This is a genomic window from Paenibacillus sp. cl123 (assembly GCF_900101595.1).
In the GTDB taxonomy this organism is placed as follows: domain Bacteria; phylum Bacillota; class Bacilli; order Paenibacillales; family NBRC-103111; genus Paenibacillus_G.
In genome coordinates this window covers 1-51,354 of record NZ_FMYY01000013.1, presented here as the reverse complement: position 1 = coordinate 51,354, position 51,354 = coordinate 1, and the positions used below count along the sequence as shown (strand labels likewise).

Here is a 51,354-nt window from a genome sequence, read left to right as displayed (position 1 = left end):
TGCCTTTCATGCCTTTCATGCCTTTCATGCCTTTCAATGCCTGCCAGCCTAACGGCAGCGTGCACGTCCGGCTGCTTCTCCAACCGGCCGGAATCATCGCCGCAGCGGAAAGAGCCGCCCTTTGTCCCTGAGACAAATAACGGCTCTTTTCGTTGTCTGACTTACGATAAAGCTATCTCTCGTCCCGAACGGGACGCCTCATACACCGCATTGACCAATTGAACGGCGCGGTACCCGTCCCGTCCGCCGATCAACGGCTCCCGTCCCTGTTCGATAGCCTCGATCACGTCAGCGAACTGCTTGCGATGGTTTTCATCCTTAACCACACGCGGGTCGCCCGCTCCGTCAGCGGATGGCCGGGACGGCGCCTGCGGTTTTTCTTCCCCCGGCACCGACCATAAGGTCACGGCGTTGCCCTCGATCCAGATGGCGCCCAGCTCGCCGTACAGCTTGACGGCGGGCGGCTGGGCCGGCTGAAGACTGGTGGAAGCCACAATACTGGCCAGCGCCCCGTTCTTGAACTTCACTGCTCCGACTGCCAGATCCTCGGCTTCCATCCGGTGCGTCTGCGTCGCCATCATGCCCGTCGCACTCGCCGCTTCTCCCCCGAACCACAGCATCAGATCGATCTGATGGATCGCCTGATTCATCAGCGCGCCTCCGTCCTCGGCGATCGTGCCGCGCCATTCGGCGGAATCGTAATAAGCCTGATCCCGGTAGAACGGCGTCAGCGCTTCGATGAAAATCAGCCGCCCGAGCTTCCCTTCATCTATAATCCGCTTGGCGAGCTGGTACGGCGCCTCGAATCTCCGCTGGGAAATGACGCTGAGCGTCAGTCCCCGGTCCTTTGCCAGCTTCATCAGACGCTCGGCCTCCGGAGTCGTCATCGCCATCGGCTTCTCCACAATCAGATGTTTGCCCGCCCGCAGCACCTGTTCCCCGATCGCGGCGTGGCTGCCGCTGCTTGTCGCCACACAGACGATCTCGATCTCGGGCCTGGCCAGCAGCTCCTCGGCGCTGTCCGCCGCTTCGCATCCTGCCTTTTCAGCGAAAGCCCTCGTCTTCTCCGCGCTGCGTCCCGCAGCCGCCAACAGACGGCCGCCAGGCAAGTTGCCGATGGCGAGAGCATGAAGCTCGGCGATCGCTCCTGTTCCGATCAAGCCAAATCCCCATACTTTGCCCGCTCGCTCCGCGCCCCCGGCTTGCTGACGCTCCTCATTCGCTTCCCTCATCCTCTGATCTCTCCTCTCCCCGACGGGCCGAATATTCGGTTGCTTTCACCTCGCCTGCGCCGATCCGGTCGCCTCCTCCGGATCATCCGTTTCCGCACGCCTCATTCTCCCGCCTCAAGCAAACAGCCCCCGGTCTCCCGGGGGCTGTTTCGGAATCAGGCTTCGCCCGCTGCCGGAGGCACGAAGGTGCGCTGGGCCAGCTCGGCGTCCAGCATATAGAAGGCATTGCTGTCCTTATCGATGCGGCGCAGCTTCTGGATGATGCTGTCGAAGGTCGCTTCTTCCTCGACCTGCTCATCGATAAACCATTTCAGGAAATTAATCGTCGCATGCTCCCGCTCATCCCAAGCGATATCCGACAGCTCATAGATCCGCTTGGTAACCGTCTGCTCATGGGCATACGCATGCTCGAAGGCATCCAGCAGCGATTCATAAGCATTCAACGGGTTGTCCATACCGCTCACGTGGGCGCGTTTGCCAAGCGTGTTGATAAAGTGGAAAATTTTCATCGCATGGAACTTCTCTTCCTCGGCCTGGACGATAAAGAAGTTCGCAAATCCGTCAAAGCTCTCCGACGAGCAGTAACCGGCCATCGCCAAATATACCTGCGACGAATAAAACTCGTAATTCATTTGCTCATTCAGCTTGGCAAGCAGCTTCTCACTCAGCATCAGGTCACGCCCCTTATTCTATTTATTCGTTCCGTACCGTGCTAACCGGATCAGGCTGGAGGCTCTGCCTCCGGATCCGCCGCCCCGGTTGACTCCGGCGCTTGTCCCTTGTCCGTTAAATATCCGGTGAACAACGCGCGGCCTGCGGCCGATCGGGATGTCCACTCTCGGTTTACACCTCATCGGCTTTCCGGCCTCTTGCTCGGATGTTTAGATCGGCTCTGCACGCAAGCGGGCTGGAACCATTTTATCATGTTCCAGAACCTTCCTCAATATGAGCCCGCCTTCTCCGCGCTCCTGTGCTTATCATCCGAACAGTGTCACAAGTCATAACATTTACTTTTATGGGGTAAAATAGAAATAAAATACAGCTCTCAGCAAAAGGAGCCTTTTCATGATCAGCCTGCAGGAATTAAAGCATGGAGCTCTAGGCCAGTTACCGCTTCCCGATCTTCCCGGGAAGTCTGAGCCGTGCCGCCCATGAACGAAAACTCCGTCTCCCGCAACAGCCCGCTTGAAGCCTTGTTCTGGTGCATCGCCTTTCCCGGCTTCGGCCAGCTGCTCAACCGCCATTATATCAAGGGAATCGTATTGATCGCCATGGAAATCGTCATCAACATGGGTTCCCATCTTAATTCGCTGATCGTGCACAGCTTCTTGGGAGATATCCAAACCGCCGTGGAGCATACCAACTATCAGTGGCTGATGTTCTACCCTTGCGTGTACATGTTCGGCATCTGGGACGCTTTCAAGCATGCCGGCGGCGGCCAATCCCCGAATGCGGCGTTTCCATTTATATTCTGCGCGTTTTTCGCGACAATCGGCGTGGCTCTCTCGTCCCGGCTGAAGATAGCCGGCCTCCTGCTCGGTCCCGTCTGGCTGCCGATGCTGTTCGCCCTGGCCGGCGTGTTCGTCGGGTTCCTCATCAAGCGTTTCCTCAATTCCTTGCCCAGCCATTCGGTCTAAAAGTCCGGTGAACAACGCGCAGCCTGCGGCCGATCGTTTTTTTACTTCCTGGTTCGACTCCTCAGCGGCTCTCCGGACTCCGTCAAGCATTCCCTTATCAGCCTTAGCTTAGCCGCGTACGCAGCGCCCGGATACCCCAATCTCCTCCGGCATGCAAAGCAAAAGCCGCCCTGCGCAGCAGCGATGCGCGGGCGGCCTTGCTTTCAGGTCAAGCCTGAACCGTTAACCGGTGACCGTCACGACAACGGTCGTTTTCTTCTTCGCATACGTTACGGACACCGTCGCTCTGCCCTTGCCCGTCGCCTTGATGATGCCGTCCTTCACATCGGCTACCCGGATGTTGGTGGACGCCCACAGTCCTTCTACGGTTACATCCTGATCCGTGCCGTCGAAGTAGGTCGCGATCGCCTTTACGTCGAAGGTAGCGCCCTTCTTCAGCTCGATGGCAACCTCGCTGGTTTTCAGATACTTCAGCTTGTCGATCTCGACCGGAACATTCACGCTTTTCCCTGCAAATGAAACCACGATAATGGCAGAACCGGAATCGACAGCCGTCACAAGACCTTCGGTCACATCCGCCACCTTGTAATTGCTGGAGCGCCATGCGGCCGATGCCGTCATATCCTTCTTCGTCCCGTCGGACAGCACCGCGGTCAGACGAATTTGCACGGAATCTCCACGCTTGGTCGAGATGAATTTTTTATCGACCTCGATGCTCTGGACAACGCCGATCTCGACCGGGATCGATACGCTTTTGCCCCCGTAGGTCGCCGTAACAGTCGCTTTGCCGCGAGCGATCGCCGTGACTACGCCGCCTGCCACCTGGGCAATTTTCTCATCGGAGGACTTCCACTCCGCCTCCTGCGCCACGCTCTTGGTAACGCCATTGCTGTCTGTGGCTGTGAGGGCAATTGTTCTTGTTTCTCCAAGGTCGAAGGACAGCTGTGTAGGACTTGCCACCAGCTTGCCCGCCATATCGACCTGGACGGTAATCTCGACCGTCTTGCCGCTGTAGGTGACCGTTATTTTCGCTTCGCCCGTATTGACGGCCGTCACCTTGCCTTCCTCCGTGACGAAAGCGATCTTCGCATCGGAGGTGGTCCATACCGCATCTGCAGCTACATCGGCGGTCGTTCCGTCCGTGTAGGTAGCCTTGAGACTTAGCGACTTGCTCTCGTTTTTGGCCATCACCAGCTTGGTCTGGTCAACCGTCAGCGTCTTGAGCACCCCGACGGATACTTGAAGCGTTACGGATCGTGTTCCAAATACCGCCTTCACCGTCGTAGCCCCTGTCCCGACGCCGGATACCAAGCCCTTGCGCACCTCGGCAATATCGCCGTTTCCTGAGCTCCATACCGCCTTGGAGGTAACATCCTCTTCGCGCCCGTCCACATAAAGAGCCTTCAGCGTAACCTGCTCCGAGGAACCGACCTGGAACTGGACGCTCTTATGGCTGGCCGTAATCTTCACCGGCACATCGACCGAGATAGCGGCTGTCGCCGTTTTGCCGCCATAGGTCGCCGTTACTTTCGTCACGCCGGATTTGTACGCCGTGATCTTGCCGTTAACCACCGCAGCGATGGCCGAATCCGCTACGGTCCATTCGGCCTCACGGGTCACATCCTCCTCGGTCTCATCGGCGTAGGTCGCCTGCAGCGACAACTGGCCCGACTCGCCCGTCTTGAGGAACAGCTCCTCGGTGCCCAGCTCCAGCCGGCGCGGAACATCGACGTCGATCTTCGCTTTCACCGTCTTATTTCCGTACTTGGCGGTAACGGTCGTCTCGCCCGTGCTGTTCGCGCTGAGCTTGCCTTTGATTACATAAACGACCTCTTCATTCTCGGAGGTCCACTCCGCCTTGGACGTGACGTCCTCCGTGTTGCCCTCGGCATAAGTAGCCGTCAGCTTCAGCTGAGACGTGCCGCCCTTTTTCATAAACAGGCTCTGCTTGTCGAGCTCGATCTTGATTGCGTGGTCGACATCCACCTTGATGGACGTCGTCTTCGTGCCGTAAGCAGCCTTGATCGTCGTCTGGCCGGGGCCGTATCCGGTAATCTTGCCCTTGATCACATCGGCGACCTCGCTGTCATCGGACACCCAATCGGCTTTATCCGACACATCCTCGACCGTACCGTCCGGATAGGTCGCCATCAGCTTAACGCTCTCCGTCTCCCCTTGCAGCAGGGAAACCTCCGTTTTCTCAGGGTCTACGCGCTTGACGATCTCCACATTCACCGGAATGGTGACTTGCTGGCTGTTGTACTTGGCCGTGATGACCGTACTGCCCGAGCTTTGCCCGGTCACCTTGCCGTTGATGACGGTGGCTACTGCGCCGTTGTCGATATTCCAGTCCGCCTTGCTCGTTACATCCTCATGACTGCCATCATCATAATAAGCGGTCAGAGTCACCTGCTCGGACTGCCCTTGTCTGAGATCGATCAGCTGCTTGTCCTTGATCAGCGAACGAACCCGCTTGGTGACCGTTACGTTCACGATCACGGTTTTGCCCATATAAGTAGCGGTAATGACCGCCTTGCCTTCTTTCTTCGCCGTTACGACCCCTGCATAGACCGAAGCCGTACCGGGCTCTCCCGAATTCCAGTCCGTTTTCACCGACACATTCTCCGTCGCTCCGCTTACATACACCGCCGTTGCCGTTAGCGTGGCAGTCGCACCGACCTCCAGAGCCAACTCGTTTTTGTTCAAAACCAGGCTGGAAATGGTCTCCGTCGCCGCCGAGGCCTGTGGACCCGCATAGGTTCCCGTCCCCAAAGCGACGATCAGCGCCAGCGCCATGATTTTGATCCATCGAAAACGCATTTGTTTCATCTCTCCCGTCTTTCTATGTCCAAATTTTAGTATTCGGTTCATTCTATCATACCATTATTAAGAGAGTATTTGTCTACTTCATTTTGTGATTTTTGGAAAAGAGCAGCTCCTGAACGAAGCTGATTACGAGAAAGTTACATGGCGGTTGAGCAGAAGCTTGATTTGCGGGCAAAAAGTCCACCCGGCTTAGTCGCTTTTAGTGAAGTTACTGTTACTCCTTAGGGCTCCGTAAAAGGAGGGGCTTCAAGCAGTAGACGAAAAAACGTATAAAATGAGCCAGGTCGGCGGTCAACTTGTAGGATTTATCCGAAAAAACGTATATAAGCGCCCGGTTGGGGGTCAAAAAAAGAAGATATGTGCGAAAAAACGTATAAAACACGTTTTGCTGGCGGTCAAAAGACGAGGTTTATACGAAAAGTCGTATAAATGGTCTGGTTGCTGGATATGCAAAGCCCAGTCCCTGAAGCTGCTTCTCAGACGCTACGTCGGGCGGCGTCCCTTTTTCCGCTTGGACTTGTGTCGCTTCGGCATATACCCGTTGTTCCTTCCTCGCGCTTCTTCTAAATTCAAGGAACGTGTACGCAAAAACGCCGCCCGTTTCCCACAGGGAATCCGGACGGCTCGTGCGCCGCTCTTCTTTTATAGCTGTCTCCATCCTCGCACACTTGCCGCGCGGAGCAGCCATTGATTACTATAAATACGGATAGTTTTTATTGACAACGATCACGTTGATCCGCCACTGCGAGCCTTCGCGCGTGCGCAGCCGAATATCCGCATAGCCGTCCCGCCGCTGGGCGACCGGCAGGATGTCCGTGGCAAATTCGCCCGCCCGCAAAATCCGCTCCGGCCTCCAAATCGTCTGCCCGGCCACTTCAATTTCCGTATAGGACGGCTCGGCGGCATCGCCCGTAACAAACAGCAGATCATAGCGGCCCTTGGGCAGCTCCAGCCGGAACGTCGCTTCGTCTACGCCGCCAATGAAGTCTCGCCGCAGTTCATCGGGCCGCCCCCGGTCCTCGGCCGATAACCCGGAGACGCTCTCCCAGCCGATCCCCGACCGTGCCGAAAACCGCATGTCCGGCGATATTTGGCGGAACGTCTGGCCGAGTACGCCGCTGGCATGTATTTGCCGGGGCAGCGCCTGCGCATATTCCTTGCCCGGCAGCTCCCGACCGACGCCAAAGTCCAGGCGATAAGCGGCCAGCCTAGATTCGCGATGATTGCCGGCATAATAATCAAATGTAAAATGATCGAGCAGACGGCTGCCGTCCGTGTCGCTGTCTTTGCCGAGGAACACGCGCCGCCCGGTATGAGCATAGTGGATGCGAGGCGCGCCGGGTTGTTCCGTCTGCACACGGCTCATCGCCCCAGCCGGTTCATCTGCACTCACGACCCTCAGCTCATCCGCATGCCCAGCCGTCAGTCCATCCGCATGCTCAGCCCTCAACCCATCCGCATGCTCAACCGTCAGTCCATCTCCACATGCAGCCGTCAGCCCAACTTCCAGCGCATATGCATCTGCATTCACGACCCCCAGCTCATCCGCATGCCCAGCCGTCCCTACGTATGCCGGCTCCCCGGCCTGCGCCGCCGGCTCCGCACATACCTCATACTTGCCGCCAACTGCCGTGCGGAACGTAATCAATCCGTCGTCCGTCACCTCATACGGCTGCTCCGCCGACTCCCCGCCGTTGTCCAGACGCGATACGCATATTCGCTGCCCGTCCCCATACGGATTGCGCAAAACAATCTTCCCGCCGGCCCGGCTGTGAATCCGCACCCAGCTCGCACTGCCGCCTCGCCGTTCCGCGCTGACCTCGAACGCGCCGACCGCCAGCAAACCGTCAAAGCGGCAGTCGTCCCAGGCCGCATAAGTACTAGCCGCCCGGCCTGATTCATGCTCGTATATGCCGTGCAGCCGCTCCGGTTCGCTCTCTCCCCCAGGCACAGCCGGGAACACCTCGATGATGCCGCTATAGCTCTGCAGCAGCATCTCGTTGACCGCGGCTACGAGTTCGCCAGAGCCTTCCATCATAAACGGATGGTACAGCGGCTCGTTGGTGATGTTGCAATAGTTCATCCAGCGCTCCGTCTCCTCCGAGAACATCCCGTTGCAGCGCAGCGACAAGTCGATTCCCTGCTCATACAGCAGCCGCAGCGCCTGATTGCCCCGGCCCAGCCGGGAGGCGGCGCAGGACAGCCAGCCAAACTGGAATACGCCGTACTCCAGTTGATGCTCGGCATAACGCAGCGTGTTCTCCGCCCGCTGCCGCAAAGCCGCGGCGCTGTGCCGATCAACCTCGCCGGCGGGATAAATCGGCATCAGCAGCGACGGATGGCGCAGATGCAAGTCCGGCGGCGCCCATTCGGAGTCGAGCCAGACGTCGCCATAGCGGCCGGACACTGCCGCCGGATAAGGAGCCAGGCGCTCCGCCATCTCGCTCCACTTGGCCCGGTCGGCCTCCGACTCGCCGAGCACCATATTGGCTTCCACCGACAGCCGCAGCAAATACCGCACCGAAGCGAGCGTGCATACCGAATTGCGAGTCAGCGGTCCCTGCTCCGGCGAAATGTCGGGAAACACATGCAGGTGCCCCGGCTGCTTCGGATCTTCCTGCAGATAACCCTCAAAAAAACGAATGATCCGGCGGAACAGCGGATAAGCCCGCTCCCGTAAAAAGTCCAGGTCCATGCTGTAGCGGTAATAGTCCCACAAAAACTGCGCGCACCACGGCCAGATGCTGAGATACAACGCATGCGGGTAGTCGGCGGCAACGCCGGGCAAGCCGTAAAATTGACTGGCCATCCGCTCCGCCTCATCGGCGTATGACAGCAAGCCGTCGTTAAACGCCTCGGCCAGCTCCAGCTTGTTGGCCGTATACAGCGGCCAAAACGCCGCCTGAATATTGACATCCCAGTACCACATGCTGCCCCACTTGGTAGGCTTCTTGATGTCCCACAAGCCGTTCAGCCCGCAAGCCTGCGCATACATGCGCCCGCCCTTGCCGCTGCTGCAAGCGATCGCGTACAAGTTCACATACCACAGATCCTCCAGCAGCTTGTCCGGCAGCGTCACCGACGAGCGGCTCCAGAACTGCCGCCAGCTCTCCCGGTGGCGCTCGCGGCGCTGATCGGCCTGCGCGGCATAAGCATCCAGCCGGAGCCGCGCCTGCTCGACAAGCTCCGTCGTCTCCTCCTCGGTCACCACCGTCGTAAGCAGCGTCAGCCTCCGTCCTGCATCACGCAGCCGAATGCGCAATCCGCCGCCGGCATCGGCAGGCTCGACATCCCCCGCAGCCCCGCACAGCCGCAGCATCACAACAAACGAAAACGGCTCATAACGCGATTTGTCCTCGCCATCGGCATAAAACGAACCCCGATAATAAAAAGTCGCGTCGTCCAGCCGCTCGTAGCGCACGTCCATGCCGACATACCGCTCCTGCGGCACAACAAGCGAGACGGCAGGCAGCAAACCCGGCTGCGACTGGCGCACCTCCGTGATCAGCACATCTTCCTCGTTATCGATGCGGGTGTCCGCTTCCAGACGTCGGCCGTCCCGCTCGGCCCGCAAGGCGACGGTCGCCGTCTCCACAATCAGCTGCAGTGAGTAGGTTCCTTCACCCGTCTCAATGCCCGGCTTCACCTTATGCGGGCCTTCACCCGCCTCAACGTCCGTCTTCACCATATGCGGGCCTTCGCCCATAAGAGTTCCGTCCACTTCCAGCCGAAGCTCGCCCGTCGGATAATGCGAGACGCCCCCGGACGGCTTGCCGTAGTGCCGGTACATATTGTCCGGATTCAGCGCATCGCCGTACAGATAAAACGGACCTTGCGCCGGGTCGCGGTACATCTCCGCAGCCCGGCGCTTCAGCTCCTCGAACGTATATCCGTACATGCGGGTAAAGTCGCAGCCGTCCCCGTCCCTGTACGTCTGGCTGTAACGGTGCAGCTTGCGATAATACACCTCGTAGTGATTCATCGCGATCGTCAGCCGGCCGTCCTCGCCGTAAACCATGCCGCCGAACTGCCCGTTGCCGAGCGGCAGCGCTTCGTTCCAGCCGCTCTGTGCGTTGGTGTAGGTGACGGTATGCATCTTCCGCATGTCGCTCCCCCTCTATCTGCCGGTCAATTCCCGGTAATATTCGTCCAGGTCGATCGATTGCCCGTGAGCCAGACGCGACCTCTCGGCGGCAAACGCCATCAGATGACTGCGCACCGACGCCGACGCCGAGGTTAAGCTCTCCGCGCCGCTGCCGTATGCGCGCACCTCCCGCAGGAAGCTGCGCACGATGCCGCTGTCTCCGCCGCCATGGCCGGAGGCCTGCTCGGGAATATCGATCACCGTATGTTCATGGGTTAGAAAATCCATCACCGTAATGCGGCTGCCTTCGCCGCGCAGCTCGCCCCGCGTGCCCATAATCTGAATGCGGCGCTCCTGGTCCCGGGTAAAGCCGCACATGCTGAACATCGCCGTAGCGCCGCTGGCGAATTCCATATTGACGACTTGATGATCCACGACATTATTGTCGCTTCTGTAAACACAGCGGCCGTAGTTTGTCTCCTGCAGCCCTTGCACAATGCTGTCCCGCGTCAGTCCCTCTGTAAAGTGCCGCGCCCATGACATGCCTTCGCCGAGATAGAAGCGCGGCGCCGAATACGGACAGGTCGGCTCCACCTCGCAGCTCAGACAACGGTCCCCCGAACCGGCCGGAGCGTTCCCCTCGTGAAAATGCATCAGCGAGCCAAACGAGCTGATGCGCCGGCACGGCTGATCCATCAGCCAGCTCAGCACATCCATATCATGACAGGATTTGGCCAAAATCATCGGGCTGGACTGATCCGAATTGCTCCAGTTGCCTCGGACAAAGCTGTGCGCCATATGCCAGTAGCCGACATTTTCGTTTAACTGAATCGAAGCCACCTCGCCGATTCGCCCCTCGGACAGCAGGCGTTTGATCGCCGACCAGAACGGCGTATAGCGCAGCACGTGGCAGATCGTCAGCAGCCGGTCGTTCTCCTTGGCCGCCAGCTCCATCTGCACACACTCCTGAGGCTCCGGCGACATCGGCTTCTCCAGCAGCACATGGTACGATTGCCGCAGCGCCCGCACCGTCGGCTCCGTATGCATCCGGTCCTGCGTCGCGATCACCGCGATATCCGCCAAGGGTCCCGCGGCCAATAGCTGCTCCCAGCTCGTGTAGCAGCGTTCCTCCGCAATCCCGTGCCGCCCCGCAAACTTCGCCAGCCGCTCGGGATTCGCCTCCGCTACCGCTACAAACTTCAGCTCATGCGGATAATCGAGCGCATACTGCGCATAGGCCGAACCCCGTGCTCCCGCGCCGATCATAATTGCAGTTAGCTGCTTCATCTGTCTCTCTCCTCCCGCTTCCGCCTCACCAGTACGTCTTCCAGTCCTTGATCGACCGGACAAGCGTCTCGAAGTAATAGTAATCGCCCCAGATGCAGCATTCGTCGACGCCATGCCCCAGCGGCTTGCCGTACACCGCATGCAGCAGCACCCCATTGGAGCTTGGATCGGCAGCGGCCGTGTAGCGTTCGGCCAGCGACCGCAGGATATGCAGCGCAGCATGCTCATACAGCCGCTTGTTCGCATCGCCCTCGGGCAGACGCCCCGCCAGCTCCAGCATGCCGCTCGCCGCAATCGCCGCAGCCGAGCTGTCCCGCTCTTCGCTGCCTTCGGTGAAGATCAAGTCCCAGTAACAGACATCGTCCTTCGGCAGCCGGTTGAGGAAGTAATGGGTCACCTTCTGCCCGATATCCAGCAGCCGGTCATCCCCTGTATAACGGTGGCCCAGCGCAAACCCGTAGATCGCCCAAGCCTGCCCGCGCGACCAGCACGAATCGTCGGAGTAGCCTTGCTGCGTCTTGCCGTAACGCGGCTCGCCTGTCTCCACATCCATATAGAACGTATGGTACGTCGAAGCGTCCTCCCTGACCAGATAAGCGGCCGCCTGGCGGACATGGCTGTCCGCCGCCCGCGCATAGCGGCGATCGCCTGTCATCTCGCCAGCCCAGTACAGCAGCGGCAAATTCATGCAGCAGTCGATAATCATGCGGCCGCGCTGCTTCGGATCGTCCAGATTGCCCCAAGCCTGAATAATGCCCGCCTGCTCGAAATACCGTTCCATCAGCAGATCGGCCGCCAGCAGCGCCGTCCGCTTGGCTGTCTCGCTGCCGGTCAGCTTGTACGCCGACACGCAAGAGAGCGTATACAGAAAACCGAGATCATGGGTAGCCGTATGCTTCCTCTCCTGCAGACGCGTCTGATAGCTTTCCAGCTGGCCTTCCGCCGTCTCCCGGTATTTGGCTTCGCCCGTCAGTTCATAAGCCAGCCAGAGCATGCCGGTCCAGAAGCCCGGCGTCCACTCGACGTTGTCCCAGCTCTCGTAGACGTTGCCCTTGCTCGACGGCGAAGGAAACCGGTGCGCATACGCCTGCAGGTTGCGGTCAATCTGCTTCAGCACGAATTGCACCGCTTCCTCGAGCCACGGCGCGGACAGCTCCGGCGCTTGCGCATATTTGCCGCCGAACCGGTGGCCTTCGTCTCTTACTTGCTTCATGCTGCGTTCTCTCCCCCATCCGTATCAGGCGGCTGCCGCCGTCTTACGCCATTATTCCTTGATCGCGCCGATCAGCACGCCTTTGACGAAGTACTTTTGCAAAAATGGATACAGGCAAATAATCGGCAGCGTAGATACGATAATCGTCGCATATTTGATCGTCTCGCCGATGGCGAACTTGTCGTCGCTGGCCGCCCCCGTCATCATCGAATCCGTGCTGTTGGCGATCAAAATCTCGCGCAGCACGAGCTGCAGCGGATACGCCTCCCGGTTGCGCAGATACACGAGCGCGCTGAAGTAGGAATTCCAGTGCGCGACCGCATACCACAAAATCATAACGGCGATCACCGGCATCGACAGCGGGATAATGATGCGGAACAAAATCGTCCAGTCGCCGGCTCCGTCCATGCGGGCCGATTCCTCAAGACTGACCGGAACGCCCTGGAACGACGTGCGCATGATGATCAGGTTATACGTATTGATCGCGCCCGGAATCAGCAGCGCCCAGATCGTATTCATCATGCCGAGATCGTTCACCAGCAGGAACGTCGGGATCAGACCGCCGTGGAACACCATCGTCACCACGATAAAAAACATCATCGCATTGCGGAAATACAGTTTATTGCGCGACAGCACGTAGGCGCCGATCGCTGTCATCAGCAGGTTGATCGTTGTGCCGAGCGTGACGTACAGCAGCGTATTTTTATACCCTTGCGTAATCATCGGATTGTCGAATACCGCTTTGTATGCGCCCAGATCGAAGCCGACCGGCTTCAGCATAATCCCGCGATGCTGCAAGAACGACGGCGCGTCGCTCAGCGATGCAAACAGCACGTAAATAAACGGATATAAAGTGACGATACATAACCCGATCATCAGAAAGCCGTTAAACAGGCCAAATGCCCGCTCACCCGAGGTTGGCTTCATTTCCGGTTCCCCCTTCGCGTATTGGCCGTTACCACAGCTTGTTCTCGCTGATCCGCTTGCTGAAGCTGTTGGCTGCAACGATCAGGATAAAGCTGACGATAGAATTAAACAGTCCGACCGCGGCCGTAAAGCTGTAGCTGGATTCCAAAATCCCTTTGCGGTATACATAAGTCGAGATCACGTCCGCCGTCTCGTAAGTCAGCGGGTTGTACAGCAGCAGCACCTTTTCGCTGCCCACAGTCAGCATGTTGCCCATATTCAGGATGAACAGGATCACAATCGTCGGCATGATGCCCGGGATCGTGACATGCAGCACCTGCTTCCAGCGGTTCGCGCCATCCATGCGGGCGGCTTCGTACAAGGTCGGATCAATGGTGGCGATCGCCGCCAGGTAAATGATCGACCCCCAGCCGATGCCCTGCCAGATGCCGGAGGAGACGAACAGGAACCGGAACCAGCCTTCTTCCTTCAGGAAATCGATCGGCTCGACGCCGAATTGGCCGAGAATCTGGTTGATCAGACCGGTGCGGCTCAGGAAGTCGACCATCATGCCGGCCACTACCACAATCGAGATGAAGTGAGGCAAATACGAGATCGTCTGCACGAGCCGCTTGAACATCGCCTGACGGATTTCGTTGAGCAGCAGCGCCAAAATAATCGCCGCCGGGAAGCCGAAGATCAGCTCATAGAGGTTGATCAAAATCGTATTTTTCAGCAATCGCCAAAAATAAATGCCGTTAAAAAAGCTATTGAAATGATCGAAACCGACCCATGCGCTTCCCCAAATGCCTTTGGCCGTGGAGAAATCCTTGAATGCGATCTGTAGCCCATACATCGGGCCGTAGTGGAAGATCAGATAATAGGCGATAACGGGAATCGCCATCAAATACGTGGCCCAATGCCGCTTCAGATCGACCCGAATCGTCTGCATGACGGTTGGATCCTTGTATTCGCGTTTTGGAGTTGCGTCAGCAAGTGCTGTAGAGCTGTTTTTGGACATTGAATATCACTCCCTTGCCTCTGCCTGGATATAGGAACAGGGAGATGAACCGGTCCATCTCCCTGTCCGAAGTCTTCGACGGCTTAACGTTTGTTATAGCGCTCCAGTGCGGCTTGCTGAATCTTGACGGCATCGTCGATGCCCATGCTTTGGATCTTCTTCACGTATTTGTCGAAGTTCTCGAGCGGCTCTGCGCCCATGATGAACTTCAGCATCATTTCGTCGCGGTATGTCTCGATGTCGGTCATGAGCGAAGCAAACTTGCTCGACTCTTCCTTGGTCGGCGTAACGAGCGGCATTTTGCGCTCAGCCGTCGGCTTCGACCACACTTCAAGCGCTTCCTGCTGGGTCGGCAGAGCCAGATATTGAATCTGGAAGTTGTCGCTCATGACAAACGGAGCGCTCCACGTCGAACGGTTATGCTTGGCGAACGACTGCTGCAGGCTGACACCGCTCGGTGGATTCATGACGGAATCCAGGAACACGGCGCGGCCGTTTTCCATTTTGTAGCTGACGCCTTCTTTGCCGTAGTTGAACAGCAGGTCGCCTTCCTTGCCGTAAGCATAATCCAGCCATTTGACCGTTTCGATCGGGTTTTTGTTGCTCGTCGTAATCGCCGCGCCAACGCCGTTGGACGCGAAGTCCTTTTGTCCCCAGATCGGTTTGTCACCGGCCTTCAGCACCGGATAGGGCGCCGCCACCAGTTTGAATTTCGGGTCCTTGTCCTTCATCAGGTTGGCGTATTTGCCGATGCCGCCGCCGTTGTAGTAGACGGACGCTCCCAGCAGATCGGTCGTCATTTTGTTGTCGTACAGCTTGTCGTTAGGCGCAGCGAAGTCTTTGTCGAGCAGACCTTCCTTGTACCATTTGTTCATCGTGGCCAGGAACTCTTTGTATTCCGGCTGGACCGGGCCGTAGCTGACTTTGCCGCCGACTTGATAGAAGCTGTAGTTGATGCCCCAAGCGCCGAGGAACGGTGCATCCACGCCGATCATCGCTTTATCGAGGTAGAACGGAATTTCATCTTGCTTGCCGTTGCCGTTCGGATCTTTTTCTTTGAAGGCTTTCAGCACTTGATACCACTCGTCGATCGTCGTCGGCATTTTCAGGTTAAGCTTGTCGAGCCAGTCCTGGCGGATACCCGGGCCGAAGAATACGCGCACCTTCTCGCCGCCCCGCAGGAACGGGAACGAATAGATGCTGCCTTCGTCGGTCATGATCTGCTTCTTCCAGTCCGGATGCTCTTCAAGCAGCTTCTTCAGGTTAGGCGCATGCTTGTCGATCAGATCGTTCAGCTTGATGATTTTGCCGTCCAGGATCGCTTTCTCCGGACCGCCCGGATAGTTGCTCGTCCAGATCGTCTCGATCACATCAGGCAGCTGGCTGGAGGCGAACATCAGATTTAATTGTTCTTTTTGCTGCTGCGCGTCAAGCGGAGGATGCTGGAATTCCACTTTGACGCCGGTAATTTTCTCGAGTTCTTTGTACATCTCCATCTCGGCATATGTTTTCATCTGTGCCGCGGCCGCCGCGTGGTTGTTAACCCAATACGTCAAGTTGGTGAGCTTGGGCGGCTGAGTCTCAGCGCCTGCGCTGGGAGTAGGTGTTTTGGTGCCCGAGTCGCTGCTGCAGGCTGCCACCGAAACGGCGAGCAGAGATGTGAGTGCGACTGTACCGGCATGTTTCATCTTTTTGTTCAAATGAAAGCGCCTCCCTTATTTATCAATGAATGTTTTGGTTTTGCGAATTGCGGCGGTGTGGTTGCCGCGCTTCTGGTTCTCAGTGTAGGCGCCGGAAGCGCGTCTGAACACTTTCGATTTTTGCTTCGGGTTGATTTTTCGTAAGGTCAACGGGCCGTTCCAAAAAATAATCAGTCGTCATTAAAAAACGTCAGTGCAGCCAAAACCGCTCTGTAGAGCCATTTCTGCGGCTTTGATACGGATAACGCCTTATGGCGCCTTTAGAAGCCTAAGCCGTGCGGCAATCCAAAAATCGAACAATCACCGGAGCTTAAACGGTCTGAGACTAAACAAAAACGGCTTCTCTGCCCTGCCGGAAGCAAGGGGAGGCCGTTTTTGGAAATAAGCAGCGTGCGCGCTCCGTTAATCGGAGTCGCCCTGCATCATCGTCTCGCGGTATTTGCCCGGAGGGATGCCCTCCACTTTTTTGAACGCCCGCAAAAATACGATATCGTTCACATAACCGACCATCGACGCGATTTGCGCATTGGTCAGGCTCTTGTCTTCCATCAGCTGCTTGGCCTTGTCGATGCGTTTGCGCGTGATGTAGTCGACCAGCGTCTGACCTTGGTGCTTGCGGAAAAACGTCGAGATATACGGCGGCGTCAACCGGACGTGATCGGCGATCAGCGCCAGGCCGAGATCGGGATTGTCGATGGAAGCTTCAATAAAGCGGATAATGTCCTGGAGCAGCTGCGGGCTGCCTCCCGTCCGCTCCACCTTGAACGAATCGGCCAGCTTGTTATAGAGTGCCTTAATTTTCAAATGCATATCCTCGGCCGTCTGGTAGCTGAATACCGCCTTGATCAGATCAAAATCATCGCCCAGCAGCTCGGCCTGATTCGTGTTCGTGGAGTTGACGATTTTCAGGAACGTGCTCGTGACGTTAAAGAACAGACATTTGCCAAGCTCCGGCGTCATCTCGCCCGAATCGAAGTTCATCGAATAAATTTTGTCCAGCAGCTTGTCCGTATTGTCGGTGTCCCCGCTGCGCACAAAATTGACCAGCTGAGTTTCCGTCTCCAGCGGATAGTAATAATGCTGGTTGGAATCGGTAATATCGCTGAAGTGAATAATCGTTTTTTTGCCGCGAATAAGCCGGTACTCCAGCGCCGCCAGCGCCTCCTGATACGAATCATGCACCGCTTTGGCGCCTTGATGAATCTCGCCGGCCGCGAGCGTCAGGTCGATCTTGAACTGCTCGGTAAGCACGCTGTTGATCGTAGCGGCGATCTGCCGCAGCCCCTCGGCTGCCGTCTCGCCCGATTCCGGGCGGAAGTTGACGAGAAACGCCACGCGGTCGCGATCCAGCTCCACGGAATAGCCGTGCTGCGCCGGCGAGATCAGGTCCGTGCCGACATTGGCCACCATAAACCGCACAAGCGCGGACTGCTGCTCGGATTCCTTCTCCGTCAGCCGCTTGTAATCCTCGATGTGTACAAGCAGCACGGCGAATCGATCGCCGACAAACGATACGCCCATAAATTTCTGCATCTCATCGCTGTCCGCGGACACGTCGGCGTCCATATAACCCTGCACGAGCCTGGATAAATAGTTGGCGCGGATCAGCGGAATTTGCTGCCCCAGCTTGGCCCGCAGGTTTTTCTCCTCGTACAGCGAGCCTTCGATCGTCTCGCGGATAAAATCGTATTCGTTGGCGGCCGGACCGGACGGCATCTGCTTGCCGCGCAAAATCGCGTTCACCATGTTGCGAAGCGGCTTATAGCTGCGGTATGCCCCTGTGTACACGGCCAGCAGACCGGCGATCAGGCAGCAGGCAAGCAAGCCAAGCGCCCACTTCTGAATATAGTTGACCTGCTTCATGAACACATCATGAGGCGTAATCGACACATAGCTCCAGCCGGCTTTGTCCGAGGAGGTTACCGATACCATTTGATCCGAGTCTCCCACCCTGTAGGAGAAAGGCGACGTATTTTCCCGGACGCGGGCCAGCAGGTCGGCAGCCAGCGGCTCGTTGCTAGTGCTCATGATCGTCTTGTCCGTATGGTCGATGATGTAAATTTCGCTGCGGCTGGCGGCTTCCAATTGTGCAAACGCTTCCCGGATCGGGCTTACATCGATCAGCACAACCAGATTGCCCAGCGCTTCATTCGGCGTGCGGATCGGCAGCGTCTGCGCATATACAACCACATTGTCCGGCATATATTCGTTAACGCCCGGCAGGTCGTCGCTGCGGACCAGCGCGCGGGCGGCCCAGTAGGACGATTGATGCACACCCGACAAAAGCTCGCGGCGCCACTGCTCGTAAGGCATGTCGGCGAACGCATAGTGAGTCGTATAAAACGTATGGGAATCGGTAAGCAGATTCGCCTTGACGATTTTGTCGCTGTTGCGGAAATACACATAATAATCAAAAATAAAGCTGCTTGTCATATTGCGATAGCGGTTCATCTTGTCGCGCATGAATTCCACAAACCGGTATTCATCCATGCTATCCGCGCCGGCGGGCACCTTCAGCAAATATTCGGCTTGCGGGTCCAGCACGACCTGACGCATCAGGTTGTCCACCTCGGACAGCTTCGCGTCCAGCGACAGCTTCATTTGCTCGAGCATCGCCGAATTCGAGCGGTTCGCATTGTTCATTAAGCTGTCTTCTACCTTGGCATACAGGAATATACCCATGGCAATCGGGATCAGCAGGATGAGCAAGTTGGAGACGATCATCGTTTTCAATGCGCTTTTACCCCGGAGTAATGGCAGTCGGGACAGTGCTTTTCTCAAATAATCACGCCCATTCGCTATGCTGTGCCAAAATTATACCCCGAACTGTGCGAAGGGGGAAGGAGGAAAATTCTAGCGCGGACAGCTTGGGCGGTCCTCCCCCTCCTTCGTGCGCCGCTCCTATAAGCCGCACTTGCCCCTACGGCAGGCTGCCGGCTGGCAATCCGCAGCAGCTATCGGCTTGGCGGCTTGCCCCCGCACTTTAGTTAAGCGACCGGCGTGCCGTCGGGCACGGATTCATCAGGCCGCAGCAGAATGACGTCCCCTTCCTCGGGCACGCCGCCCAGCACCAGCACCTCGGAGACGTAGCCGGCAATTCGCCGTGGCGGGAAGTTCACTACAGCCGCCACCTGCCTGCCGACTATCGCTTCCGCCTCATAACGTCTCGTAATTTGAGCCGACGACTTCTTCACGCCAAGGGGACCGAAGTCGATCTCCAGCTTTATTGCCGGTTTTCTCGCCTCGGGAAACGGCTCCGCACGCAGCACCGTACCGATTCGGATATCCAGCGCCATAAAATTTTCTATAGTTGCCGACACAGAACACTCCTCCAATCACCACTTTGTCCCCGCGCCTGCTCGTGTCCCGCCATCGCACGGGCGAGAGTGGCGGCAAAAGGCAGCCGCACGGACTAACGTACACCATCCATCATACCGCTCTACTGCATCAGATGCTTGGAAAAAATCGCTTAACGCTTTCTCTCCATTCCGGCAGCAGACATGGATTGGCCCCTCAGGGAATATGCTGTACCACAAGCCTATGGACCGATTCACCCCACAGCGCGGGTCAGGCCGGCAGGCGATGAAGGACAAGGACCCTGCCGGCATGAACCTGACAGCCCTTCCCAATAAGAGAGGAGACCCGTTATGCAAATCCATGTCGTGCAGCCCGGACAATCTCTGTACCAGCTCTCCCGTACTTACGGAGTAACCGTCGCCGCCATCGCGGAAGCCAACGAGCTGCGTACGGCGGATACGCTGGTCATCGGCCAGGCGTTAGTCATTCCGATCGTCGGCCGGTATGTGTGGGTTCGCCCCGGGGACACGCTTGCCGGCATCGCCGGCGCTTACGGCCTTACGGCGCAGCGTCTGGCGGAGGTAAACGGAATAAGCGCCACTCAGACGCTGCAAGTAGGGACCCGGCTGTACATCCCGCCGGCTCCCCGCCGAAGCGCCGAGAGCAACGCTTATATCGAGCCGCGGGGCAATGCCGTCAGTCCGGCGCTGACGGAGGCCGCCCGTTCCGCTGCGCCGCATCTGACTTATCTTGCCCCATTCAGCTTCCGGATTAAGCGGGACGGGACTCTTCAGCGTCCCCCGCTTGGCGGGCTTCCTCAGCTTGCTCAGGCCCAGGGCGTCACCCTGATGATGGTCGTCACCAATCTGGAGAACGACCAGTTCAGCGCTGCGCTCGGAGAGGTTGTGCTGAACGATCAGGCCGTGCAGGATAAGCTGCTCGCCACGATCATCGCCACCGCCCGCGAGCTGGGCTTCCGGGATATTCACTTCGACATCGAGCATTTGCGTCCCGAAGACCGCGAAGCGTACAACCGCTTCCTGCGCAAGGCCGCACAGGCTATCCACCGGGAAGGCTTCCTGATGTCGACGGCGCTAGCTCCGAAGACAAGCGCCTCCCAGACCGGCGCCTGGTACACGGCCCACGATTACAAGGCTCATGGCGAGATCGCCGACTTCGTCGTCATCATGACCTATGAATGGGGCTACAGCGGCGGGCCTCCCATGCCTGTGTCGCCGATCGGGCCGGTGCGGCAAGTGCTGGAGTATGCGCTGACCGAGATGCCCGGCGCCAAGATCATGATGGGGCAAAATCTGTACGGCTACGACTGGACGCTGCCTTACGTCGCGGGAGGAGCATATGCACGGGCCGTCAGTCCGCAGGAGGCGATCCGGCTCGCGCGTACCCATAATGCGCGGATCGAATACGACGACAAGGCGCAGGCGCCGCACTTTACCTACTGGGATAATGCCGGGCGGGAGCATATCGTCTGGTTCGAGGACGCCCGCTCGATTCAGGCAAAGTTCGACCTGCTGAAGGAGCTCGGACTGTGGGGCATCAGCTATTGGAAGCTGGGCCTTCCCTTCCCGCAGAACTGGCTGCTGCTGGAGGACAACTTCAAGATCGCCAAGCGGAGCTAGCGCTGCCCTCAGACGAAGGAGAAAAGCCGGCGGAAGCCCGATCACAAACAGAGCAGGCGCGGAAGCTTGGACCGCAGCCTGCTCTTTCTTTTCGGCATCGAGCCGTCCCGGATAATTTTCGCACCGCATACACGCGTTTACAGGAATTTTGCCATGGCATGTTTGCAAACCCACCAGAATCGGAACATAATAAAACCAGCGTCACTCAAGCTTCCAGCTTGCCGTCAGGAGGTTCAACGTGGAAAAATTGTGGACAAAATCATTTATTCAATTGACGCTCGGCATGCTGGTCTTATTTACGGGCTTTTACCTGCTGCTGCCTACAATGCCGCTGTTTATCAAGGAAATGGGCGGCACGGAGTCACAGATCGGACTCGCCGCCGGAGCCTTTACGCTGACTGCGGTCGTGTTCCGCCCCCTGGTCGGGGGATTGCTGGACCGTTACGGCCGCAGGTCCTTCATGATCTGGGGACTTTTATTCTTTATCCTATGCATGTATCTATACGAATGGGTGGCCGGCATTGCGATCCTGCTCGTACTCCGCGCGCTGCACGGCGCTACCTGGGCGTTCTCCACGACGGCCGTCAGCACCTCGGTCACGGACATGATCCCTGTCTCGCGCAGGGGAGAAGGCATGGGCTGGTTCGGGATGGCGATGACCGTCGCCATGGCCATCGGGCCGATGCTGGGGTTATGGATGCTGCAGAGCGCCTCGTTCCAAGGGCTGTTTCTGCTGGCAACCGGCTTGTCCGCGGCCGCCCTGCTGCTCGTGTTCAGAGTCCGGGTTCCCTTCCAGCCTGCGTCGCCTGCCAGGAAGATTCAAATCTTCGAGAGATCCGTTCTGCCCGTCGCGTCATCGCTCTTCTTCCTGGCCGTCGCCTACGGCGGCATCACGACCTTCCTGCCGCTGTTCGCCGAGTCGATCCGCGTGAATTCCGGGACGTTTTTTCTCATCTACGCTCTGGCGCTCACCTTGATCAGACCGCTCGCCGGCAAGCTGTCCGACCGGTTCGGCGAAGCCTACGTCATCCTGCCTTCGCTGGTCATCACGATCGCCTCGCTGCTCGTGCTGAGCTTCTCTACCGGACTTGGCGGAGTCATCCTGGCTGCTGTGCTGTATGGAATCGGCTTCGGCTCGGCTCAGCCGGCCCTTCAAGCGGCCAACCTGCGTTTGGCTCCCCCGGACAAGCGGGGAGTCGCCAACGCGACTTATTTGACCGCCTTCGATCTCGGCATCGGGCTTGGCGCGATTATGCTGGGCTGGGTTTCCCAATACTCCGGGTATGAGCTGCTGTTTACGGTATGTGCGGTATCGGTCGCCGTATCGGCGCTGGTGTTCGTCTCCTTTGCCAGACGGCCCCTGCGGGAGAAGGAGGCGAGAGCGCTGTGAAGCAGGCTGCGACCCGCCGCAAGCACCGCTGGCTGTATGCCGGGGCGATCCTCCTCGCCGTGCTCGCCGCGATCGGCTTCATTTACCTGCGGCCCTACGAGCCGGATGCAAGAGCGGCCGCTGCCCTGAACAGCGGAGGTGACATCCGGATTGTAAACGGGCCGGACTGGATCAGCTTCGTGCCGGAGAAACGAACGGAGCCTAGCGTCATCTGGTATCCGGGCGGTCTGGTGAAGCCCGAAAGCTACGCGCCGATGGCCCGGGCGCTCGCCTGGACGGGGCATGCCGTGTACGTCGTCAAGATGCCACTGCACCTCGCCGTGCTCGGCGGCGAGCGGGCGCTGCCGCTGATCGAGGGCGAGCCGGACGCTGACTTTGTCATCGGCGGCCATTCCTTGGGCGGCGTCATGGCATCCAGATTTGCCGCCAAGCATCCGCAGCTTGTCCGGGGCGTTTTCTTCCTCGGCTCCTACCCCGATCCGCAAGGGGCGCTAACCGGTGCCGGGCTTCCCGTGCTGTCGGTGACCGGCTCACTCGACGGTGTGCTGAACCGCGAGAAATATGAGCAGGCTCGAAGCCTGCTGCCTGCTTCGACCCAATATGCGGAGCTAGAGGGCGGCAATCATGCCCAGTTCGGCAGCTACGGCCCGCAGAAGGGCGATCAGGCGGCCGCTCTGACGCCTGATGCTCAGCAGCTGCAGCTCGTGGAGATGATGGCGGCGTGGCTTGGGCAGATTAAGTAGAGCCTGTGCTTTGCCGCTCAGTGGGACCGAGGGCCGGAACGGATAACCAACCAAACATACCGCATACAAAAAAACGAGCCGGCAGAATCGCTTCTGCGGCTCGTTTGCTATTTCTATGAAGTCTGCGGGTTCTATGAAGCCTCTGTTGGCTTGCCCCGCCCGTGCCTCTAAACACACTTGCAGCAGCTCTCTAGTTAAAATTCTTTCAATGGCCGCTATCAGCCTCTCGTCTACTCGTCTTCCTTGAAGACCGGCCGGATCCGAAGCTCGAAGTCGAATTCCTTCTCATCCAGACGATAAGGCTCCAGCAGCTCCGGTCCGCAGGAGTTCGAGCCGATACCGCTCATCTTGTAATCGAGATGGACTATCGTTTCCTTGCGCTTCACCAGCTCATAGCGATGGCGGGCTTCCGTCAGGTCCAGCGGCGTGTAATGCGCCGCATTGAACGAAAAGCGCTGCGGAGCGTCGAAGCGCAGGCCCATGCCCAGCTCCGTAGAGATGATTGCCCATTCCGTATCGTAGCGGGAGCCGGTCTCCTGCGGCATGATATACTCCTCCGACATCTCGTCGACTGTCAGCAGGTATTTGCCCCGCTTCACGCTCTGACGCTTGTCGATATAGCTTTCATGCGGCCCGTAGCCGAAGTATTCGACTTCCTCATTGCCTGGCGGCATCGTCAGCTGAAGGCCGAAGCGAGGCAGGAACGGAGCGTCGTCCCGCACCTTGACCCGGGTCCCCAGCGTAATAGCCCCCGTCCCGTCCACATGCCACACCGCTTCGCCGTGCAGGATCGGGTACCGGATATAGCCTCCCAGCGAGTAGCTGACCGTAATATCGACCCCGCCCTCATCGTCCTGCGACCAGTCTGCCCGGTACACCTTCATCACGGCGCGGTGGAAGCCCTGCTCCTCCCATTTGTGCCGAATATTCCGGTCGTTGTCAGTAGGCGCGCGCCATATATTAAAGGAAACGGGCCCTTGCAGCAGATTCACTCCATGCTTGGACAGCTTGACGAACGCCCCGTCATACAGATCGAAGGCGTACCGGAAGTCGAAGCCGTTCAGCTCCAGCAGATGCCCGTTCTGCGCAGCCTGAAGCTTGAAGCCCGATGAAGCCGAAGCGGCGATAGAAGGTACGACGGAACCCAGCCCCGAAGCGGCTTCTCCTCCGGTCGCGCCGGCTGCAGCTTGAACCTCCGGCAGCGCGAACTGCTCGAACGTAATCTCGTGGCCGGCTTCGGCCCATGCCGTGTCGCGCTTCGTCCGCACCGTCACCGTCACGTACCGGCGCCCTCCTGCACTTGCTGCCGCCAGCCCGGGAATGGCAACTGCCTGCGTTTGCTGCGGACCGAGCGCTTCCAAACCTTCGATGGCTCCCTGCGCGACCGTTTCTCCATCCTGCTCCAGTTTCCATGAGAAGGCCAGCGCGGACAAATCGCTAAAGTCATAGCGGTTGGTCACCAGCAGCTTGCCGGCAGCGGCGTCCTCCGCTTCGATTTTGACCGGCGCGATCACTTTTTTCAGCTCCAGCAGCCCCTTATGCGGATTGCGGTCCGGAGACACGAGTCCGTCGATGCAGAAGTTGCCGTCATTCGGCTGGTCGCCGAAGTCTCCGCCGTATGCGAAGTAGGAAGTGCCGTCCGGCCGCTCCGTCTTGATCCCGTGATCGCACCACTCCCAGACGCAGCCGCCCATCAGCTTCGGATACTTGTAGATGACGTTCCAGTAATCCATCAGATCGCCGGGCCCGTTGCCCATCGCGTGGCTGTATTCGCATTGAAACAAGGGCTTCGTCTTCGTCTCGTCCTGACCATACTCTTCCATATAGGCGACAGAGGCATACATGCGGCTCTCGACATCCAGACAAGCCGTGTCGGGATCGCCTTTATAGACGAACGCTGCTCCTTCATAATGGACAGGCCGGGAAGCATCCCGCCCGCGAACCCATTCGGCCATCGCCTTATGATTGCCCCCATAGCCGGATTCATTGCCCAGCGACCACATCACGATGCAGGCATGGTTTTTATCCCGCTCGACCATGCGCACCGCCCGGTCCACGAACGCCCCTTCCCACTCCGGATTGGTCGAAAGCTTGTGGAAAGCCCCCTCAGCCCAGCCTTCGGCGCTTCCGATCCCGTGGCATTCCAGATCCGCTTCGTCCACGACGTAAAATCCGTATTGATCGCACAGCTCCAGAAACCTCGGGTCATTCGGGTAATGCGAGGTGCGGACCGTGTTGACGTTATGCAGCTTCATCAGCTTCAAATCCTTGACCATATGGTTCAAAGGAATCGTTTGTCCCAGCGTCGGATGAGAATCATGACGGTTCACGCCCTTCAGCTTGACCGCCTGTCCGTTAACGAGGAAAACGCCGTCCTGAATCCGAATATCGCGAAAGCCGACGCCGAACCGAAGCGTCTCTCCCCCGGCTTGCAGCACCAACTGGTACAAATACGGATTCTCCGCATTCCACAGCTCCGGCTTCGTTACGTTCAGCTCGATCTGGCCCTGTCCGTCGATAGCGGCTTGGCCTGAAGCGACAATACGCCCGTCCCGGTCGAGCAGCTCCGCTTTCACCTCCAGCCGGCCGATCGTTTCGATCTCGCTGCGCAGCACCGCCCCGCTGAAATCAGGGGCAAGCTCCTGCCGGTTGAACACGTCGCGGATATGCGCCCGATCCCGCGCCAGCAGATATACATCCCGGTAGATGCCGGAATATCTCCACAGATCCTGGTCCTCCAAATACGTGCCGTCGCACCACTTCAACACCATCACCGCCACCCGGTTAAGGCCGGTGCGCAGTTGGCCGGTTACCTTAAATTCCGCCGGAATCCGGCTTCCCTGGCTGTAGCCGACATATGTCCCGTTCACCCACAAGTAGAAGCAGGAATTGACCCCTTCGAAGACCAGATACTGCTCCTTGCCGTCCCAGCCTGGAGGCAGCTGAAATTCGCGGACGTACAGACCTGCGGGATTATGATCCGGCACAAACGGAGGATCGCACGGAATCGGATAATTCACATTCGTATAATGAAGCTGATCGTAGCCGTTCGTCTGCCAGCAGGACGGGACGATCAGGTCGTCCCAGCCGCTCACGTCGGCCTCCTCGGCGTAGAAGCCGTCGGCCGCATCCTTCACGCTGCTGTGATACTGAAACTTCCAGCTTCCATTCAGTGTCTGGAAGTAAGGGGAACGTCCCCGCTTGCCGGCTGCCGCCGAAGCCGCATCCGCATAAGGAATATAGGAAGCGCGGGGCGCCTCGCGGTTTTCGTGCAGCACCTGCAGATTCTCCCAATAGGGGGTGACACGTATCATGATGGGATGATCGCTCCTTATCTAATGAAGATGTTGAGATACATCCGGCCGATGGCCGGGCGTATAAGACCACGGTAGGTTCAACCCGCCTCGACCTCACATACTCAAGTTCCTATCCATGCGGTTTTGAAGACACGCCGCTCTCTTCCCCTAAGCGCGTTCAGCGAAACCCGGCCCTTCACGACTTTAAGAACAGGCAAGGCCCGCCACTCAAGCGCAAGTGACGGACCGTTAGTTGTCTAAATCATTTATACCTGCGGCCTCCCTAAGCCTGCAAAGCCAATGCATCGCGGCGCAGATCCAGCCACTCCCGCTCAGCTGTGGTGAGCTGGATGCGGGCGCCCTCGTCGCAGGACTGCAGCTCCGCCGAATTTTGCGCGCCGATCAGCGCGCAGGTCGGAAACGGCTGCTGAAGCACATAAGCGAGCGCGATCTGGATCACGCTTGCCCCTTTGGCCGCAGCCAGCTGCCCGGCCCGCCGCAGCCGTTCCCAGTTGCCGTCATTGTAGAAGACGCGCACCATCTCGGCATTGTCCCGAACCTCGGGGGAGAATCGCCCGGTGAAGAAGCCCCTGGCCTGCGACGACCAGGACAGCAGCGGGAGCCCCGTCCGCTCATGCCAATCGCAAGTAGCCTCGTCAGCCGACACGCAGTCTTTCCAAAACGGCTCGTTGACCTTGGCCAAGCTCAGATTGGGGCTGCTGAAGGCAAAACCGGTAAGCCCATGGGCCGCCGCATAGTCGTTGGCCTCGGCGATCCGCTGCCACGTCCAGTTGGAAGCTCCGATCGCCTGTACGCGGCCTGCCTCCAAATGCTCATTCAGCGCCTCGATAATCGCGCCGACCGGCATATTCTCGTCGTCGCGGTGCAGGGCATACAGCTCGACCGAATCCGTCTGCAGCCGCTCCAGACTTGTCGCCAGATCGGAGTCGATCGCCGCCTTGTTCACACGCGGCCCGTTCGCGTCGTGATGCGCGCCTTTGGTCAGAATAACCAGCTTGTCGCGGTTGTTCCTCTCTTTCATATACCGGCCTATCGTCTTCTCGCTTTCGCCGCCGCAATAACCAAAGGCCGTATCGATCGTATTGCCGCCGATAGCGAGGTAGGCGTCCAGATTCTCGCATACCTTCTCGTATACTTCCGGCCGGAAATAGTCCGAGCCCTTGATCAGCCGGGAGACCGGCTTCGCTACGCCTGCGATTTGAATATATTCCATCGTGATCGCTCCTCTCTTATAGGACGACGCGCCGGCGCTCGCGGGCCGACTCCAGGCAGGCGTCCAGCACCCGCATATTCATCACGGCATCGGACGGTTCAAACGCCGGCGGTTCCCCGGTCAGTACACTGCGCGCGAGCGAATCGGCCTGCAGCGCATAATGATTGACATGAGGCACCTCTACCTCGCGCCGTTCTCCCTTTACCGTTACAAAAAAATTAGCTCCCGCATCCGTCGGTCCGACGTAAGCGGACGGAAACTCGATCCGCCCCTCCGTACCGAGAATCTCCAGAGTGTTGCGGCCTGCCGCCCACATGCCGCAGTCGAAGGTCAGTCCGACCGCCCCCGGGAATTCTACCAGTCCCGAGGCCATCATATCGACATCGCCATGCTGCGGGGAGAAAAAAGCATGAACCGTAACCGCCTCAGGCTCCTGCCCAAGCACGTAACGGGCGGCGCTGATCGGATAGCATCCGATGTCATACAAGGAGCCGCCACCCATGTCGCGGTTGAATCTTACGTTGCCGGCATTGCCCGAGCTGTTGAACGTAAAGGAGCCGCGGATCGCTCTCAATTCCCCGATCTCGCCCGAGGCGATGATCTCGCGCACCATCCGGTAGCGGGGATGATGACGGTACATGAAAGCCTCGGCGAACACAACGCCGGCTTCGGCGCAAGCCGCAACCATCTCTTCGGTCTCTGCCGCGGTCAGAGCGGCAGGCTTCTCGCACAGCACATGCTTGCCCGCTTGTGCAGCCTTGATCGTCCATTCACGGTGCAGATGGTTCGGAAGCGGAATGTACACGGCATCGATCGACTCGTCCGCCAGCAGCTCCTCATAGCTCCCGTATGCCTGCGGGATGTCCCATTTCGCGGCCGCCTCCTTCGCCTTATCCAGCGAGCGGCTTGCGATAGCCGCCACCTCGCCAAGCTCCGACTCCCGGATGCCGGGAATGACCGCTCTGAAAGCGATTGCGGCGCAGCCCAAAATCCCAAAGCGCAGCTTGCCTGTATCCTTCGTCATCATTCATCCTCCTCATTGTTCTAGTACCATATTGCCAGTATAAAAGCGTTCAACTAAAATGAAAATATGAACATGTTGCAATGCGATAACACCATATTGACATTTCAAAGGAGTCTCTGATGCGCAGACAGTTTGTGTTTCCCATGATGGATCACCAGCCCTTCTTCTGCTTTCCCGAATCTGTGGGGCATTACAAGGATGAGACCGATCACTGGGTATACCGGCCAGCTGGAACACTGAACAATTTCAATATTCACTACGTCGCCTCCGGCAAGGGATTCGTCGAAATTGACGGGCAGTCCTATATGCTGCAGCGGGGCGATGCCGTGCTGTACTTTCCTCTGCAGCAGCAGACCTACTATACCAGCGGGGAGGAGCCGTGGGATATTCGTTGGGTGCATTTCTACGGTCATCAGCTGCAGGAGTTTCTGACCGTACACCGGCTTCACCGCTCGAAGCTGTGGACGCTTCGCCAGCCTGCCGCATGGGAGAGGGCGCATATGGCGCTGCTGGATGAAGCCGTGGAGCACCGGCTGCTGTATCCGACCACGCTCTCCATGCTGACCTATGCCGTCATCATGGAATTTATCCAGCAGGCCGAGCCGCTTTCCTCGGGCAAAAGGAATCATGCAGCCGAGCGCATCGCCGAGCTGCTTCCTTTGCTGCAGAATGAAGCCTGCGCTCCTTTCATTCTGGAGGAATGGGCCGAGCGGGCAGGTATCAGCCCTCACTACTTCTGCAGGCTTTTCCGTAAAATCATGCATATGACGCCGATGGACTTCGTCACCCTGTGCCGCATGCAGAAAGCGAAGCAGTGGCTGATCGAGCGCACCGAGTCTACGATCCGCGACATCGCCGCAGATGCCGGCTATCCGAACACCAGCTATTTCAACAAGCGGTTTCTGGAGACGGAGGGCATGAGGCCGTCCGAATACAGGACGCTGTTCGGCAAGTAGAGGCCGTGGGGTGATAGAACATTGCAGCTGTTAGTTGGCGCGGCGGAGCTCTCCGGATGCGGATGGGGCCTGGCCGGATACGAGCGGAGCCTGACCCGGACGGCCAAAAGCCGCGGACGGCTGTCCGCGGCTTTTGGCCGTCCGGGTGCTTGTACTAACCAGTAGGGTGCTGTGTTTTAGGCTGTATCAGCGGCTGCGCTCCATCCGATTTTGTTCAAGCCGCCGCGCGCCGCCCACGCCTCCAGATCTGCCTGGGCCTGCAGTCCCGCCTGATTCAGCAGATTCCAAGGCTTATTGTAGTGAGGCTGGAAGAAGAAATCGACGAAGCCCAGCTCCTCTACAGTCATCCGGTTCTGGATACATACCGATAGCGTATTGACGGACTGGGTCAGATCGGCCTTCGACAGGACTTGGGCGCCCACCAGTCTGCCGCTTTCCGCTTCATAGACGAGCTTGAGCAGCGCTTGTTCATAAGTCGGCATAAACTCCGGACGATCGTTGTCCGTTACCACCGTGGATCTGACAGCTAGCCCCGCATCCTTGGCGGCTTGCTCCGTCAGTCCGGTCGACGCGACATTCAGATCGAATATTCGGATGCCCGAGGTTCCCTGCGTGCCTTTGTATGTCACCCGAGGCTCCTTCAGATTCATCGCGACAAGCGTTCCCATACGCACCGCATTGGTTGCAAGCGGGATGTAGGCAGCTTCGCCCGTCGGGTTAAAGCGGACGGCGCAGCTGTCGCCTGCTGCGTACACATCCGGGCTGCTTGTGCGCATGTATTCGTCCACGATGATCGCTCCGTTCGGCAGCATCTTCACCTGATCCTGCAGCAGCCCGGTATTGGGACGGAAACCGATGCACATAATTACAAGATCCGCGTCATATTCACCGGCTGTCGTTACTACCCCGGTCACCTTGCCATCCTTGCCCCGAAGCTCCTGCACGGTCTGACCAAGCGCCAGCTCAATCCCGTGTTCCACCATATCGGCTTCGACGATATCCGTGAAGGCTTGATCCAGATACTTATACATCACGCGCGGCGTGTTATCGAACAGCGTCACTCGCTTGTTCAACTGGCGGAAGGCTTCGGCCAGCTCAACGCCGATATAGCCGGCGCCGACAACGGCGATCCGCTCGGCTAACGCCGCTTTCTCGATAATAGCCTGGGCGTGCGCATAATTTTTGCACAGCATCACATGGTCCAGCTCCATACCCGGCAGCTTCGGCACGACAGGCCACGATCCGGTCGTCATGACCAGCTTATCATACGTATCCTGCAGCGTTTCGCCCGTCTCCAGGTTACGGACGGTTACGGTTCGGCGTTCCGTGTCGACCGCCAGCACCTCATGCCGCATCCGCGTGTTCACGCCCAGCTCCGACAGATTATCCGGATGTGCGTAGAAAAGCTCCTCCGCGTTACGGACCACGCCTCCGACATGCAGCGCTATGCCGCACGACAAAAAGGATATATTATCGTTGCGCTCGTATACTGTAATTTCTGCGTCCGGATGACGCTTGGCAATTTGGATAGTAGCGGCGGTTCCTGCATGGGTGCAGCCAATTACGATGACTTTCATAATCGATGACCTCCTTTAAAATTGAAACTAGTCATATCACTTCAGGAGCAAATCCTAGCGATCAGACCTGCTGAAATGCAGCAAAATTAATTTTTGTGAAAATTTTCACTAATTAGCCTGCAGGGTAGCTAGTACAGGTTTGCAAGTGAAAGGTTCGCTAGTTCGCTAGTGGTAAGTTCGCAAGGGCGAGATTAGCATATGACCAGTTAGTAAATGACCGATTAGCATGTGGCACGGTAGTAAACGACAGATTAGTAACCATTAGCAAGTGACAAGCTCATTGTTAGTGAAATAAATCACAATGTTTCCGATGAGTTCACTATAAGCTAATTGGTCTTTGAAAGCAATAGGCAAGTGAAATAAATCACAAATCAGACACAGACCGGGACGGCTTCTTACCAGTAAAGCCTCCCGTTTCTGGCCGCGAGAAGCTTGGGGAGCTCCTGAGCAGCCTGTGCTAAGGATAAACAACCGTCAGCTTATCCCCGGCATAAAGTAACCCTTCTTGCTCTACTGAGCAGACAATGCCGCGGCACTGCTTGGCCGCCCGAACGAACCGGGACCCTGTTCCCACGATGCCGCTCTCCTGCTCGATCACATCGCCCGGGCCTTTGCAGGGTAGATTCTCTCCCTCGCAGATCAAGCCCACCCGCCCAGGCACGATTAGCCTGACTCCCTGGGGGAGCAAGGTGAATCCTTCGAGGCCGGATACCAGCACGTTAGCCCCGAGCCATTCGGGACATACCTCGGGGATGCCCAACTTTTCTGCGATCAGCGTGCATTCTTCCACAGATACGATGCTGATCTGCCGGCGGTTCGCGATCATCGTTCCTCGCGGGTAAATGCGCTGACGGCTGTCCGCCTTGCGGAGCAGTCCGAAATGGCGGTCTCCAGGTATCCCGCCGAGCTTGATGTCGATCTCCCCGACCCGGCGGGTGATAAATGTGGAAGGCGTGTCTGCGATATATACGCCTTCCACCATGATTTCAGTTGTACGCATAATGGCTTCGTTCCCCCCACCGGTTACCCGCATGTGTGGCCCCGGCCTTAGTCGTCACTCTGCAGCCGCTTCATAAAGTCCTCGGCAGCGCTGTAGCCCTGCTGACGCAGGTACCAGTTGTTCGCAGCCGCTTCCACCAGTCCGGCTACATCGCGGCCCGGCTGCAGCTGAATTTGCATATGCGGGATCTTAATATCCATATATTCCGTAAATTTCGGCTCCAGTTCCAGCTCATTGTTGAGCGCATTTTCCTGCCATTTGCACAGCTCAATATCCAGCACGATCCGCGTCTCATCCTGGAAGGCGCTCCGGCCGTACAGCCGGGAGACGTTCACCAGCCCGATGCTGCGTAGGGCGAGAAACTCCTTCGTCTTACCGCTGTGCGTGCCGAGTATCGTCTCCGGCCCGATCTTCTTCAGCACGACGATATCGTCCGCTACCAGGCGATGTCCGCGGCGGATCAAGGTATGCGCCGTCTCGCTTTTGCCGACGCCGGACTTGCCGCGCAGCAGGATGCCGATGCCGGATACATTGACGCAGACGCCATGTACCGCCATCTCCGGCGCGAGCGCCTTGGCCAGATAACTGTCGATCAGCTCGACGCAGCGGGCCGTCGGCATCGGCGTGCGGAGCAGCGGGATGCCCTCTTCCTCGCAATGCTTCTTGAGATACGTGAGCCCGTCCAGATTGCGGGTCACGACAAAGCAAGGCGGATGGTATTTTACAATATTGCCGATATGCAGATTCCTCTCATCCTCACTAAGCTTGTGCAGGTAATTAATCTCCTTGCTGCCGAGCACCTGCACATGCGCATCCGGGAAAAAATCGAAGTATCCGACAAATTCCAACCCCGGACGGTTCGCCCGCGGCTTAGGAATCACTGAATGCAGATGCTCACTCCCGGCAAGCACCTCCAAAGAGAAGCGCTGGACCAGATCCTGTACCGTAACCGATTTCATGACTAACTGCTCTCCCTCCTGTTTGCGATACCTGCTTGGGGTTGAACATAGTATTCTACGCCGGGGACGGATTCCCTTTTTTCTATATCGGCTATACGTCCAGCTTGCGGTCCAGACGACCGTCGAGCACCGTATTCACAAACACCAGCTCCGTGGCGGTCATCGTCCGGTCTTTAATCTTCTGCAGCCAGCTCCAGTCGAGCCGATCTTCATTGTACGCTTTGCCAAGCACCTCATAAAGCAGTTCCCACTGCCAGGGCTCCAGTTTCATCGGTTGGCTCATCTCGTCCTCCTCCTTGTCCGGCTCTAGGGGTATCATAGCGTCTGTTCCGCCTAATGCGGAGCTTATCCGGTCGTATGCGGTAAGCAGGTGGTTCGCGATAAGACTGTTCAGCTTGTCCGCATATCGCGGATCGGTCGCGTAACCGCAGACCAGCAGCATCGCCGTTTGCTCATGCGGGGAGGCCGCCTGCCGGACCCGCGCGTATCGCGGAGCCTGAAACAACAGGTCCTGATCTCGAAAGCCGTCTGTGATCGTATCATAAGCGCGCCAATTGGCCGCTATGCCATCATAGCGCACCCCGTCGTACACCTCCCACGTCTTCGTGGACACGGTACGGCCGCTCCAATACGCGTTCGGCCGACCGCTGCCCGCCTTCAGTCCGACGAGATTATTCCAGCTGTGCAGCGTGCAGCCCGTCTCCAGCATCGCCTGCGCGATGCGGACGGAGGGGAAGATCGGCGAGCCCTCGGCACGCAGCTTGACGGCAATCGGAGCCAGAGTGGCGATGAAAGCCTGAGGGGTTAGGGACATGAGGGGTGGTCCTTTCATGTTATGAGTAGAAAGCGGAATTCATGAGTGGATGATGGGATATCAATTCTCTGCGATTGCGTGGCTTGGAGTCTGCTGCTTATAGATGAACAGCAAGGCTTGTCAGTCCTCATCTATTTATAACCGTGGTCTCCTGCTCAGAGGTGCCCGGCGGATGCAGGGACTTGTTCTGCATCTGAGCTGCTGCCGCGGAGACGAGAAAGGAGTTGGCGAACGTCAATGCGTACAGCCGCCAGTCTCCCCCGTCCGCCCCTCTTGCCAGCTGCGCCAACAGAAGCACACTGAAAGCCACGATCACTGCATAATAATCCGTCGGCCATGCGTAGAAACGGTCGAGCAGCCTCTTCGTATATTGCACGATGAAAAAAGTAAGCAAAGAGGCGCCGCCCATCGTGGACAACGCCTCCCAAGTAAAAAACGACGGCTCCATGTTACGAACCGACTCCTTTCCACAGCAAGTTAAGCAGCCCCGCGATCAGCGCAGCCATGACCGTACGCCACAGCCACGTCTGATTTTCGGCAAGCTCCTTGATCTCGTCGGACTTGAGGCTGTCCAACCTCTTGTGAGCCGACCGGGTGCTCTGCAGCGCCTCCTTCGCCCGGTCGTCCACCTCCTCGACCTTCTTGGTCAAATCCTTGATAGCGTCGAGCTTCGTCTCCAGCCGGGCCAGGTCGAGCCGGACTCCGGTGAGTTGCTCCGTAAGCTGCTTGGTCTCGTCTATTGACATCGCTTCGTCCTTTCTGCTCGGCCCGGCCGGGCATGTTATCTAAAAAAGTTTATACTATTTTCGTTGCATTAATAAATTGCGTCTAGGATATCCAATACTTTAAGCATTCAGTTATATTCTATTACTTGCCAGTGGCAAGGAACATTGATGGCTATTGAGTGAGCCATTCCATATAGACGGATATTTGTACTAGAGGTGAGCTCCCCACGTGCAAAAAAGGGATTTTCATAGTTCAATATTTTTTCCCCTGACGAGATAATTAAGTAAGCTTTGGAAAGATTGACTGCGGTAATCGTTACGTCCGTAGAATTACCTGCATGAACTATCGCCGTTCCGCGTTGCACATTTTTAACTCCTCCACTCACAGCCTGCCACCCGCTTCCGCTCCAATATTCAAGTCCACCGTTATTGACACGAGTTAACGCTAATTGCTGTCCACCCATCCAATATCCACCATCTGTATGCACGCCGTATTTTGCTGATAGCACACCTGGTTCTGCTCGCACTTCATTATAATCGTCTGTCACCCTAATCCCACCAACTTTAAGCGATGCCGCACCACTAGGGTAGGTAGAGTTAGGACCGAAAATAAGCATGTCAGCCGATTGAACCGCTACACCACCCTGAAGAGTAACCCCTCCTGAGATTAGACCGCCTGCCTTATCAAACTTTTCATCATTTAATTGCCTCAAACTCTTCACCGGCGCAGTTAAAGCCCCCGCCTCACCCGTAATACGTTTGAGCAAAGACATCACGCCCGATAACAACGTCGTCAAAGTACCGGTAAAAGTAGGCGCAGCAGTATCATTAACCGTCCTGCTCCCGATCACCGCATCAGTCGCACTGTTAGCCGTACCGGCACCGGCTGCCACACCGTCCAATTTCCCCTTATCCGCCGCCGACATCAGACCGCTCGCACTCGTCGTCGCTACAGCCGTCGACGCCTTCCCGTTCCACGCCGCCTTCTCCGTATCCGTCACAAACCGGTTGCTTGCATCCTGCGCGATCACCGACGCCGGGTGCGTTGCCGGGTGCACGTAATTGTTCGCTCCGGCCGCAACCCCGTCCAACTTCCCCTTATCCGCCGCTGACATCAAGCCGCTCGCACTCGTCGTAGCGACAGCCGTCGACGCCTTCGCGTTCCACGCCGCCTTCTCTGCATCCGTCACAAACCGGTTGCTCGCATCCTGCGCGATCACCGACGCCGGGTGCGTTGCCGGGTGCACATAATTGTTCGCTCCGGCCGCCACGCCGTCCAGCTTCCCTTTATCCGCTGCCGACATCAGACCGTTTACACTCGTCGTGGCTACAGCCGTCGATGCCTTCGCATTCCATGCCGCTTTCTCCGCGTCTGTCGCGAAGCGGTTGCTCGCATCCTGCACAATCACCGACGCCGGGTGCGTTGCCGGATGTACGTAATTATTCGCTCCGGCGGCGATGCCGGCCAGCTTGGCGAAGTCTTCCTTGCTCATCCGGCCGTCTGCTGTGGCGGAAGCTTTTTTGGCGACCTCCGCGTCAAGCACATCGGCATTGCTGTTGAGATCGGCGATGTCCACGACATCGGTGCCCTCCGGCTTTTTCAGACCCAAGTTGGGCGTTGTTTGCATGTCACTCACACTCCTGTATAAATTCGCAAGTCAGACCATGTCAGGCTCCCCGCCTGCTGCCAATCGAGCAGCTTCAGCGCATCCCACACGGTGTAGGTATATTTGAAGGAATAGGCCAGATGAGCCGGTTTAATCTCGTCCAGCATCTGAATGAACCCCGCCATATTGGCCGGAATGCCCTTCACTCCGATAAAATGAATCTCGAATCGCGACTCCTCCGGAACGTCAATGACGGCCACTTCGCCTCCCGAAAATGCCGCTGCCGCCTCGCGGATCATCCGCTTGGTCGTCGTTCCGGTTCCCCGCAGCTTGGCAAGCAACATCTCCCGGCGCCAGGCATAAGCCTCGGTACGATCAGAGCTCAAACCAAGCTCCGCCTCCCACAGCTGAAGCCCCCAAGTCGCCGAACGGATAAAAAACTGGTCCAGCAGCTCGTCGCTTCGAAAGCGGTACTCGTTCAGCCCGCTCCCCAAGCTTTCCTGCAAAGCCACCATCTGACGGCTTTCCCGGTAATAAGCCGGCAGGTAGGCCATCAGATCGCGCGACGTCTCCGGGGCCTCTCCCCCATCCTGCTCGTCTGCTCCAAGGGACACAGCGCCATACATAAATTGACCGTATGCCAATCGCTACACCCCCTTAAGCTGATTCCAGGTAAGCGGACCTTTGCTCATCACATCGGGCATATAGGCAAGCTCCTTGGGCGTACCCCACACGGTATCCCCTTGAGCGGCTTGAAAATGTAAAATTTTCATGGAGGTTTTATGAAAGGCAAGGGCATTGACCTTGCCTCCGCTCGTGTCGGTGAACGTATTCAGGACGATCATATCCTGGTACTGATTGTCCCCGGTTGCTGCATTTAAGCCCCCGAGCGAGGTGAAATAAAGACCCAGGAAGCCCTTCGGCGTACCCGTAGGCTTAATCACCCGATCATCGGTCCGCTGCAGCCTGGCATGATCATGTGCGGCTGCCGCAAACGCACTCGGCTTCCCGGACACCTCCGACCAATCCACGACGCCCCAGGCGACGCTGCCCGCAGTCGTTCCCGCCTTCAGCACCTTGCCGCCGCTAACCGTGCCCGTCGCAGGAACGTGCTGATTCCCGTCTCCTGTCGGATGCACATACGAATTCGCCCCGGATGTAATACCGTCCAGCTTGACCTTATCGGCCGCGCTCATAAGGCCGTTTCCGCCAGAAGTCGCTACCGCCGTAGAAGCCTTCGCCGTCCACGCCGCTTTCTCCGCATCCGTGACGAAGCGCTTCGCCGCGCTCTCCGTCACCTCATCGGCTGAGTGCGTATGAGCCGCTGGCGCATACGTACTCGGCTTCCCCGTCACCTCCGACCAGTCCACGACGCCCCAAGCGGCGCTGCCTGCGGTCGTTCCCGCCTTCAGCACCTTGCCCCCGCTAACCGTGCCCGTCGCAGGCACATGCTGGTTCCCGTCGCCAGACGGATGCACGTAAGCATTAGCCCCAGACGCAACCCCGTCCAGCTTGACTTTATCCGCCGCGCTCATAAGGCCGTTTCCGCCAGAAGTCGCTACCGCCGTAGAAGCCTTCGCCGTCCACGCCGCTTTCTCCGCATCCGTCACGAAGCGCTTCGCCGCACTCTCCGTCACCTCATCGGCCGGATGCGTATGAGCCGCCGGCGCGTATACGCTCGGCTTGCCCGTCACCTCCGACCAGTCCACGACGCCCCAGGCGGCGCTGCCCGCAGTCGTTCCCGCCTTCAGCACCTTGCCGCCGCTACCCGTGCCCGTCGCAGGCACATGCTGGTTCCCGTCGCCAGACGGATGCACGTAAGCATTAGCCCCAGACGCAACCCCGTCCAGCTTGACTTTATCCGCCGCGCTCATAAGGCCGTTTCCGCCAGAAGTCGCTACCGCGGTAGAAGCCTTCGCCGTCCACGCCGCTTTCTCCGCATCCGTCACGAACCGGTTGCTTGCATCCTGGACAATGATGGAGGGCGGGTGCGTGGACGGGTGAACGTAAGCGTTGGCTCCGGCGGCAATGCCGGCCAGCTTGGTTTTCTCTGCCGTCGTGTAGTCCTCCGTACTGAGCTGTTTGCCCGCTGCCTTGTCGACCTTCGTCGACAACTGGGTCGTCACGGTCGCTGCGAAGTTGGGATCATTGTTCAGCGCTGCCCCCAGCTCCTGAAGTGTGTCCAGAGCGGCGGGCGCAGCCCCGATCACCGATTGAATCCGCTGATCGGTTTCCGTCTTCGTATACGTTGTCGCCTTGTCGGCCTTGGTCAACAACTGCGTATCGACGTAGGTCTTATTCGCCTTCGCGCTCTCAGCCGCCGTCAAGCGGTCCTCGGCGGACCGTACTCGCTGGTCGTTGGAGGCTTTATACCGGTCAACCTCGACTTGGGTCGCCGTAACGCCCCGCTGCAGCCGGTTCACATCATCCGCCTCTACCGTATCCCCGGGCGTTTCATAGGTGACATAAATAACCGGAGCTGTGCTGAAGGCGCGCAGCGTGCGCCGCCAAGGCGTTTCCGCCGGGACGGACACAACGAAGTTCACCACCGGCTCCCCGGTGAATTTGGAACCCGTATACACCTGAATGCTGCTGTTCACGATATGGTCGTGGGCCAGAAGCCCCTCGTACACGCCCTCCGTAGTCGGCAGCTCCTCCTCGACGATATAAATGCCGCCGTCCTTCCGTTTGTTCAGCTTGTCCTGAAAGCGGTCGATATCTGCCGGATATGCCATACTCCGCTACACCCCCAGTCCCACAGTGCCGAGCACCGGAATTTCCTCGGCCGCCACGGCCACATTGCCGGAGGCGCCGTTAAGCTTGAGCGCGCTGTAATCCAGAACGCCGGGAATATCCAGCAAAAGCATTCCGACCCGGGCTATGGATACGTAGGTAACGGCAAAGGCAATTTCCTTCAAATAGGCGGTCATCGCGGCCGCGAAGGCAGTCGTAACCTGCTGAACCGTATAGCCTTGGGCCAATACGACCGTCGCCGCCACTCCGATGGGCTTCGCCGCGGCGCTGACCACCTTCACGCGCGCTCCGATCGGGGCCTTGCCTTCGCCCGTCCCCGATGGCTCCGGATCGATATGCCGCTGCACCTCTTCGACCAAAGCGGCTGAAGCCGGCGCATATTCCGCATCGACGATCACCACCTTGACCGTTCCCGGTCCCGCCCACAGAGGAAACACTTTGGAAGCGCCAACGCCCGGCACCTCGCCGGCCCACTGGACATAGTGGGACTTGTTGCCGCTGGTCGCAGGCCGCATCGTCTGCTGCCTGTAACGCTGCAGCAAGGAAGCGTCGCTTTCCTCGTCTTCGCCCGGGATCAGCACAGCTCCCAGCACGGCCGAGGTCAAGCCCGGGATGAGCTCTACCGGCTGCAGCGCCCCGAACGGCATGTTGCCCGCCGAACCGGCCGTCTCCGCCTCCAGCCGCACCGTCTGCCCGGCCTCCAACGCTCGAAAATACAGGCCGCCCGCGTAAAACCTCGAGCCAGCGCTCACTTCCACATTAAATGCGGCGGAGCGAACCGCCTTGGTCGCAGCGCGGCGATACACCCCCATTTCCTCCGTACGCCGCTCCAGCCACTCTCCGCTGGAGGTGCCCGCGAAGCCGAGCCGTAATGCGCCCTCCAGGTCCGCGTATGCTTGAGCAAGCTCGGCGGAGGCCGGGGCCAGCGCGTCGAAGATGACACTGCCCTCGCGTTTGTCTATATCCGCCGGCACCCGGTCCAGCATGCGGCGCAATAAAGCTTCATAGGTTTGCTGCTCATACAAATCTGTTCACCTCTTTCGATATAGCGATGCTCCCGTATTCGGACTCCACGGTGAAGGAGATGACCGCCTGATGCTCGCCGAGCTCCATACGGATATCTTCAACCGCGCGGATACGGTCATCCTGAAGCAACGCTTCCTTCACGCGTCTCGCCAGCTCCGACCGGACAAGCATAGGATCGCCGCCCAGCAGCAGCCTAAGCTCGCTGCCGTAATTAAAGCTGTAGATCGCATGGTCGTACCTTTCCGTGTGGAGTATTTTAAATACCATTTGTCGCACAGCTTCACGTCCGTCGATCATCCCCTGCCCTTCCATCCCAAGCCCGGGGATATCCAGAGCATACGTCCGGCCGGGCTGCTTGGTCCGGCGAAGCGTCACGTTGGCTAAGATACTGCCCTGCGGAATCATAGCGTCCCCCTAACCCTATCCAGCGCGACAAATTGTCCCCCGCCCTGCACCCGCAGCAGCAGCAGGCGTTCTCCGGCAGCCAGTCCGTCCCGGATTGCGACGGTCTGGCCCGCCACCGTCAGCTCTTTCCTGTGCAGGCTCTCCGGCACAAGCAGCGACTCCGCCGGCAGACGAAACCGCTCGTCGACAAGCACTTCCAGCGGCGACACGCTGACGACCTCGCCGAACAGAAGCGCTACCGGCTGGCCCGCATCGACAGCCCCGAGGCTTGCCTTTTTAATGACATCCAGCATCTGGCTTATGCTCATGCTATCACCTTCAATTCCAGATTCATCGTATGCTCCCCGCCTGTGAAAGAATGGCTGCATTCTTCCACCAGAAACGGCTTCTCCAACCCCAATTCCTTCATAAAAATGAAGACGTAATGCCCCGCGCGCACCCGGATATCTCCCAGCGCCTGCAGGCTTAAAGTTCGCTGCTCCCGATTGTGCCGGCTCATCAGATTGTTCAGCAGCTCCTTGAGCTGGGCTTCATTCATGCTGTCATTTGCCTTGTGATAGAGCTGCAGCCTGCCCCATTTCGCGATATTGGCGCTGTCCTGAGCCACATACACGTCACGTGCCTTCGTCTCCTTGTTGTCGCGCACCAGCTTAACCCGGGTGTACGTTTCCTCGTCAATCGACCGCTTGAAGCTGTAATCGTAGAGAAGGCTGTCGTCCCCGATGGAGAAAAACAGCTCCAGCACATTGATATCCCGGACCGTCAACGCTCCGAAATGATCGAACAGCATGTAGTTGCCCTGTCCGGCAATAAGCGTCAGATCCAGCGCCTTCAAGGCGATGTCCAGCAGCTTCTGTCCGTCCTCCACCATGGAAGGAATCACGTATTTCGTATCCGGCAGCTCTCCGATCTTCGCGCCAAGGTCGCCGGCGATTCGCCGAATGATCTCGGCAGCCGTCTGGTTGGCGAACACGTAGGTATCGCTGGCCAGCCAATACCGCAGCTGATCGTACGCTGTCAGCTTCACCTGCTCCGAGGAGCTTTGCTCCACCGTAAAGATATAGCCGAAGAACACCGGCGTCTCCCCTTGGCGCACACGGACGATGGCTCCCGGCTCCAGCTTGAAGGCCGCGCTTTGATACAAGGCTCCGCGAATCAACGTAAGCTCGACGCTGGACGGCTTGGCAATGCGGCTTGTTTTCCAGGACAGCTCGGCCGTCAGCTCCGAGACATCCCACAGCTGTCCGTCCCGGTTATCGATCAGCACCTCGAGCATCAGACCCCCACCTCCGGCAGGCGCAGCTCCCGACCGGCAGGCAGCCTTCGCAGCTCGGCGTCGCTGATGCCGTTCAGCTGCTGAATCTCGCGGTAACGCGAGCCGTCGCCGAGCAGAAGAGCGGCGATCGCCCACAGATTGTCGCCCTCTTTCAACGTGTAGGAGGAGGGCGGAATACGCTCGTTCGCACGCGTGGAGACGGCCTCCTCGGCCACGGGCTCTCCCGACTGGGCATCGGTGACGATATGAACCTTCTTGGCGGCGTAAAACATATAGGCTTTCAAAGCAAGCTCATACTCAATATCTCCCCCGCCCCTAGCGGCCTCCTTCCAGTCGAACCGCTCGATGCTAACGGGCAGATTGAGCTGAATCCCGGCAAGCCGGCCATCTGCCAGCTCCGTATGCGAGCCTGTCACCACCAGGCGGACCGGCCGCTTGGTATGCATCCATTCCGTCAGCCGCTCCACATACCAGCTCGCAGGCTGTAAATCTGCCGAAGCGACGCTCACATAAGGATAGGCCCGCGACGGCAGCACGCTGCTGAAGCTGATCTCCCTTAGCCTCGGCGCCTGAATCGCATTAATCTCGCCCAGACCGATCATGTCATAGGATCGTCCCGCCCCGCTCTGCTTGACCTCCAGCGTCTCCGGGTTGACCGGGAGCCGGAACCAGGACTCGGCATTGTTCCAGCCGACATAAATTCCATACGGCACATTCACGCGTATACGCCTCCCGCCGTTCTCACAAACTCCTGCTGCAGCGAGCTCGTAATCTTGCGCACCAGCTCATCGACATCCGAGCTGCTCCGAATATCCCCGGTTTCCACCTGAACCGTCGGCGTCAGCGTTACGAAATTTTGAATCGAGCGAATATCCGCCAATTCCCGCATCAGCTTGAGATCCTCGTTCGCGATGTCTACTTCGCCGCCGACCGACACATTTTCCTTGATTTTGCCGACCTCGTCGATGCGTTTGATCTTGGCAGACTGGTTCCAGTCCTCTAGCAGCTTGTCCTTGTCCATGCTACTTTTGAACTCTGCTCCGGCTTTGAACATCTGATTGGTCCAATCCTGTCCTTTGACGAAATAAGAGCCGACATCCACCTGCTTCATCTTCATCGCGGACAAATCGACCTTTTGGTTGACAGCCACCGGCTCGATCATCATATCTTTAATATTGTCCATGTCGAGCTCGGGGATGAGGCCGATCTTGCTGCCGGTCAACTTGTTAATCAGCTGAGTGCCTGCATTCACCATCTCTGTAATGCCGTTGATCACACTGGCGACCATCTCCCATACAAACACGGACAGATCATAGAAAAGCTTTCTGCCCGCATAAACAGGGTCGTACCACAGATTCCCGAGAAATTCGGCAAACGAAAGGAGCAAATTCCACAACGCGGCAACTATATTTTGCAAAAAAGCGTACAGACCCATGAATATGCCAATGACAAAGCCGACGACTTCCTGCGTCGAAAACCCCATCTGATGGAATACTTCCATGAGCAGAGCAATAACGGCGATCACCAGCAGCACCGGCCACAGCGCAGCGGCCCAGTTCGCAATCCACATGGCCGCCAGTACCGCCAATACGGCCCCGACGCCTATCAATACAAGCTTAATCTTGTCCAAATGAGTCTGAATGAAGCTTGCCGCCGCTCCGGCAACTGAAGCGAGTCCATACAGCGCCATGCTCAGCGCCTGGAAAAATGGCGTGAACTTGCCCGTCTCGAAGGCCTGATTCAAACTTTCCAAAATAGGCCGGCTGGCTTCGAGCGCCTGCTGCCCTGCTCCCGCAAGCGCCGACTGATACCGGCCCTGCAGCTCGTTCCATTGAGCCGATACGGTTTTCTGCATCACCTCGCCGGCGTTCGCTCCCATGCCGTTTTCGTTCATGGCTTGCTCCAGCGCGGTAAAGAAGCCTTGGAAGTCGTTTTTCTTGCCTTTGTCCCCCAGCTTCAGCGCCGCGAGATCGCTGCCGGCCATGAAGCCCTCCAACCCCTTGGTATCCCCCTTCAAGGCGGACACAATGGCTGTTTGCGCCTTCTCGAAGCTTCCATTGGGGGAAGCGGCCTTCAATTGATAAGCCAGCTCGTTGATTTTATCGAGATGATCGGTATTCTGGGTGGTCGAGAAGGCCGCGATCGTTCCCGATAAAAACTCCTTCACATTGATGCCCTTCTGGAGAGCATCGCCCTTGAACTTGTCGTACATCGCGCCGCCGACATCTTCACGGCCGGTACGCGCTACAAAGAGGCTTCGCAAATCGTCCTGCTCGGCCGCTCCTGTTATGGCGCTCTTGGCCATATCCAGGAACTTGTTCTTGATGCCCTCAGCAGATTTCTGAAGATTATTCAAAAAGTCCCTGGCCTGGCCAAGCCCGTTCATCAGCATGCTGCCGGCTTTCGACTGAGCAGCGGCCGGCGCGTTTGCCCCCTTGCCTGCCTGCGCCGCTTGATTCAAAGCTGCCGGAGCTAGAGCGGCTCCCGCTCCCCTGACTCTGGCAAGCAGCTGGGGAGAAATCACAGCCGCGCCGACAAGCGCAGGGCCGGCCGCTCTGCCTCTGGCCAAAGCCGTCAATCCGCTCGAGCTCGCAACTGCGCTTTTTCGCAAACGCCCAAAGCTGCTTACAGTCGCCGAAGTCATCCTCGCGACCTGACCATTCATGGAGGTCCGCCACTGAGCCAGATTTGCGCGGCTCTTCTGCGAAAACCGTTGAACTTCCCTCAGCGCCCCCGATGTCGAGGTCGCGGTTCGCGGGTTCACGATGGGCCTGCCGACAGGCATTGGGGCCCCCAGCCGATCCATGATCTTAGGCGATATGCCGGGGCTGGCGCTTGCCCCGTTCCTTCCGAAAGATCCCTTTCTTGTCGAGGTGGTCGGCCTAGCCGCCGCACCCGCGCCGCCGATTTTCGAATATACCCGAATCGAATTCGCGAGCTGCCTGAAGACCTTTAAGCTTTGTTCCAAACTTTCGCAATTGCACATCGTGCACATTTCCTCCTTTCTGCGCTCTCCCGCCGCCCTTGGCTCTGTAGCGGACGGTTCAGAGATCATTTTCGTCTTGCCCGCTCCCGCTTCTCGCTTTCCACACGGATATCGATCATCGCATAGATGGCCGCCTTCTCGCGCGGGGACATCGCCACGAGCTGATGAGGCAAAATATGAAGCTCATGGAGAGCGTAGTAGGCATAATTCGCCGCACCGTCGCCCTCGTTGATTAGTTTTTTACTTCATCCACCAGCTCGTTCATATCCTGATCGAAGCCGTTCAGCTCCTGAACGCGCTGAATCAGGGACGTGTACTCGCCCGGCAGCAGCATCTTGCGCAGCAGTGTCTCCGCGCCCATCACGCCGTAAGACTTCTGCAGCTCGGCATCGCGCAGATTCGGGAACACCACACTCGCTACAGCCAGCCTCGCCATATATTCCTCGGGACTCGTCTCTGTCGTGTACGAGCCGTTTTTGCCTTTGATGCGGCGGGTGGCCGCCTTGCGGCATTCTTCGTTCTCGGCTTCGGTCATGCTGCGCAGCTTCCACGCCACCGGCTGTCCGTCCTTGTCCTTGAACCGTTCGGAGACTACCGCGTCCTCCGTTACCTCGCCCACCACATTCTGGGCAAAAAATGCAGCCAAATCGCTCATCGGTATACCCCTCGCTTTCGATTGGTTAAATATTCAGGGCGAAGCCCCCGGCAATGGGGGCCTCGTTCCCCGCTGGAATCAGCTTTGCTTGAATCAGCCCTGCTGCTGCAGAGTCGTGAATGCGTTCAGCACCTCGACATCCTCGAATGTAAAGGCGATTTCCTCCTCCAGAGCCTCAGCCTCCGTATCCAGAGATGCCATAATGACGCTGTCGAGGTTGACGCCCTTCACGACAACGGTCTGGTTGCCGATGTTGGACGCCGGAGACTCGTTGACGACCATAATATCGAAGTACGTATCGACGCCGGTCTTGATATAGTCCAGCATCAGCTCGCGAAACTTCGAAGTGACATAATAAATCGTCATCGAGCCGGTGCCCTTCCAGCCGCTGGCCCGATGCTGGGTAACCCGGCGGCCCAGCGTCTTGATCTCCGCTTTCTCCTTCTCTACCTTGGCCTCCAGCTTTTTCACGTAAAACATCTCGAACACTTGGCCGCCAATCGTCGCATAAGCGCGGCCCTCTGTGCCGCTGATCGTATTTCTCGCCTCCAGAAATGCCATCTTACTTCACCGTCACTTTCATGTAGATTTTTTCGATGGAATCGACCGGCTGCACGTTCAGCTCGACATAGACGCTGTCCGCCTCCGTCCCCTGCTCCACCACGATATCCGTCTTCGCATCGAATTGCTGGATGGCCCCGATGCTTTGCAGCGTGTCCAGGTAGGCGATACACTCCTTGCGGAACAAATTGCGGCCGTCCGCGTGGTTGTCCACTTTGCCGATGTAGTACGATTCGAAAATCCGCTTGAAATCGTCGGCAATGCCGTCCAGCACGCGCATCACCCGATTTTTCGAGAAGGCTCGGCCCTTCGTCGGCGTGAAGCTCTTGAACGTGTTAATATCCTGCTCGACGATCGCCCGGCCGCTGCTTGCTACGAAGACGAACTCGCCGTTTTTCAGCGCAGCTTCGAGCTGCGAATTGGTGTAGCGGGTATCGACATCCGCGGCGTCATCGTACGCCTGGTACGTCAGCGACTGATTCATCGGAGCGCCCGCCGTAGCGGCGGCCACCCAGACGGTAGCCTTCTGGGCGTTCAGCACGGTGCCGTCGTTCAGCACAACGCCGTTTTTGACGCTGATGATGCCTTCGTGGTCGGCGGACGGATAGTTCTCCAGCACGCCCTTCACCTTGCGGCCCTCCGAATCGCGCAGCCGCTTGATGAAGGCGGCGTAGACGGATTTAAGCGACGCATCGCCGGATACGAGCGCCAGCGTATGGAACTCCTGCACCTCGACGGCGCCGAGATAATCGGAGTGATCCTGATTGGCGACCGCGCCGTCGGTACCGCCGGTCAGCGGAGTGCCGGCCGTTGCCGTCAACGCCCCCGTACCGCTGAAGGTTACCCAGCCGTTCGGCTGAAGGCCGGCAATATCCGCTGCGGTCTGGCTGTCGACCGCTTGCCCCGCCAGCAGCGTGCGGACATCGAATTTCGCGTTATCGTCCACGTTCGGCTGGATGACCATCGAAAGGTCATTGCCGCGCACGCCGCTGTACCGGGCCGTGACGGTCAAGGCTCCGGCGGCTGCGGAAGCCTTGACGCCGTCGTTCAAGCGGTACAGCAGCAGCGTTTTCGCCCGCTTGAGCGCCTCCTTCACCAGCACGAGCTCCGGAGCCGAGATATCGTAGCCGAGCAGCTCGCGTACGTTGTCGCCGGCGGTGATCGCCTTGATTTTGCGGGATTCGCCCCAGCTGAGCGGCAAAGCCAGCGTTACGACGCCGCGCTCGCCCACCGCGCCTGCCGCCTTGCCTTCCCCTACGAAATTGATATACACACCCGGACGCACTTTATTTTGCGTTGTCCATGTTCCTCCTGCCATTTACAGCACCGCCCTTTTCATAAATTGTTCGATCAACGCTTTCGCGTCCTCTTGCGTGTACAAGCCTTCGTCCTCCAGCAAAGCTGTCAGCACATCCTTCTCCAGCTGCGAGTACTGCCTCGATTCCAGCAGCTGCTCCTTGGAGTAGCGCGCCTCCGCCCGGCCCGGCGCTTCCTGCGCCGCCGCTGCCTCCGGTTCGCGGACCGCCAGGCCCTCCGCCTCCGCCGTCTTGCGTTTGGTCATCGTTTCGTTGCTCCCTTCCCTCTCTCCGTTGAATTTACTCTTGCAGGCGACGGGCATCCTGCTGCCCGAACGCTCTATCCAGGGAAAGCCGGCCAGAGTCAGCCCCGCCGCCAGCGGCAGGGACTGCCCGACTTCGGCACTGTCCGGGCGGGCTCGTCTCGTTTCCCTCCGGTCCATCCCCGCGCCTTCACGTGCCTGCCGGGCAAACAAAAACGACGGCTCCGATTCGGAACCGCCGTTCTTGTTCAGCTCTTTTCTAACTTTTCCACGTTATCATAATAACACGGTTTTTTGAGCGTTTTGCGACTCTGGAGGGCCATCATACGGCCGGCTCTGCGTCATGGATGCGTCACTGTCCATGTAACCGTAACTGCTGCCTTCACTGCACATGCTTCAGGCCGGCCGCCCACTTTCCTTTCCGGCGCGGATCGGCAATTCCATAGAGCGTTCCCTGCTCAGTCAGGGCCAACCCATGAATGCCGCCGCCGCCGATGCCCGAGCCACACGGCTCCACGACGCCTAGCGCGAAGGCGACAGCGATGGCCGCATCGGCCGCGTTACCGCATTATTCGAGCACGTCCATACCGGCGTCCGTAGCCAGCGGATGCGCCGCGCGGCTGCATGCTTAACAGGGTGCGTGTTGCTTCTCCGCATTATCCGGAGAAGCAACACGCATCAGCTCATCAGCGCTTCAGCTCGGAGATGCCGTTCAGATGAGCTTCCGTCAACGCAAGGATAAACGGTCCGAAGCTGTGCGGCTCGTCGCGATGCGGCAGCTTAAGCGTGACATAAGCTTTAACCGTTCCCTTCTCCTTCCCTTCGCCGGGGCATAGGCATCCGGGGCAGCTGCGTTCCGTGGAGAAATCTTCATTGATGCAGTGACGCCACAACCCTTCGATCCCACGGCGGAATGCCGGCTCGTAGACAGACCGCTCCAGCAGGCCGAGGCGGATACCCGTCCCATAGCCGTATAAAAACAGCGCTGTGCCGGACGATTCCTCATAGGAGTATTCGAACGGAATTTCCTGCCGCCAAAGCCCCCGTTCCGACTGATGAGGCAGCAACGCAGCGGACATCTCGCGGAACAGCCGCTCCGCCTGCGGACGATGCGGGGAATTTGCCGGCAGATGCCGGACCAGCTCGGTCAAGCCGATATAGCCCCACCCGTTCCCCCGGCTCCAGTGATCCTCGGAGAAGACACCCGGAGCGACAAAGTTCAGGCATTGATGCAGCAAGCCGTTGTCCGGGTCCATAAACCGTTCGACCATCAGGAACGTTTGCCTGGCCGCCTCATCGATATACCGCTCCTCGCCGAGCGCGAGTCCCGCGAACAGCAGATACGGCGTCACCGCCATCGCCACGTCGATCCAGATCAGATTGCGATCCGGTTCATAACGATGCTTCATGATGCCTTCCGGGTCGCGCGGAGCCGTCATCATCTCCTCGGCATATTCGGTTACCTGCCCGCCAGATTCGGGCATTAGCCTTTTATAGAAGGCGTATGCCTTGGGAATGCCTCCGATCGTATAGCTGGGGAAATTATACCGCGGATGCTCGATCTCATCGGGAAATTTGCCCAGAATCGCCCGGCAGCGTTCCAGCAGACCGGTATCCCCACGTTCCGCCTCCAGCTCGGCCGCCTGCACCAGCCCGTATATGGCCAGCAAGCCGTAATAATGCTTCACCTGCTCCCGCGCTTCGAAATGATCGTACAGCTTGACAGCCGCCTCTAACGGCCTTACGTTCATGCTCTTTATGCTGCTCGTACTCATCCTCATGCTCCTCCTCGCTTCTTAATGACTTTGGCAGGCACGCCTGCGGCTATACTGTAAGGGGGAATATCCTTGGTTACGACCGACCCGGCCCCGATCACCGAGCCTCGGCCTATAGTCACCCCGGCCATAATATTGACGCGACCGGCGATCCAGACGTCATCCTCGACGACGATCGGCTGCAGGGTCAACCCTTGCGTACGGATCGGGACAGCCGGATCGGCAAAATTATGATTGCCTGCAATCAGCATGCAGTGGGAAGCCATCCGCACATCGTTGCCGATCCGAATCAGGCCGTCCGGCTTCTCCGCCGTCCCGTAGCCGACGAGAATCGAATACGCCTGCACAGAGCTTCGTTCGCCAATGGTCACATGGCCTTGGACAAAGGCTCCCAGGCCAACGGTGCTGCCGGCTCCGATGGAGATGCGCCCGCTGCGCGGAGCGATCCGGGCCTCGGGGCTGATGCGGCAGGTCGGATGAATCGATACGCCCGGGCGGCGAACAGCCAGCTTGCGGCCCCACCAGCAGGCCAATCTTCGGCCCCAGGTGCTCTGGTCAGGCATCGTATAACCGCCCTCCAGCCAATTCCATATGCTCATCCCAATGCCTCCCGCACATCCAGCTCGGCAAGCGCGGATAGACCGTTTTCTTGGAAGCAGTTGACCAGGACATAGCGGCCGTCCGGCGAGAAAACCGGATGCAAATCCACCCAGTACGGATTTTTCCCCCGGGCCGGCCGCTCCCCATACTTGCGCGGCAGCGAAATTTGCTTCAGCACCGTATCCGTGCGGATATCGATAAAAGTCAATTCGCCGGTGTCGCCGTAGGTGTCGGTTACGACCAGATTGAAATCGGCCGGGCAAACGCTCGGATGTCCTCCGCTCTGATGCGAGCTGATCTTCCGGTAACCGGTGCCGTCGTATTTCACCATGGCGAGGCAATGGCCCGACCCGTCGTCATGCTCCGGCCCATAGCCGATGAGATGCTCGCCGTCCGGATGCCAGGACCAGTGAACGCCCCAGCGCCCGTAGCTGAGATCGACGGCCAGATGCAGCTCCCGGAGTTCGCGGTCCGAGGTAAACACATAGCCGAGCCGGGGCTCCCCACGCGAAGGCACAACATGGTGATTGCCGAAATAAAACAGCAGCCGGTCTCCTTGCGGATTCCAGCGCACGCAATACGCCATCAGCGTTAGCGATTCGTCTTCCCCCAGTCTGCGCTTCAGCTCCTGCTCGGATGCAAGCAGGCGGTCGCGTTGCGGATGACGGCGTAAAATCTCCTCTACGCTAAGCGCCAGCTCCGACCGCTCCGGCCCGAAGCTGTAGCGAAACAAGCCATGCCGCTCGCGGTCTCCGAAGAGAACGGGAGACAGCTCGGGCCGAAACAGCCCGCTGCCGTAGCCGGCGGCGTACAGCATGCCCAGCAGCCCGGAGATCAGCGGCTCTCCATTCGGCGGAGCTCCCTCCGCGTCGCCTTCCATGCTCTGCTCATGCCCGGTCGCCAACTCGCGGCGAACGACCCGGGGAGCGTCCCAAGTACCCGCTTGATAATACACATAACGCGCGTCCGGGCTCCACGTCTGCCAAAAGCCCGTATGATAAAATGCTGTCTTCTCCACCGGCTGCCGGCCGAAGCGGTCCAGCACTTCCCCTTCCCGCGAAAGCACCAGCACCTCGCCTGCGCCGTGGGCCGGGTCGACGCCTGCCGCCAGCAGACGTCCCGAGCCGTCCGGCGCGTAAGGACACACCGTGTAGTAGCTGTGCAGGCACCAGCGGCCCTGGACCGGCAGCAGTCTTAGTAGCGTTTGATCTCCTTGTGTCATCGGAGTCCTCTCCTCCTTTGCCGTCTGATCCTCCCGTTTCATCGAAGCCTTCTCCCCTGGCGTGTGATCCTCTCCATTCACCGAAGCATTCCGCTCCTGCCGTCCGATCCTCGCGTTTCATCGAAGCACTCTGCCGCTGCCATTTAATCCTCCCATTTCCTCGAAGCACTTTGCCCCTGGTACAGCTGCTCTGTGTGCCAGCCGTACAATTCCCGTAACCGTGGGAGGTTCTCATTCCGGGGCGAACTAAGAAGTACGGTTTTCCGCACAACGCTCATAGTTTGACTACCAGTCGAGGCGCATTTGTACGGTTTTCCGCACAACACTCATAGCTGGGCCCCAGTCGAGGCGCATTTGTACGGTTTTCC

At 58.4% G+C, this 51,354-nt stretch carries 43 protein-coding genes; 5 read left to right on the top strand and 38 right to left on the bottom strand.

The genetic code is table 11. From position 1 onward, the window contains the following. Positions 1–161: 161 nt before the first annotated feature. From BLR08_RS19180 to BLR08_RS31205, 3 genes are all read right to left on the bottom strand, one after another. On the bottom strand, positions 162–1,232 hold the full coding sequence (locus BLR08_RS19180) for a Gfo/Idh/MocA family protein (protein ID WP_072333540.1): 1,071 nt from the start codon (positions 1,230–1,232) through the stop codon (positions 162–164). 155 nt (positions 1,233–1,387) lie between these two features. Then, a complete protein-coding gene (locus tag BLR08_RS19175) occupies positions 1,388–1,903 on the bottom strand; it encodes a ferritin (RefSeq protein WP_072333537.1) in 516 nt (171 codons plus the stop codon). 18 nt (positions 1,904–1,921) lie between these two features. Further along, positions 1,922–2,086, bottom strand: a complete 165-nt coding sequence (locus BLR08_RS31205) for a hypothetical protein (protein ID WP_176835559.1) — start codon at positions 2,084–2,086, stop codon at positions 1,922–1,924. A gap of 297 nt (positions 2,087–2,383) precedes the next feature. On the opposite strand from BLR08_RS31205, the gene BLR08_RS19170 reads away from it, so the two are divergent. After that, on the top strand, positions 2,384–2,869 hold the full coding sequence (locus tag BLR08_RS19170; protein ID WP_072333867.1) for a hypothetical protein: 486 nt from the start codon (positions 2,384–2,386) through the stop codon (positions 2,867–2,869). A 222-nt stretch (positions 2,870–3,091) separates the two neighbouring features. On the opposite strand, the gene BLR08_RS19165 is transcribed toward BLR08_RS19170, so the two are convergent. From BLR08_RS19165 to csaA, 9 genes are all read right to left on the bottom strand, one after another. Continuing rightward, entirely contained in the window at positions 3,092–5,689 is a 2,598-nt protein-coding gene (locus BLR08_RS19165; RefSeq protein WP_072333534.1) for an Ig-like domain-containing protein, read from the bottom strand. 700 nt (positions 5,690–6,389) lie between these two features. Continuing rightward, complete coding sequence (locus tag BLR08_RS19155) at positions 6,390–9,800, bottom strand: glycosyl hydrolase family 95 catalytic domain-containing protein (RefSeq protein ID WP_256257716.1); 3,411 nt, start codon at positions 9,798–9,800, stop codon at positions 6,390–6,392. Positions 9,801–9,812: 12 nt separating this feature from the next. Continuing rightward, positions 9,813–11,066: a Gfo/Idh/MocA family protein gene (locus BLR08_RS19150; protein WP_072333529.1), complete on the bottom strand. Its 1,254-nt coding sequence runs from the start codon at positions 11,064–11,066 to the stop codon at positions 9,813–9,815. 25 nt (positions 11,067–11,091) lie between these two features. Continuing rightward, the gene (locus BLR08_RS19145) at positions 11,092–12,279 is read right to left on the bottom strand and encodes a glycoside hydrolase family 88 protein (protein ID WP_072333527.1); all 1,188 of its coding nucleotides are present in this window, start codon (positions 12,277–12,279) and stop codon (positions 11,092–11,094) included. A 51-nt stretch (positions 12,280–12,330) separates the two neighbouring features. Beyond that, positions 12,331–13,206 carry a carbohydrate ABC transporter permease gene (locus BLR08_RS19140; protein WP_072333525.1) on the bottom strand — a complete coding sequence of 292 codons (876 nt, stop codon included), beginning with the start codon at positions 13,204–13,206 and terminating at the stop codon, positions 12,331–12,333. A gap of 28 nt (positions 13,207–13,234) precedes the next feature. After that, positions 13,235–14,137, bottom strand: coding sequence for an ABC transporter permease (locus tag BLR08_RS19135; RefSeq protein WP_072333523.1), 903 nt, complete (start codon positions 14,135–14,137; stop codon positions 13,235–13,237). Between the two features lie 152 nt (positions 14,138–14,289). Next, positions 14,290–15,894 carry a type 2 periplasmic-binding domain-containing protein gene (locus tag BLR08_RS19130; RefSeq protein WP_072333861.1) on the bottom strand — a complete coding sequence of 535 codons (1,605 nt, stop codon included), beginning with the start codon at positions 15,892–15,894 and terminating at the stop codon, positions 14,290–14,292. Positions 15,895–16,308: 414 nt separating this feature from the next. Next, the gene (locus tag BLR08_RS19125) at positions 16,309–18,630 is read right to left on the bottom strand and encodes a helix-turn-helix domain-containing protein (protein WP_083537368.1); all 2,322 of its coding nucleotides are present in this window, start codon (positions 18,628–18,630) and stop codon (positions 16,309–16,311) included. A gap of 263 nt (positions 18,631–18,893) precedes the next feature. Next, positions 18,894–19,226, bottom strand: coding sequence for a chaperone CsaA (csaA, locus tag BLR08_RS19120; protein ID WP_256257715.1), 333 nt, complete (start codon positions 19,224–19,226; stop codon positions 18,894–18,896). Positions 19,227–19,553: 327 nt separating this feature from the next. Here csaA and BLR08_RS19115 point away from each other — a divergent pair, with 327 nt between their 5' ends. The 3 genes from BLR08_RS19115 to BLR08_RS19105 all read left to right on the top strand — a co-directional run bounded on the left by BLR08_RS19115 (position 19,554) and on the right by BLR08_RS19105 (position 22,976). Beyond that, positions 19,554–20,843: a LysM peptidoglycan-binding domain-containing protein gene (locus BLR08_RS19115; RefSeq protein WP_072333515.1), complete on the top strand. Its 1,290-nt coding sequence runs from the start codon at positions 19,554–19,556 to the stop codon at positions 20,841–20,843. Between the two features lie 238 nt (positions 20,844–21,081). After that, positions 21,082–22,233, top strand: coding sequence for an MFS transporter (locus BLR08_RS19110; protein ID WP_072333512.1), 1,152 nt, complete (start codon positions 21,082–21,084; stop codon positions 22,231–22,233). After that, on the top strand, positions 22,230–22,976 hold the full coding sequence (locus BLR08_RS19105; protein ID WP_072333509.1) for an alpha/beta fold hydrolase: 747 nt from the start codon (positions 22,230–22,232) through the stop codon (positions 22,974–22,976). The genes BLR08_RS19110 and BLR08_RS19105 overlap by 4 nt, the downstream gene beginning before the upstream one ends. A gap of 230 nt (positions 22,977–23,206) precedes the next feature. On the opposite strand, the gene BLR08_RS19100 is transcribed toward BLR08_RS19105, so the two are convergent. The 3 genes from BLR08_RS19100 to BLR08_RS19090 form a co-directional block, all read right to left on the bottom strand. Next, positions 23,207–26,290 carry a glycoside hydrolase family 2 TIM barrel-domain containing protein gene (locus tag BLR08_RS19100; protein WP_072333506.1) on the bottom strand — a complete coding sequence of 1,028 codons (3,084 nt, stop codon included), beginning with the start codon at positions 26,288–26,290 and terminating at the stop codon, positions 23,207–23,209. Between the two features lie 265 nt (positions 26,291–26,555). Further along, positions 26,556–27,506 carry an aldo/keto reductase gene (locus BLR08_RS19095; RefSeq protein WP_072333503.1) on the bottom strand — a complete coding sequence of 317 codons (951 nt, stop codon included), beginning with the start codon at positions 27,504–27,506 and terminating at the stop codon, positions 26,556–26,558. A 16-nt stretch (positions 27,507–27,522) separates the two neighbouring features. Beyond that, complete coding sequence (locus BLR08_RS19090) at positions 27,523–28,530, bottom strand: Gfo/Idh/MocA family protein (protein ID WP_072333500.1); 1,008 nt, start codon at positions 28,528–28,530, stop codon at positions 27,523–27,525. Between the two features lie 119 nt (positions 28,531–28,649). On the opposite strand from BLR08_RS19090, the gene BLR08_RS19085 reads away from it, so the two are divergent. Further along, on the top strand, positions 28,650–29,486 hold the full coding sequence (locus BLR08_RS19085; protein WP_072333497.1) for a helix-turn-helix transcriptional regulator: 837 nt from the start codon (positions 28,650–28,652) through the stop codon (positions 29,484–29,486). A gap of 176 nt (positions 29,487–29,662) precedes the next feature. On the opposite strand, the gene BLR08_RS19080 is transcribed toward BLR08_RS19085, so the two are convergent. From BLR08_RS19080 to BLR08_RS18970, 23 genes are all read right to left on the bottom strand, one after another. Then, positions 29,663–31,063: an FAD-dependent oxidoreductase gene (locus tag BLR08_RS19080; protein ID WP_072333493.1), complete on the bottom strand. Its 1,401-nt coding sequence runs from the start codon at positions 31,061–31,063 to the stop codon at positions 29,663–29,665. Positions 31,064–31,520: 457 nt separating this feature from the next. Further along, the gene (locus BLR08_RS19075; RefSeq protein WP_371117533.1) at positions 31,521–32,066 is read right to left on the bottom strand and encodes an MOSC domain-containing protein; all 546 of its coding nucleotides are present in this window, start codon (positions 32,064–32,066) and stop codon (positions 31,521–31,523) included. 44 nt (positions 32,067–32,110) lie between these two features. Beyond that, positions 32,111–33,022, bottom strand: a complete 912-nt coding sequence (gene hprK, locus BLR08_RS19070) for an HPr(Ser) kinase/phosphatase (RefSeq protein WP_072333487.1) — start codon at positions 33,020–33,022, stop codon at positions 32,111–32,113. A 91-nt stretch (positions 33,023–33,113) separates the two neighbouring features. Then, positions 33,114–33,836, bottom strand: a complete 723-nt coding sequence (locus tag BLR08_RS19065) for a glycoside hydrolase family 73 protein (protein ID WP_072333484.1) — start codon at positions 33,834–33,836, stop codon at positions 33,114–33,116. A 127-nt stretch (positions 33,837–33,963) separates the two neighbouring features. Then, entirely contained in the window at positions 33,964–34,284 is a 321-nt protein-coding gene (locus BLR08_RS19060; protein WP_072333481.1) for a hypothetical protein, read from the bottom strand. A 1-nt stretch (position 34,285) separates the two neighbouring features. Continuing rightward, positions 34,286–34,582, bottom strand: a complete 297-nt coding sequence (locus tag BLR08_RS19055; protein WP_072333478.1) for a hemolysin XhlA family protein — start codon at positions 34,580–34,582, stop codon at positions 34,286–34,288. 107 nt (positions 34,583–34,689) lie between these two features. After that, a complete protein-coding gene (locus tag BLR08_RS19050; protein WP_072333475.1) occupies positions 34,690–36,189 on the bottom strand; it encodes a hypothetical protein in 1,500 nt (499 codons plus the stop codon). A 5-nt stretch (positions 36,190–36,194) separates the two neighbouring features. Next, complete coding sequence (locus BLR08_RS19045) at positions 36,195–36,812, bottom strand: putative phage tail protein (RefSeq protein WP_072333472.1); 618 nt, start codon at positions 36,810–36,812, stop codon at positions 36,195–36,197. A 3-nt stretch (positions 36,813–36,815) separates the two neighbouring features. Beyond that, the gene (locus BLR08_RS31465) at positions 36,816–38,903 is read right to left on the bottom strand and encodes a hypothetical protein (protein ID WP_072333469.1); all 2,088 of its coding nucleotides are present in this window, start codon (positions 38,901–38,903) and stop codon (positions 36,816–36,818) included. A gap of 6 nt (positions 38,904–38,909) precedes the next feature. Further along, positions 38,910–39,947 carry a baseplate J/gp47 family protein gene (locus BLR08_RS19035; RefSeq protein ID WP_072333467.1) on the bottom strand — a complete coding sequence of 346 codons (1,038 nt, stop codon included), beginning with the start codon at positions 39,945–39,947 and terminating at the stop codon, positions 38,910–38,912. Then, positions 39,940–40,353 carry a DUF2634 domain-containing protein gene (locus tag BLR08_RS19030; protein ID WP_072333464.1) on the bottom strand — a complete coding sequence of 138 codons (414 nt, stop codon included), beginning with the start codon at positions 40,351–40,353 and terminating at the stop codon, positions 39,940–39,942. Before BLR08_RS19030 ends, BLR08_RS19035 begins: the two co-directional genes overlap by 8 nt. Then, on the bottom strand, positions 40,350–40,661 hold the full coding sequence (locus tag BLR08_RS19025) for a DUF2577 domain-containing protein (protein WP_072333461.1): 312 nt from the start codon (positions 40,659–40,661) through the stop codon (positions 40,350–40,352). The genes BLR08_RS19030 and BLR08_RS19025 overlap by 4 nt, the downstream gene beginning before the upstream one ends. Continuing rightward, complete coding sequence (locus BLR08_RS19020) at positions 40,658–41,629, bottom strand: XkdQ/YqbQ family protein (protein ID WP_072333458.1); 972 nt, start codon at positions 41,627–41,629, stop codon at positions 40,658–40,660. The genes BLR08_RS19025 and BLR08_RS19020 overlap by 4 nt, the downstream gene beginning before the upstream one ends. Next, positions 41,629–42,348, bottom strand: coding sequence for a LysM peptidoglycan-binding domain-containing protein (locus BLR08_RS19015; RefSeq protein WP_256257714.1), 720 nt, complete (start codon positions 42,346–42,348; stop codon positions 41,629–41,631). Before BLR08_RS19015 ends, BLR08_RS19020 begins: the two co-directional genes overlap by 1 nt. Beyond that, positions 42,345–44,393 (bottom strand): phage tail family protein, encoded by a 2,049-nt coding sequence (locus BLR08_RS19010; protein WP_143151555.1) that lies wholly within the window; start codon positions 44,391–44,393, stop codon positions 42,345–42,347. Before BLR08_RS19010 ends, BLR08_RS19015 begins: the two co-directional genes overlap by 4 nt. A 454-nt stretch (positions 44,394–44,847) precedes the next feature. Beyond that, positions 44,848–45,270, bottom strand: coding sequence for a phage tail assembly chaperone (locus BLR08_RS19005; RefSeq protein WP_072333453.1), 423 nt, complete (start codon positions 45,268–45,270; stop codon positions 44,848–44,850). 93 nt (positions 45,271–45,363) lie between these two features. Then, positions 45,364–45,831 (bottom strand): phage tail tube protein, encoded by a 468-nt coding sequence (locus BLR08_RS19000; protein ID WP_072333450.1) that lies wholly within the window; start codon positions 45,829–45,831, stop codon positions 45,364–45,366. A gap of 1 nt (position 45,832) precedes the next feature. Beyond that, the gene (locus BLR08_RS18995) at positions 45,833–47,149 is read right to left on the bottom strand and encodes a phage tail sheath family protein (protein WP_072333447.1); all 1,317 of its coding nucleotides are present in this window, start codon (positions 47,147–47,149) and stop codon (positions 45,833–45,835) included. Beyond that, positions 47,150–47,602, bottom strand: coding sequence for a YqzN/YkzM domain-containing protein (locus BLR08_RS18990; RefSeq protein WP_143014416.1), 453 nt, complete (start codon positions 47,600–47,602; stop codon positions 47,150–47,152). 169 nt (positions 47,603–47,771) lie between these two features. Continuing rightward, positions 47,772–47,933, bottom strand: a complete 162-nt coding sequence (locus BLR08_RS32135; protein WP_371117532.1) for a hypothetical protein — start codon at positions 47,931–47,933, stop codon at positions 47,772–47,774. A 142-nt stretch (positions 47,934–48,075) separates the two neighbouring features. Next, on the bottom strand, positions 48,076–49,164 hold the full coding sequence (locus tag BLR08_RS18980; RefSeq protein ID WP_072333441.1) for a glycoside hydrolase family 88 protein: 1,089 nt from the start codon (positions 49,162–49,164) through the stop codon (positions 48,076–48,078). A gap of 2 nt (positions 49,165–49,166) precedes the next feature. Continuing rightward, positions 49,167–49,763, bottom strand: a complete 597-nt coding sequence (locus BLR08_RS32130; protein ID WP_072333438.1) for an acyltransferase — start codon at positions 49,761–49,763, stop codon at positions 49,167–49,169. Next, complete coding sequence (locus BLR08_RS18970; RefSeq protein WP_176835558.1) at positions 49,760–50,986, bottom strand: YncE family protein; 1,227 nt, start codon at positions 50,984–50,986, stop codon at positions 49,760–49,762. The genes BLR08_RS32130 and BLR08_RS18970 overlap by 4 nt, the downstream gene beginning before the upstream one ends. Between the last annotated feature and the right edge of the window lie 368 nt (positions 50,987–51,354).

Coding starts and splice junctions, on each gene's coding strand:
- BLR08_RS19180 (WP_072333540.1), bottom strand. CDS start 1,232: ATGAGGGAAGCGAATGAGGAGCGTCAGCAAGCCGGGGGCGCGGAGCGA.
- BLR08_RS19175 (WP_072333537.1), bottom strand. CDS start 1,903: ATGCTGAGTGAGAAGCTGCTTGCCAAGCTGAATGAGCAAATGAATTAC.
- BLR08_RS31205 (WP_176835559.1), bottom strand. CDS start 2,086: ATGAGGTGTAAACCGAGAGTGGACATCCCGATCGGCCGCAGGCCGCGC.
- BLR08_RS19170 (WP_072333867.1), top strand. CDS start 2,384: ATGAACGAAAACTCCGTCTCCCGCAACAGCCCGCTTGAAGCCTTGTTC.
- BLR08_RS19165 (WP_072333534.1), bottom strand. CDS start 5,689: ATGCGTTTTCGATGGATCAAAATCATGGCGCTGGCGCTGATCGTCGCT.
- BLR08_RS19155 (WP_256257716.1), bottom strand. CDS start 9,800: ATGCGGAAGATGCATACCGTCACCTACACCAACGCACAGAGCGGCTGG.
- BLR08_RS19150 (WP_072333529.1), bottom strand. CDS start 11,066: ATGAAGCAGCTAACTGCAATTATGATCGGCGCGGGAGCACGGGGTTCG.
- BLR08_RS19145 (WP_072333527.1), bottom strand. CDS start 12,279: ATGAAGCAAGTAAGAGACGAAGGCCACCGGTTCGGCGGCAAATATGCG.
- BLR08_RS19140 (WP_072333525.1), bottom strand. CDS start 13,206: ATGAAGCCAACCTCGGGTGAGCGGGCATTTGGCCTGTTTAACGGCTTT.
- BLR08_RS19135 (WP_072333523.1), bottom strand. CDS start 14,137: ATGCAGACGATTCGGGTCGATCTGAAGCGGCATTGGGCCACGTATTTG.
- BLR08_RS19130 (WP_072333861.1), bottom strand. CDS start 15,894: ATGAAACATGCCGGTACAGTCGCACTCACATCTCTGCTCGCCGTTTCG.
- BLR08_RS19125 (WP_083537368.1), bottom strand. CDS start 18,630: ATGATCGTCTCCAACTTGCTCATCCTGCTGATCCCGATTGCCATGGGT.
- BLR08_RS19115 (WP_072333515.1), top strand. CDS start 19,554: ATGCAAATCCATGTCGTGCAGCCCGGACAATCTCTGTACCAGCTCTCC.
- BLR08_RS19100 (WP_072333506.1), bottom strand. CDS start 26,290: ATGATACGTGTCACCCCCTATTGGGAGAATCTGCAGGTGCTGCACGAA.
- BLR08_RS19095 (WP_072333503.1), bottom strand. CDS start 27,506: ATGGAATATATTCAAATCGCAGGCGTAGCGAAGCCGGTCTCCCGGCTG.
- BLR08_RS19090 (WP_072333500.1), bottom strand. CDS start 28,530: ATGACGAAGGATACAGGCAAGCTGCGCTTTGGGATTTTGGGCTGCGCC.
- BLR08_RS19085 (WP_072333497.1), top strand. CDS start 28,650: ATGCGCAGACAGTTTGTGTTTCCCATGATGGATCACCAGCCCTTCTTC.
- BLR08_RS19080 (WP_072333493.1), bottom strand. CDS start 31,063: ATGAAAGTCATCGTAATTGGCTGCACCCATGCAGGAACCGCCGCTACT.
- hprK (WP_072333487.1), bottom strand. CDS start 33,022: ATGAAATCGGTTACGGTACAGGATCTGGTCCAGCGCTTCTCTTTGGAG.
- BLR08_RS19065 (WP_072333484.1), bottom strand. CDS start 33,836: ATGTCCCTAACCCCTCAGGCTTTCATCGCCACTCTGGCTCCGATTGCC.
- BLR08_RS19060 (WP_072333481.1), bottom strand. CDS start 34,284: ATGGAGCCGTCGTTTTTTACTTGGGAGGCGTTGTCCACGATGGGCGGC.
- BLR08_RS19055 (WP_072333478.1), bottom strand. CDS start 34,582: ATGTCAATAGACGAGACCAAGCAGCTTACGGAGCAACTCACCGGAGTC.
- BLR08_RS19050 (WP_072333475.1), bottom strand. CDS start 36,189: ATGCAAACAACGCCCAACTTGGGTCTGAAAAAGCCGGAGGGCACCGAT.
- BLR08_RS31465 (WP_072333469.1), bottom strand. CDS start 38,903: ATGGCATATCCGGCAGATATCGACCGCTTTCAGGACAAGCTGAACAAA.
- BLR08_RS19030 (WP_072333464.1), bottom strand. CDS start 40,353: ATGATTCCGCAGGGCAGTATCTTAGCCAACGTGACGCTTCGCCGGACC.
- BLR08_RS19025 (WP_072333461.1), bottom strand. CDS start 40,661: ATGAGCATAAGCCAGATGCTGGATGTCATTAAAAAGGCAAGCCTCGGG.
- BLR08_RS19020 (WP_072333458.1), bottom strand. CDS start 41,629: ATGCTCGAGGTGCTGATCGATAACCGGGACGGACAGCTGTGGGATGTC.
- BLR08_RS19005 (WP_072333453.1), bottom strand. CDS start 45,270: ATGAGCGATTTGGCTGCATTTTTTGCCCAGAATGTGGTGGGCGAGGTA.
- BLR08_RS19000 (WP_072333450.1), bottom strand. CDS start 45,831: ATGGCATTTCTGGAGGCGAGAAATACGATCAGCGGCACAGAGGGCCGC.
- BLR08_RS18995 (WP_072333447.1), bottom strand. CDS start 47,149: ATGGCAGGAGGAACATGGACAACGCAAAATAAAGTGCGTCCGGGTGTG.
- BLR08_RS18980 (WP_072333441.1), bottom strand. CDS start 49,164: ATGAGTACGAGCAGCATAAAGAGCATGAACGTAAGGCCGTTAGAGGCG.
- BLR08_RS32130 (WP_072333438.1), bottom strand. CDS start 49,763: ATGAGCATATGGAATTGGCTGGAGGGCGGTTATACGATGCCTGACCAG.
- BLR08_RS18970 (WP_176835558.1), bottom strand. CDS start 50,986: ATGACACAAGGAGATCAAACGCTACTAAGACTGCTGCCGGTCCAGGGC.